This is a genomic window from Saliphagus sp. GCM10025334 (genome assembly GCF_042663485.1).
GTDB lineage: Archaea > Halobacteriota > Halobacteria > Halobacteriales > Natrialbaceae > Natronosalvus.
On record NZ_JBHTAF010000001.1, the window covers coordinates 513,067 to 569,479 of the forward strand.

The window sequence follows — 56,413 nt, forward strand, 5'->3', positions numbered from 1 at the left end:
TTCGGAACCTCGAGGCTCGCGTTCGTGTTCGCGGTCGTGCTCGGTGGCCGAGTCCGTTCCCTCTCGCTCTGACTCCCGGGTCGTCCTCGAGGAGGTACCGGAGTCGGGGGCGTCGTCCACGGCGTCCGACTCGGCGTCGCTATCGCCGTCGCGATCCGTCGTCCGCTCGCGGTCGTCGGCCCGAGATCCGGTGTCCTGCTCGCCGGTGTCGTCCATGCGACGTCATTCCCAGACCCTCGAAATAAGGGTTGTCCTCGCGCCTCACAGGTCGAGGCGCTTCACTTCCTCCCAGGTCGTCTGGTCGACGACGACCAGTTCGTCCTCGCCGAAGACGTACAGCGAGTCGTCGATGTACGTCGCCCGGAAGGCCGGGCCGTCGGTGTCGACGGTCATCACGCGCTCGAGGCCGTCCTCGTAGGCGTAGACGTGCCCGCCCTCGCTGCCCGGCAGGAAGAACACCCCGTGGCGCTCGTCGAGCAGGAACGCGTTGTGACTCTCGCTGACGGCCGACCAGCGGTCCTCGAGGATCTCGTCGTCCTCGATCACGGGGTTCTCGGGATCGCTCGCGTCGAAGATCACGGCTTTGACCTTCCCGTCTTCCTGTCCGATACCGAGGATGCGCTCCTCGCCCAGCGGGTGGAGGTAGTCGGAGTACCCCGGAAGCTTGAGTTCGCCCTCGAGGATCGGGTTCTCGTGGTCGGAGACGTCGATGACGTGGAACGGATCGATCTGGCGGAACGTGACGACGTAGGCCTTGTCGCCCTCGTAGCGCACGGAGTAGACGCGCTCGTCGACGCCCATGCCGGTGACGGAGCCCGTCACCTCGAGGTCGGCGTCGAGCACGTAGAGGTCGTTCTCCCACTCTGCACCCGGGGCGTTGATCGTCGTCGCAATGCGCAGGTGGCCGTCGTGTTCGTCCATCGACCACTGGTTGAGCGGCGTGCCGGGGACGGCGCCGCCGGCGTCGACCGAGAGGTTATCGTCGAAACCGACCGTGACGATCCCCGTCCGGTCGAACGCTCGTTTGTTCTCCTCGACGTACTCCTCCCAGGCGTCGCGGAGTTCGCGCTCTTTCGTTCGTCGCTCGTCGTCGTCGAGTCCGGCCCGCCAGTCGGCGAGGATGGCCTCGATCTCGGTCATGGTCGCGCGTTCGGAGAGGTCGTACCCCTGCAGGCGCTCGAGTCGCTCGAGCGTCCGGTCGTCGAGGTACGCCTCGCCGGTCGTCAGCAGGAACTGGAGGCGGACGTCCGCGTGGGACGGCGAGTCCACGTACGTCAGGTAGACCCCGTTCTCGGAGACGTAGGTCGCGGTCGTGTACGACGACCCGAGGAAACTCACCGAATCCGTGACCTCACCGCTCGAGGGGTCCAGGCGCAGCGTCGTGTACACCGTGTTGGCGCCGTTCTGATCGGTCGGGTAGTGGACGTCCGTGCAGTCGACCGCAGGGCCGTCGTCGCCGAGCGGTTCGACCGGACAGGGTTCGGCTGGCGAGACGCGGTCGGCCACGACGAGGTAGACGTCACCGTCGTAGAGGCGGGCCGTCTCGAGATGGCCCTCGAGGTCCGTCGACCAGGCCTCGTCGGGGTCTTCGGGGCTCGAGACGTCGTAGCCACGCAGGCGGTTGCGGTCGAACTGTACCAGCACGTCGTCGTCGGTCAGGAGCATCTCGCCCGAGCGCGGAATCTCGCTCAGCGCCGTCGGGTCATTCGGCGTCGAGGCGTCGATGACGTGGGTCGCGCTCCCACCGCGGAAGCGTCGGTCGCCGTAGTAGACGGTCTGCCCGTCGGTCTTCAGGATGTCGGGCTCGTCGAGCATCGCCTCCTGGACGTTCGTCTCGGCGTAGCGGCGCTCGTCGGCACTGGTGCTCGAGGAGTCGCCGCTCCTGGCCGCGTCGTCACTGGCATCGTTGCCGTTTCCGTTCCCGGCGTCCCCGTCCGCGGCGTCTTCTTCGACCTCGTCGGTCGCGACGGCCGGCCGCCCCATTCCGAAGCCGAAGGACCTGGAGCCCTCGTTCGACGCTCGCAGGTAGTCGGCGAACGCCGCCTCGGAGTCGAACTGCTCGATGGTCGGCTGAGCGGTGTCGTTCGATAGCTGTCGATTCTCCGGTCCGTTGGTGTCGGCTGCCGCCGGCCTCGTCCCACCGAGTTCGCCGGCGAAGGCGAATCCCACGCTCGAGCCCACGAGCAGGGCGACGAGGGCGACTGCCAGCACCTGTCGATCGAATCCCATCGACAAGTGATTCGTCCCCATACCTCAATATACTAAGGTAAGGTAAAATCGCTCTTTCACCGTGAGTAATGTGGAGCACCTGTCTCGAGCCGAATCGTCAATCACGTCTCGAGCGTAAACTTCGCGTGCGTCTCCACGAGTTCTACGGCCATTTAAGTTCGTGAGGGACGTGCGAGTCGGTATGACACAGACGCCAGTGATCGTCCAGGCTGTCCGGACCCCACAGGGGAAAGACGGCGGCGTGTTCGCCGACGTTCGCAGCGAGGATCTCTCCATTCCGCTGATCGACGAAATGCTCGCCGAAACCGGCCTCTCGGGCGAGGACGTCGACGACCTGATGTGGGGCTGTGCCCAGCAGCGCGACGAACAGGACAACAACATCGCCCGCGTCATCGCGCTCCTCTCGGAGCTCGGCGAGTCCGTGCCGGCGACGACGATCAACCGCTGGTGTGCCTCCTCGATGCAGGCGATCATCTCCGCCTCCGACGCCATCCGCGCCGGCCAGCGCGAGTGCATCATCGCCGGCGGCGTCGAGAACATGTCGAAGGTGTCGATGGGCGACAGCTACACGACGCTTCACCCCCAACTCGCCACCGAGTACAACGTCGGCGAACTTCAGATGGGAATGACTGCCGAGAAGGTCGCCGAGGTCTACGACGTCGACCGCGAGACCCAGGACGAGTACGCGCTCCAGAGCCACCAGCGCGCCCACGCGGCCACCGAAGAGGGCCGTTTCGAGGATCAGATCGTCCCCATCGAGACCGACGACGGCACCGTCACCGAAGACGAGGGTATCCGCCCCGACACCGACCTCGAGACGCTGGCGGGCCTCCCGACGGTCTTCAAAGGCGACGGAACCGTGACGCCCGGCAACGCCTCCCAGATATCCGACGGGGCGGCGGGCCTGATGGTCACGAGCGAGGCCTTCGCCGAGGAACACGACCTCGAGATTATGGCGTCAGTGGGCTCGAACAACGTCGCCGGCGTCGACCCCACCGTGATGGGCATCGGTCCGGTCCCGGCCACCCGTGGTTTGCTCGAGCGCACCGGCCGAGAGATCGAGGACTACGACCTGGTCGAACTCAACGAGGCGTTCGCGAGCCAGTGCGTCTACAGCCGCGACGAACTCGGCATCGACAACGAGCAGTTCAACGTCAACGGCGGCGCCATCGCGCTCGGCCACCCGCTCGGTGCCTCGGGCGCCCGACTGCCCGTCGCGCTGATCCACGAGTTGCTCGAGCGCGGCGGCGGCCGCGGGTTGGCGACGCTCTGCGTTGGATTTGGTCAAGGAGCGGCGATCGAACTCGAGGTCGAGTAACGAGTCTCTTCGGTCGGAAGGAATAGCTCTGGAGCCAACCTCTCTTTTCGAGAGTGCAGGTGTAGAACACCCTGCTCAATCGTGATCTGTCGGCACCTGGAGTGTGAGGATGCGAGTGAACTGTGGGGTTAATCCACGTGGCGACCGTCATAAGATTGAATTGGGAATACGATGAGTCAGACCACCTACAACATATCGACCGAAACGGCGCTACACCTCGTCGCCAACCAACGACGTCGATCGGTTCTCACGCAATTGATCGAAAGCGAGCAGAACGCCGTAGCGGTGGATCTGCTCGCCGAGGACCTGTCGCCGGAGAACCCTCCCCCAGACTCAGTTGAAACGATGAGTTCCGAACGACTTCTTCTCGATCTGTATCACAACCATCTCCCGAAACTGGAAGAAGCCGGCCTCGTCGAGTACGACGATCGAACGGAAACGGTTCGCTATCACCCGAACGACTGCATCGAAAAACTGCACCAGTTCGTCACCACTGAACTCGAGTAGTCTTCTCACAGCGTGACTCGAGGTCGGGCCGAGCGTGCCACCGTGAGGTAGGCTTTTTGCGCTCTCCATGGACGGACCAACTATGGTAACGTTCGACGAGGAGCAGGCTGAAGCCGAGGCACTCGATCGGTTACAGGAGCTTGGGTTGTCCCAGTACGAAGCCCAGACGCTCATCAACCTCCTGCAGCTCGGGACGGGTACTGCACAGGACATCACTCGTATCAACGGCGTTCCCCGAACGCGGGTGTACGAAGCGGCGGATCGGCTCCACGAACTGGGGTTCGTCGACATTCAGCACACGACGCCGCGAAAATTCACCGTAATCTCGAAGGAGACCATCGTCCGTACGCTCAACACCAAACGCGAAACCACGATTACCGAACTCAGGGAGTGTCTGGAGGAGATCGGCCCCGCCCAGCCACAGCGCGAGCAGTTCGGCGTCTGGACGGTCACCGGTCGAGAAGCAGTGTCCTCTCGCATCGACGAGTTCGTCGCCGAGGCAGACGAGCAGATCGTCTACATGACCGTCGACGAGTTACTCACCGATACCCATCTCGACGCGTTGCAGGCTGCTGCCGACCGAGGGGTCGATATCTATCTGGCGGGTATCTCGGAGGCAGTCGAAGATAGCGTTAGGGAGGAGGTGCCGTCGATCGAGCTGTTCGAAACCCTCTGGGAGTGGCAGGATACGCCCGCCGGGAGCCTGTTGATCACCGACGAAGAGACGGCGCTCGTCAGCGCGCTCGTGAACGGGGCCAGCGGCGCCGACGAGATCGAGGAGACGGCGATCTGGGGCGCTGGCGACCGCAACAGTCTCGTCGTCGTCCTGCGAGCCATCTTCACGTGGCGACTCGACGACACTCGATCGGCGTGACCCTGTCCAATCATTCACTCACATCATCACACCAGTTTAATGCTGTTTGGCCGTGTTGGACGAGCAATGGTCAGTAGTGATCGAGATGGGGATGCGCAGTCGTCAGAATCGGCTGCCGTTCGCCTCCGGAAGACGTACGACTGGTCGGCCACGGCGCCGAGTTTCGCCGTGATCGACGCCCTCGCGACCGTCGAGAGCGTCGACCCAGCCGAGTTGCTGACCGTGTTCGAGACGACGCTTTACGATCACGCCGACCCAGAAGCGCTCGATATTCTCGTCCGAGAGCGGAAATCGGAGTCGATCGCCGTCACGATTTCGATCGACCGCTACCAGGTCCGATTCGACGGTGACGAACTGATCGTCTCAGAATCGAACGATCCCTCATCGGTGTAAATTTTCACAACGGGTGATCGGGAATCGTTCCTGGATTGCGAACGAAAATCACTACCGACCACTGCACCCGTCTGTCTACCCGTTACCCGGATCGTTCGAAGGATCCAACCCTGCCGACACCAGTCGCCGCAATAGCACCACGATTCCGTTTTCGAGACCGCGCGCGAACACCGCCTGTTCTTTCGCCTTCTCGTCGTCGGAGTCTGGATAGTACGATCCGATCAGCAACGTCTCGCGGTCGACGAGCAGGATTCGACTGATAGCAACCTCGTGAGCGACCGCCGGCCCAGTGAGCCAGTCCAGGCCGGTTTCGAACGTGCGAATGTTGGGAAGCCCCGTCCCGAGTTGCGCAGTGATCGACTCCGTTTGCCCGCCGAGCAGTATCGAGAGTTCTCGTTCTCGGGCCGCCTCGAGGTGATCGAACAGCGTCTCCGACAGCAGTTCCTCGTCGACGACGAGCAGCGCGATTTCGGATTCTGCTTCGTCGATGAGGTCGAGCGTCCGTGACTCGATCGCCTCGTTTCCCATCAGCGACCACACTTCCTGGAGCTGGGTGTCCTCCTCCTCGAGTTTTCGTCGTTCGATAGATTGGAGAGACGTTTCGAGCGTCTCGATACGGGCGTCGTACTTCCGACGGAGCGTCCGCGTCGCCTCGTCAATTCCCACGGCTCGAAACCGCTGTGGGCTCGCGTGCTGTACTTCAACCAGCCCCTGTGACTCGAGCACACCGATTGCATCGTACACCCGCGTCCGAGGCACCTCGGAGATCTCGTGGATCTCTTTCGCCGTGCCGGTGGACAGTTGCGTGAGCGCCAGAAAACAGCGCGCTTCGTACTCCTTGAGTCCGAGTTCCTGTAGCAGACTAATCGCTTCCGAGATGCGTTCTTCCTGTGTCATGGCCCAACCACGAGTCCGGTTTTCCGAACGTGTGCGGTTGGCGGCGGTGACGGAAAAGGATTCGTGTCGTAGACTGCGTTCGAAACCGGAATCCGTTTCGACGAATCGAGCGGGGAGAAGCCGTTCACTCAGATAATCACACAAACTACTTGAGGACACACTCGCTATGGACAACTGGCGTGTCCCGTTATGGCCCAACCACTATGGGGCACGCCGATGTCGCTTTCTACCGACCCTTGCACTGAGTAGCGCGTCGTTCACCCGAGTGCTTTCGTGGCGGTCCGTGACGACTGAACACGGCACCAGTGAGTGATTCGACGGTGCCGGATTTTTCGTCTACCTGAAACAAACGAGGCCAATATCGCGATCGAAACCATACGTGACTTGCGCACGAACTTTCCTCCGACACGATGACGAATTTATCCTTCCACTAGATCGACCGTTCCTCTCGAGACGCGTGTTGACACGTGCATTGGGTGGTGTACTCGCTCTCGAGTAAGGATGTGTGTAGTTAAGTGTGGGGGCGTCGGTTGCACGGATAGGAATGGTCTACTACGCGGGTGTCGACCTCGGCGCGACCAACGTTCGAGCGATCGTCGGCGACGGCGAGGGTCGAACCGTCGGCTCGAGCAAGAATGGGACGCCTCGAGGCCCGACCGGGATCGACGTGACCGAAAAAGTTCTCGCGACGCTTCGGGAAGCCTGCGCGGACGCCGGGGTCGAACCGGCTCGAGTCGAGGCCGTCGGCATCGGCTCGATTGGCCCGTTCGACCTCGCCGAGGGGGCGGTGATCGACCCCGCGAACTTTCCGGACACGGTCGATCGAATTCCGTTGACGGGCCCGATTTCGGTGCTCGTCGACTCCGAGGAGGTCTACCTCCACAACGACACCAACGCGGGCGTCATCGGCGAGCGATTCCACTCCGACCGAAACCCCGACGACATGGTGTACGTCACGATCTCCTCGGGGATCGGCGCTGGAGTGTGCTGTGACGGGCGGATTATCTCCGGCTGGGACGGCAACGCGGGCGAGGTCGGCCACTGCGTCGTCGACCCCCGCGGCCGGTTGACCTGTGGCTGTGGCAAGGAGGGCCACTGGGAGGGGTACTGTTCGGGAAACAACATCCCCGAGTACGCCCGCCTGCTGGCCGAGGATGATCCCTCGATCGACACCAGCCTGCCCCTCGAGGACCCCGACTTCACGGCCAAGGACGTCTTCGATCTGGCCGGTGAGGACCAACTCGCCGACCACACGATCGAGCAGGTCGCCCACTGGAACGTGATCGGTCTCGCGAACATCGTTCACTCCTACGCACCCCTGGTCGTCTCCCTCGGCGGTGCCGTCGTCTTGCACAACGAGGACCTCGTGGTCGACCCAATTCGTGAACGGGTCCCCGAGATGGTGATGTCGAACGTCCCCGAGATCACCGTCACCGATCACGGTGACGACGTCGTCCTCGAAGGGGCGTTAGCGAGCGCGATGACCGAGGGAACCGGTGATCGTCGTCGAATGCGCGGGTAGCGGCGCCGGCGGCATCGAACAACGTTTTTATACTCGAGGTTCATGTTGAGATTATGCAACGACGAGCCCTCCTCAGAACGGTCGCTGGCGCCTGTGGCGTCGGCATCGGTCTCAGCCTCGGTCTTGGCGCCTCGAGCGGATCCGCCATCGCCTCGGCGGCACAGGAACCCTACGAACCCCTGGGATCGGTCCCCGTCGACGGGGCCTGCGAGGTCGTCGTCGGTGACGACCGGGAGACGGCCTACCTCGCGACGGTCGACGGCTTCGCTACCGTCGACGTGAGTGACCCGACCGATCCGCAGGTGCTAGCCGACAGACGAGGACTCCTCGATGACGTCCAGAACGAGGACCGCTCGTTCACCGAAATTCTCGACGTCGAGGTCAGCGGCGACCGGTTGATCGTCCCCGGGCCGGCAAATCCCGGCGGACCCAATGTCTTCCACGGGTTCTTCCAGTACGACGTGAGCGATCCCGCGAACCCGACGCTGATCGGCGAGCCCGTCGAGACAGGGTATCACCTCCACAACTGCTTTCTCGACGGTGATCGTCTCTACCTCCCCCGCAACGAGGTAGGGCAGAATCGGCGGCCGAACGCGGTCGAGATCTACGACCTGAGCGGGGACGGCCCCCAACGCCTCGGCGAGTGGTCGCTGCTCGATCACGAGCCGCGGTGGAACGACGTCACCAACCACTTCCTCTGGTACCTTCACGACGTAACTGTCCACGACGGTATCGCCGTCCTCCCCTTCTGGAACGCCGGCACCTACCTCGTCGACGTGAGCGATCCGAGCGAGCCAACGTACGTTTCGCACGTGTCGGACACGTCGCTCGAGGAGCAACTCGAGATCAGCGACGCCGAGATGATGGACTACTACACCGGACTCCCCGGCAACGACCACTACGGTGCGCTCGACGATACCGGGTCGATCCTCGCGGTGGGCCGGGAGGCCTGGGTGACCGACGCACCCGAGGCCGACCGACACGGCGGCATCGACCTCTACGACGTCAGCGACCTCGAGAACCCCGTCCACGCAGCGACCATCGACGCGCCGGAGACCCCGAACGGCGCCTACGAGGCCGGCCAGTGGACCACCTCGCACAACTTCGAACTTCACGATGGCCACCTCTACTCTTCGTGGTACCGGGGCGGCGTAAAGCTCCACGACCTCTCGACGCTCGAGGACCCCGAGGAGATCGCTGCCTGGCGGGACCCGTCCGTTGCCGCCTTCTGGACGGCGCGGGTGCTCGAACCGACGGAGACGTTCGTCGCCAGCAGTACGTCGATCCTCCCCAACGCCGAAACCGAGGGCGCGCTGTACGTCTTCGCGAGCGAGGCCGGCGAACAGGCCGATCCGCCGTCTTTCGAGGACGACACGGGCGAGCCCAGTGAAGATGCCGACGGAAACGAAACCGACACAGGCAACGACGAAAACGAAAACGAAAGCGACAGGGGCGACGACGAGAACGGAAGCGACGCCGATGACGACGAGACGGCCGACGCAGACGCCGGGGCTGAGGAGTCCGATTCGATCCCCGGATTCACCGCCGCGGGCGCAGCGAGCGTCGTCGGCGGGACGCTCGCGCTCGAGGCCTGGCGTCGTCGCCGGTAAACCAAACCCTTTCGGCGGTCGGCTTCCTAGAACGCCCAATGACCGACGCCGACGACGAGCCACTGAAAGTGCGCGTCGAGCAGTGGCTCACCCGCGAGATGCCGATCATCAAAATGCACGGCGGGACGAGCGCCGTCCGCGAGGCCGATCCGGAGACCGGCGAGGTGATCATCGAGCTCGGCGGTGGCTGTACCGGCTGTGAGGTCGCCGACATCACGACCAGCAACATCGAGGCCGAGTTGTTGACCTGGCCCGAGATCACCGACATCACCGTCCGGGTTCCCGACCCGCGCGAGAGTCTCGGTGGACCCGACCAGGCCGAGTCGATTATGGGCATCGACCGAACCGAAGGCGGACGCGGCGACTGGGGGTCCTCGAACCCAGGGAAAGACCACTTTTGAAGCCTGACCGTGGCACCTGCTGACACCGCCGGTCAGTTTTGGCGGCGCCTATACGCTTTTTTATGCCCGTTACGCAGATGGAGCCATGACGACGCGTGGACGACCGTCGGGAGGGATCGTCGATGAGTGACGAGTACGCTTCCGGGTCGTCGACAACAGCGACTGCGGCCGACGACGACGCTGGGGCCGACGGCGAAGGTGACTCACCAGAAACCGACGGCGGCCGGCAGGCCTACACCGTCCGCCTCGAGCTGGTCGACGAACCAGGCGAACTCCTCCGGGCGCTGGCACCGATCAGCGAAAACGGTGGCAACCTCCTGAGCATCCACCACGAGCGCGGAAACATCACCCCGCGAGGTCACATCCCCGTCGAGGTCGACCTCGAGTGCGTCCCGGCCCGGTTCGACGACGTCGTCGACGGGCTACGCGAGGCCGGCATCAACGTCATCCAGGCCGGTCCCGAGCGCTACGGCGAGGAACTGACCGTGGTACTCGTCGGCCACCTCGTCGAGACCGACCTCTCGGATTCGCTCTCGCGGATCGAAGGCGACGCTCACGCCGGCGTCCTCGACCTCTCGTTGAACGCTCCCGACGGAACCGACGCGGTCTCGAGCGCGCGACTTCGCCTCGCGGTGGACACGGGTCGACGCGAGACCGTCCTGGAGGCCCTCCGTTCACTCGCCGACGAGAAGGGGCTCAGCCTGATCGAGCCGCTGTCGGGAGGTGAGATCTGATGCGCCTCGCGATTCTCGGCGCCGGGGCTGTCGGCGGTTCGGTCGCGGAACTCGCCGGCGAGTACGGCCACGAGGTCGTCGCCCTGGCGAACTCGAGTCAGGCCGCCGTCGCCGACGACGAGGAACTCGACGTCGAGTCGGCACTCGAGCGAGCGGCGAGCGACGAACCCCTCGGCTCGAGCGACCCAGATCAGGTCTTCGAGACCGACTACGACGTCCTGGTCGAGGCGACCCCAACGACCCTCGGTGAGGCCGAACCCGGCTTCTCCCACGTCGAGCGAGCGCTGGCCGACGACAGACACGTCGTCCTCGCGAACAAGGGCCCCGTCGCCGAGCGCTACGAGGACGTTCGCGCGCTCGAGCGAAAGAGCGCTGGGTCGGTCCGGTTCGAGGCCGCCGTCGGCGGCGCGATTCCAGTGCTCTCGACCATCGAGGACTGCACGCCCCAGGCCGTCACCGCCGTTCGCGGCGTGCTCAACGGCACGGCGAACTTCATCCTGACGCGAATGGCCACGGAGGGCCTCGAGTACGAGCACGTCCTCGCGGAGGCTCAGGACCTGGGCGTGGCGGAGGCTGACCCGACGTTCGACGTCGACGGCACCGACGCCACGCTCAAGTGCGTCATCCTGGCGAACGTCCTCGCCGACGGCGGGTTCTCCCTCGAAGACGCCGACCTGACCGGCATCCAGGACGTTCCGCCGAGCGCGCTCGAACTCGCGGCCGAGGACGGCCGAACGATCCGCCTGGTCGGAGAGGCGACCCGTGAGGGGGTGCGCGTCGGCCCGCGACTCGTCCCCGAAAACGGTGCGATGGCCGTCTCCGGCACGCGAAACATCGTTCAGATTCAGACGCGCCACGCGGGCGACCTCTACTCGAGCGGCCGCGGCGCAGGCGGACCGGAGACGGCGACGGCGGTGCTCTCGGACGTGGGGAGACTCTGAGAGAAGGCGGGGTGACTCTGAGGGGGCGAGAACACCTCAGAGTACGTGTGCCGTCGCTCCGTGGTTCGTCACAGTAGCGTGGGACTCGAGTGAGCGACCGTCCGATCAGCAACGAACACCGTCAGGGCGTGCGCACTACTCACAAACCGCAAGCAAGCGGCGGGGTGTCACGAATACGCTTTCGAAATGGTTTTAACCGCATCGGCCAAAAGAGACCGATATAAGCGCCTTTGCGCGTGAGCTACAACAATGAGCGACAAACCGCACCAGAACCTGGCCATCATCGGCCACGTCGACCACGGAAAGAGTACGCTGGTCGGACGCCTCCTGTTCGAGACGGGAAGCGTACCCGAGCACGTCATCGAGCAGCACCGACAGGAAGCCGAAGAGAAGGGCAAGGGCGGCTTCGAGTTCGCCTACGTCATGGACAATCTCGCCGAGGAGCGAGAGCGTGGTGTCACCATCGACATCGCCCACCAGGAGTTCGACACGGACAAGTACTACTTCACCATCGTCGACTGTCCTGGTCACCGTGACTTCGTCAAGAACATGATCACGGGCGCCTCCCAGGCCGACAACGCCGTCCTCGTCGTCGCCGCCGACGACGGTGTCGCGCCCCAGACCCAGGAGCACGTCTTCCTGGCCCGCACGCTCGGTATCAACGAGCTCATCATCGGCATCAACAAGATGGACGTCGTCGACTACTCCGAAGACTCCTACAAGGAAGTCGTCGACGAGGTCAACAAGCTCCTCAACCAGGTCCAGTTCCAGGTCTCGGACGACTCATTCATCCCGATCTCGGCATTCGAGGGCGACAACATCGCCGAGTCCTCCGACAACACCCCCTGGTACGACGGCCGTACCCTCCTCGAGTCCCTCAACGACCTGCCCGAGGCCGACGAGGCGTCGGACGCACCGCTGCGCCTCCCCATCCAGGACGTTTACACCATCTCCGGTATCGGGACCGTCCCCGTCGGACGCCTCGAGACCGGGACGATGAACGTCGGCGACAACGTCTCCTTCCAGCCCAGCGACGTGGGCGGCGAAGTGAAGACGATCGAGATGCACCACGAGGAAGTGCCCCAGGCCGGACCCGGTGACAACGTCGGATTCAACGTCCGCGGCATCGGCAAGGACGACATCCGCCGCGGTGACGTCTGTGGCCCTGCCGACGACCCGCCGACGGTCGCCGAAACCTTCCAGGCGCAGATCATCGTCATGCAGCACCCCAGCGTGATCACCGCGGGTTACACCCCGGTCTTCCACGCACACACCAGCCAGGTCGCCTGTACGATCGAGTCCATCGACAAGAAGATGGACCCCTCGAGCGGCGAGGTCAGCGAGGAGAACCCCGACTTCATCCAGTCGGGCGACGCCGCGGTCGTCACGATCCGACCGCAGAAGCCCCTCAGCATCGAGCCGGCAAGCGAGATCCCCGAACTCGGGAGCTTCGCCATCCGCGACATGGGTCAGACCATCGCCGCCGGCAAGGTCCTGAGCGTCAACGAGAAATAAATGCAGCAAGCACGCGTTCGACTCGCGGGCACCAACCCGAACGATCTGGACAACATCTGTGCAGACGTCCGCGAGATTGCGAACAACACCGGCGTCAACCTCAGCGGGCCGATCCCGCTGCCAACGAAGACGCTCGAGGTGCCAACGCGAAAGTCGCCTGACGGCGAAGGCACCGCTACGTGGGAGCACTGGGAGATGCGCGTCCACAAGCGCCTGATCGATCTGGACGCCGACGAACGCGCACTCCGACAGCTCATGCGCATCCAGGTGCCGAACGACGTCTCGATCGAGATCGTCCTCGAGGACTGAGGCGGTTTCTCGAGATTCGAGTCTCGAGTCACAAGATTCGTTTTCACTCGTTTTCGTCACTCGAGCGACTGCACTGTAAGCTGCACACTGCACACTGTACACTGTATACTGAGAGCCCACGGCTCGAAACTCGAAGCGAACTCGAGTCGTTACGCAACCCCGCCGCACATTCGCGGTACATACTTTTGTGTCCGATCGACGAACAGCCGATATGGCGTCTGACTCCGCGAGCCCGATCCTCGAGACGCTCGGTCTGTTCGCGATCGTGTTCGTCCTGCAGGGGATCGCAGCGATGTTCAGCCTCGGTCTGATGGCTGGCCTCTTCGTCCTCGCACCGCCGCTCGAGACCAATCCGTGGACGATTATCACGAGCGTCTACGCCCACGGCGGCGTGGGTCACCTCGTCTCGAACAGCATCGGGCTGATCGTCTTCGGCTGGCCGATCGCTCGTGCTACGACCCGGCTTCGCTTTCACACGTTCTTCGTGGTGACCGGTGCGATCGCCGGCGTCTCACAGATTCTCGTGACGGGGGCAGTCGCCTCGTTCATCGGTGGCTCGACGGCAGGCGTCCTCGGGGCCAGCGGCGCCGTCTTCGCGCTCATGGGCTACCTGATCGCCGGCAATCGCGTCTCCGACAGCGTGGCCGCCCGCGTCGAGGTTCCGCTCTGGGCGACGCTACTGGCGTTCGTCGTCCTCTCGGCCGTTATCACGGTCGCCACCGGCGCGCCGGGCGTCGCGCTGGTCGCCCACTTCACCGGCTTTCTGGTGGGGCTCGTGGCCGGTCGCCTGGGCGTTCTCGAGGTCTCGAGGGCCGCCGAGCGAACTCGAGCGACGGCGTGAGAGCCACGGCCAGGACTGAGGTGTGCGAGATTGGCTGACGCACCCACCCCGAAACACAAGCTACAAGTACGAACCGCGGATAGAACTCCTCGAGGGCTCGTAGATCAGTGGCAGATCGCTTCCTTCGCAAGGAAGAGGCCCCGGGTTCAAATCCCGGCGAGTCCATCACATTGTTGTCACGTTTCGAAGTGTCCCGTTAGTCGTATTGTTAGCGGCTGACTCGGAATTCTGCACTAAACCAGCACACGGAATTTTCGCTGTTCTGAGGCGAGTGATGGCGGCCGCGGGTTTCGCACGTCTCGCTCGACGTTCTCTACCAGCACTACGACGCGAGACCGAGCGAGAGAAGATGACGGTTCGTCGTCAGGAGCTACCGAACTAATCCAAACCATGATCCAGAAAATCACCAAAACCCTACGACTCGAACGGAATATTCGTTCCCGGCGAGTCCATACGCGCTACGCGCGTTCGGTAATCGCAATACGGCGTGACTTCTTTAAATTACTATCCGACCGTTTAGCGGCGTGTTCGCTCCGTCGTACGGCACCGATTGCCGGCAGTGTGTTCGTGGTTTAGCCTCACTACCCCGACGACGCACCTGGGTTTTCTGAAGTGATCGTGTTTCCTCGAGAAGGACCGACCGATCTGGTATTCCTCTCCCTAGGCATGGGAGCGGTCGGTTCTCCCCTGCATAACAAGTCAACACCTGGTCGTACTCGAGAACGCCACACCACGAGGGATTACGACGTGAGACGCTCGTGTATCCGTTGAGCCTCGTAGTATTCAACCCGACGATATGAACGTCGGTACAACAGAGGTTATCCAGGGAGCACATTGCTCACTCTATGTGCGTATTAATCGGTTTTCAGTTAATGTTATAACTAATTCTAAACTATCATTACATATGGATCGTCGAACACTGCTCGGTTATGTTGGGGCAACGGTTCTTGTGTCTGGTGGCGGGTGTTTGGGAGATCTGGGCAGTGGAGAGGGTCAAAACGGTCTCAAAGAGAAGGATTTTCCAGAGAAGCCAGATCCGGTTACGAAAGGTACCGCTACCAGGTTCGTCACGGAATATGAGGAAGTCTGGATGCACAATGATATGCTTTCGGCGAACACGACAAAGATTAGCATTGGGTGCCCCGCCGCAGCAGACGTAGAGGCTGATGGTGGATATTATCTCATCACTATCTGTCGTGGCAGCCAAACAATCGATCGAGACGGAAGTGAAGCCGTTGGTCATCTCGGCCCGAAACCGAAGTTCTATTTTGTCTCAGATAACTCCGTACAGCGCATCGATACCAAGCATAGGAAATCAGAGCCGGCTCCGGAAACGTATGGAAACGGGACAGGCGGTCGTGAAGTACAGGGATTTCGGTTGGTGAACTTTGACGAGACGAGTCACGAAGTCACCGTAACCGTGACCCACCGCAAAGAGAACGAAACCATTTTTGAAAGAACGTACAATCTCGATTCCGAATCGTTACTTACACAGTCGGGATTGACGGCAGTGGAAGGAATCTATGATCTTACTGTCCAACTCAAAACGGGCGAATCAGCGGCGTATGAGTGGGTTATAGACGATATTAAGCCACCATTTGGCGTGAATATTTACATCGCACGTAGTGGCGCTATTCATTTCGATAGGAATACCGATCCAGGATTGTGACCTAACTCGGTGCGATGTCTGTGTCGCCCGTACTGATCATTATGGAATCCAGCCGGTCATCGTTAGGAGTTCAGCAAAGACGGTGTTCCGATCAGGTGAACTAACGCTGGCTCTCCTGATCTGCCTCTTTGAGCGCCTTCCACTCCTCTATGTCTTCGTCCGTGATCGGATGGGACAGCGGGCCACCTGGGGGCGCGAGGGCAACGTAGAGCAAGTACCCGAGTAGACCGAACACGAGCACGAGGAGGAACCACGTAAACGGATCGCGGTCAGGGTGCTCGGAGTTAGCCTGTTTCAGGTAGACGGCTGTCGCAACGGCCACGTTGACGACCACTAACAGGAGGGCCAACTGAATCAGATTCATGGGCGTCAGTCCTCTTGGTTCACTTTCGCGTCCTGGTAGCAGGGCCAGCACGGAAGATCGGACAGGACCGCACACTCCGGGCACTCCTCGAGATCGTCGGCCTTGCCATCGTCGAGAACGCCGCCGTCCGCCACCACGTCCGCCTCATTGGTTACAGATTCTCGAGCGTCACTTGTCGGCGCGGGATTCTCGTAGGTGATCGCCGCGTTGAGAACGGTCGGTCCGCCAACGATGGCGACACAAATTTTGTGCTTGCAGTCCTGCTCACGGTGTATGTCAGCAGGCCACTCACATTCGGCGGGCACAACGACGCCCTCACGCTCCTCAACACTCACCACATACGCATGGTCTTCTTTGAGGAAGCCGTAGGAGGGTGGTATCTAGAAGAGGCCCCATCAACGACGAACGAGACCTCATCGTGACGCCCTGTCGAGTACCCATCCATCTCTGCACGTGGTGTGCAGGCCGGAAAACGGCGACGTGAGATGAACGGTCGAGTTGCCGAGGACCGGTAATTCACCACACTATTGCGCCGAGTTAGTCTAATCCAGTCGGATAGGGGGACGTGGGTGTCGGTGAGATGGTCCGAGGATCATCACGATAGAGTGAACTGGCACGAGCGAGCCCGACCACTCGACGAACGGTTCTGGCCGACACCAAACAGCCGTCTGAAAACGGCACGTCGACGACTCAGTCGCCTGGACGGTAGCAAAGGCCACCCTCGCTCTCCGGGACCGGATCGGCGCTGGACGGACGAGAGGTGATCGTCGTTCCACACGCCGGGCACTCGATGTCGGTGGTATCGTCGTGCACTCGGCGGATCCAGTTCGCTTCGAGGGGGCTTTCGTGACCGCACGCGAAACAGATGAGCATCGACTTTCGAGGCCTCGATTGGTCGGGGGGTTCAGCGGAGGGGGACATACTCGACTGTAGCGGCTGGAGACGGATAACGGTGCTTGCCCACGACGATCCACAGGGACGAGCCGTCGGAGACGCCGAGAGCGACGGTGGGAGTCCAGGCCAAAAGTGATACCGTTCTCGCTCAATTTGGAGTGGTCCACTCGTGGCCACAGTGGGCGCGTTCGATGGTAACCAATCCTCCGTCTCCGAGTAGTGCGCTCCGATTCACCTCGTCACAGTTCGGACAACGGGTGCTGTTCACTGTAATCGTATTAGTAGACTATGTTCAAAACGGATACTCCCAAGCGTTTGGGTATGAGTATCTCCGTGACAATTACTGACCTAAATCCGGACCGTGGGAGTCGAATCGGGAGTGGAAACACCAATCCAGGAACCGATAGAACGCCAGCGGTTACGGAGGGTCCCTCTCGTCGCGCACCTCCTCGGCTCTCTGGGTTTCCTAGTCCGCAGGTCGTCGTATCCCCGCCCGGAAACCCACCGGAAGGCCACTGTGATCCGATAGCGGTGCCAACCACGAGCGGGACGAACCCGAGTCTCACATCACGGACCATCGGACGTTCTCGAGCACTCGCCAGTGTCGTCTTCGTTCGCCGAGCCGTACTCGAGTAACCCGTTGATCAACAGAATCAATACGTCTCCCTCTGAGTCCAGAGTATGCCGGGTACTCCATCCGAATCGGAGTTACACCGTATTCTCTGTACTCGATTGCGTGACTGTGTCCACCGGGAACGAACGCCGTTCGATTCCGTTCGCATCGAGGAGGCAGGCGAGCGGGGACTGGGGAACATCGTCGTCGAATCTGAAGTCACCGAGAGCCTGGTCATCGCAGTCGAGCGCGATTGCGTCTATCCCCTCGACACCGACGTAATGACGCAGGCTCGAGACACCGCAGATGCGGCCGACGTCGAGCACTTCGCGACGTGCAACTCCCGTGACTTCTTCCTGTTTCACGACACCGATCAGTGTGGAATTTCGGAGATTCCCTACTACTACCTCGATTTCCGTGACGTCGACTTCGACGGTCCGTCGGCAAACGACCGGCTCTCGACGATTCTCTACGCGGTTCAGTTCCTCACGATCCACGGTGAACTTCCCGAACAAAGCGCGCGCGACCGAATCGTCGGTCCACTTCACTCGTTTCACGACGCGATCTGGCCGACGTTTCGAACCCTCGCTCGAGAAACGTACGATATCGACCCCGATTTCGTCGAGACGTTCGACGAGTGGGTTCGGGAGAACGACTACGCCTCACTCGAAGAGTCCGAACGGTTCTCCCTCGCCGCCAAACAGTACGCGTACCTGGTCGCCAGTTACGTCCTGTTCGCCGAAGTCGTTCGAGAACAGCGGTCCGAACCAGGAGAGACGAGCGGATGTCCGCTCGAGTCCCTCGTCGAAGGCGCCTCGGCGGCCGATAGTCCACCCCGAATCGGGCAGCAGGCCGAAGCGATTCGGGCGGAAATTGACTTCGAACTCCCGTTCGACGACGATCCGTCGTTGTTCACCGCGTACCCACACAATTCGAAAACGCGGTCGGCCGTTCGTGCACTGCTCGTTCGCATCGACGTAAAGACTCTCTCTACCGTCGACGAGGACCTATTGGGAGAACTGTACGAGGACCTGATCACAGAACGCGATCGAACGTCACTCGGCCAGTTTTACACCCATCCAGATATCGCCGAAGCGATCTGTACCTGGGCGCTGCAACCCCAGGAGCAGGGAGCTGGCGTCCCTCGAGTCCTCGATCCGGCGTCCGGAAGCGGTACGTTCCCGGTAAAAGCGTACCACCGAATGCAGGAGCTATCGCCAACCGCAACACACCAGGAGATCCTCGACAACATCACCGCAATCGACGTCAACCGATTCCCGGTTCACCTCACGGCGCTCAATCTCGCGTCACGAACCGTCCAGGAGCGAACCAGTCGGTTGCACACGGTCAACGATTCCTTCTTCACTGTGTCTCCCAGGGACAGTCGGCTATCGCGGGGAGGGGGAGTGAGAGACGAGACGAATAAATACGACGCAGTAGTCGCTAACCCGCCCTACATCCGCCAGGAGAACCTGTGTCCCGACAGGGACCACTTCCGTTCTCACCTGGAGAAGTACGGCGCGGAGAACTCGAGTCGATACGCGAACGGGCGGAACAAACTTTCGACCAGGTCCGACGCGTACGTCTACTTCGTCTCACACGCGTTGCAGTTCCTCCGAGACGGGGGGCGTCTTGGATTCATCGTCCCCACGAAGTGGCTGACGACGAAATACGGTGAGTCCTTCCAGGAGTTCCTGTACGATCAGGTGAAAGTCCACGCTATCGTCGGGTTTTCCGACAGGGCGTTCACCCCTCTCGTCGATACGGTGGTGTTGTTCGCCGAACGATGTACCGACGAAACGGAGCGTCGGGAGACGGTCACGGACTTCATCCGGGTGAAAGAGCGACTGTCGCCTGCGGAACTCTCGTCGATTGTTGACGCTCGACGGTCGGTCCCCGACGGGAAGGTGTTTGGAATCGAGACGAGCGATGCGTATCGAGTCGTCAGTCTCTCCCAGAACCGCCTGGAGAGACAGGGTGGACGAAAGCTCGGCCACTACCTGTACGGCCCGAGCTCGTTCATTTCGCTCGTCCACAGTGACAAGATGCGGCGGCTGGATACGTATGCAGACGTGGCGTTCGGCAACAAGACGGGAAATAACGACTTTTTCTTGCTCGACGAGCAGGACGTCACGCAGTGGGGGATCGACGAGCGATTCCTGCAGCCAGCGATTCGATCGATTCGAGCGCTGGAGTCGTATCGCGTGGCGGATACGGATCAGTACCTTCTCGATTTCGGAGCATACGTCGATACTGTCGAGGCACGTCAGGACGGATTGGGTTCGACGACCGACCTGGCAGAAGCAGTAACGAACGAGTTACGCGCCGACGGGTACGAGTCGACGGTCAGCTACCTCGAGTACGGAGAAGAGCAGGGAGTCCCTGATGGACGAACCGTGTCTCAACGTACGCCCTGGTTCAACCTGGGAAACCTGCTCGTCCCGGACGTCTTACATCCGGTGTTCTACAACGAACGGGTGTTCACGGTCGATAACGCCGGTGGATATGCGCCGACGAATGCGATCCAGTGCGTCGATATCGCCGAGTACGACGACGTACTCCCGGCTATTCTCCACTCGACGGTGTACAAGGTGCTGCTCGAACTGTGGGGCCGTCACGAGGGCGGAGGAGCACTTCAGTTGCTCACGTACGAAGTGTCGTCGGTTCCGGTTCCCAGCCCGGAATTGATGTCCGAGTCACAACGTGAGCGGATTGTGGCGGCCGGGGAGAAACTGGTGGGGGGTGTCGACGGTGCACAGGGCGACCTCGACCGGGTGCTCCTCGAGTTTCTGGATCCAGAACTGGACCTATCCGTCGAGGAACTACAGGTCATCCACAGCAGACTGGTGGAGCAACGAGTAGACGGAGCAGCAACGGAGAACGTCCTGGTCGAGGATGCCGACGAGTTCGAGTTGACCTCCTCGATACCCAACTACGACCCAGACGAGGAAACGGACGCGAGTGTGGACGATTTTTGAACGAAGCGAGGAGCCGTTCGCGGTGTTCTCGCCACCCCCGTTACCGGAGCCTCGATGAGGACACGGTCTCGAGACTACCGTCATCGACCGCCAGCAGGAGTCTCGCTCGTTCGCGCTCGATGAATCGACGGTCTGCTGCTTCGTCTCGAGGCTCGGTATTTGAGAGGTCACCGACGGGCACACCGGAACTCGAGTCGAGGTCACTGTACAATTTTCACCGCTCTCGAACAGGAGGACGAGTACAGCTCGACTACCGACGCGTGTCGTCGAAGGTGAGCGTGAAATCCGGCGCAATCGACGTCGTCGATCGCCGAGCGGATCGATACGCGGCGAAACTCGAGACGACCACGACCGCGAGCAGGGTGATTCCCACGAGCCCACTGATCGCGGTCGGGAAGAGCAGGTCTCCCCAGAGACTTACCGACGCGGCTGCGACTGAGATCCCGACGATCGTGGCCGCCGACTGCCAGTCGAGTGGGGACGGATCCGTCCGAAATTCGATCGTGACGCGTTTCGTCCGGTCCGTCGGCGAGACGATCTTTCGTTGCCGATCGAACGAGACGAGGTCTCGCTCTTCGAGCAACGGGAGGTGGGACTGATAGAGCGAGCTATAGACCGATTTGACGGTTCGTCTGTCGAGTTGATCGGGTTCGCACCCGGATTCCCAACTCGCGACGCGTTCGACGAGGTCGAAAAGGTCCACCGGACCGTCTCGCTCTGACAGGCAATACAGGACGTATCGTCGCCGGAGATTCCTCGTCATCTCTCGAATGTCTTCCGAGAGGTCCTCGAGCAGTTGACTATTCCCGTTCATACGTACAGCATTCACTCGACTCCATCGACCACTGCTCTCTTAAAGGGAGAACCTCGTTATGGGTTGACAATTAGAGTTATATCGTCCGTAAACCGTCACATGTTGGAGTTTCCGGCCGCGGTTACTCGTCATCGTACGTGTGTGTCGTCGATACGTGCCATTTCACCGCCGGAATAGTCCCATCGGCCACACATCAATAGCGATTCACGTACGCCAGACGCGAGGGTGTCGAGACGTATCGGGATCGAGTCGACCACCGGGAGATACCGAAATAGTTCATCGAAAGGCCACATTATGTTTCCGCAATCGAGGATCGCAGAATCAGCGGTACATCACACAGACGCATTCTCGAGCGACGATTCCGATAGCCGGTCCGTAACCCCCTTTTAACTCCGCGATTTCGAATTTCGCGGGTCCGTGGCCAGGTGTGCCGGCCGTTATTCAGCCCGTACACCTCGGTAATGACCTCCTCTCTCGAGCGGTGTTCGCGGTGAGTGTTCGATATTCGCCTGCTACCGGCCGCTCATCCCACTGCCGTTCTCCCGGATCGGCCCCAGCAGGCCCGTTGGACGATCCTACGAATGGTTGGGAAGTCATTATTAAAACACGCCGTTACCGTCGTCAGAATCGGTATTATCATGCAAAAACACACTCCCGTCCCGATCACACTACTCGCGGTTGTCATCGTCGTGATCGGCATGGCAGTCCCAGCAGGCGCATCGCTGGCAGCGACAGGTACCGTCACGGAAGCGACCCAGACGCCACTCGAGGCGACGGCGTACCAACCCGATCAGTCACACGCGAACGCCGGGAACGGCACCGACTCGGCCACGGTCGTGACCGAAGACGGCACGATGTCGATCGAGGAGGCACTCGCCGAGTTCGACACCGACGAACTCGAGGCGGTCGTCATCGAATCGAGTGCCATCGACGGAGAAGAGACCACACGAGTGCACGCCCTGGAAGACGAGGACGCCGAACTCGTCTGGGGAACGTTGCTGGAGTCATCGGACGACGCCGACGAGGCGACGCTCGCGGACTTCACGAACGACGTGACGGCGTCGACTGCGAACGGCGAAACGCTGGCGGTCGACGACGGCGAAGCGACGATCACGACCGATCACGGGACGGTCGTGACGGTGGAGCAGGTCACCCACGATCGGACCGAACAGGACGGCGAGTCGACGGCGACCGGACCCGATAGTCGCGCAGAGGTCTATCAAGAGAACAGCCAGACGACGAATCAGAACGCGACGGTCACGGTCGACGCCGAACGGGCAGCCGTCCTCGTCGTCCAGTTGAACGTCCAGGAGAACGACCAGAGTGGCTACGCGGCGGCGGCTGGCGAGAACGCATCGGCGGTCGTCCACCAGGAGAACGACCAGCGCGCGACGCAGTTCGCCTCGGTGAACGTCACCGCGTCGGAGGCGGCGGTCGTCGTCGCCCAGATCAACGTCCAGCGCAGCGAGCAAGAGGCGATGGCCGCTGCGGCAGGTCCGGGTGCGACGGCTGACGTGATACAGGAGAGCTCCCAGCTGAACGACCAGGACATCGATATCGTCGTCGAGGCGAACGAGAGCGCGATCTACGTAATCCAGGAGAGCGTACAGATTAGCACACAGGAAGAACACACGAGCACGAGCGACGGAGACGAAAGCGATGAGGACGAAAGTAACGACGGTGATGACGAGGACGAAACCGACGACGAGGGCGAAAACGAGGACGAACACAAAAACGAAGACGAGAGCGAGTGTATGCCGGATTACAAGAAGCAAAAGAAGGCCGGCCACACGTAGGTGACGAACGACGGACCGGATCAACGAGGAATCGGCACTAAACGCGGCCAGTGAACGAATCGAAGTCCGTGTCCATTCTCACTATTTTGCCACAAATTTCGTCGATGATGAGTCCTGGATGTCTCCGTAACGGAGTATCCGGACGAATCTGCTGGACCAACCGGTTCGAATAACTCGAGTTACTGCGAGTCAATTCTCGTTCAACTCGCTCGAGACGCTCGACGAAATCGCGTTTCTACGTGTGCGTACTCGAGTTCGGGTTACACAGCTCAAAAAACACCAGCCGAAGGCGATTACGCGGCGCTCTGGCTGGTCGTGATCGTGGTCGACTGGGACTGGGACTGCGTGTTGTCGTCGCCGGACGCGTGCTGAGTTTGCGTCTGGTCGACTTCGGTCTCGTCGGTCTGGGTTACCGTGTCACCGCCGTCCGAGTCCTGTTCGGCGTTCTGTTCGATCGTGGCATCTTGTTCGGCGTTCTGCTCGTTGCCGTCGCCGTTCTCGACGGTCTGTTCCTGGTCCTGGTTCACGTCCGCGTCCTGTTCGATGGACTGGTCGTTACCGTCGCCAGCGGCCTCCTGGTCGGCGTTTTGTTCTACCTCGGCGTCCTGTTCGGCAGTCTGCTCGTTGTCGTCGCCGTTTTCGACGGTCTGCTCCTGGTTCTGGTCGGTTTCGGCGTCCTGCTCGACGTTCTGGTCGTTTGAGGTTCCGGTCGCCTCCTGATCGGCTTCTTGTTCGACGTCGCTCTCCTGCTCGGCCTCCTGCTCGTTGTCGTTGCCGTTCTCGACTTCCTGTTCCTGTTCGGCCTCCTGCTCGGCTTCCTGCTCAGCCTCCTGGTCGTTGGCGACACCACTAGCGTCCTGGTCGACCTCCTGCTCGGTCTCTTGCTCGCTTTCGGCCTCCTGGTCGTTGTCGTTACCGTTCTCGACTTCCTGTTCCTGTTCGGCCTCCTGCTCGGCTTCCTGTTCGGCTTCCTGGTCGTTCAGGGCGCCGTCGGCGTCCTGTTCGACTTCTTGCTCAGATTCCTGTTCGCTTTCAGCTTCCTGCTCGTTGTCGTTACCGTTCTCGACTTCCTGTTCCTGTTCGGCCTCCTGCTCGGCTTCCTGTTCAGCCTCCTGTTCGTTAGCGAGACCGTCAGAGTCTTGTTCGACTTCTTGGTCGGCCTCTTGTTCGCTTTCGGCCTCCTGCTCGTTGTCGTCACCGTCTTCGACTTGCTGCTCCTGTTCGGCTTCCTGTTCGACTTCCTGTTCGGACTCTTGGTCGTTCAGTGCGCCGTCAGCGTCCTGTTCGGTTTCCTGTTCGGTTTCTTGCTCAGCCTCGGCTTCTTGCTCGTTGTCGTTGCCGTCTTCGACTTCTTGTTCTTGCTCGACCTCCTGTTCGGATTCCTGCTCGGCTTCCTGATCGTTGTCGATACCGTTGGCGTCCTGCTCGATCTCCTGCTCTGTCTCCTGCTCAGATTCGGCTTCCTGTTCGTTGTCGTCACCGTTCTCGATTTCCTGCTCCTGTTCGACCTCCTGTTCGGATTCCTGTTCGGCTTCCTGGTCGTTCAGGGCGCCGTCGGCATCCTGGTCGACCTCTTGTTCGGTCTCCTGTTCGCTTTCGGCTTCCTGGTCGTTGTCGTCACCGTCCTCGACTTCTTGCTCTTGCTCAGCTTCTTGTTCAGTCTCCTGTTCGGCTTCCTGGTCGTTCAGGACACCGTCAGCATCCTGTTCAGTTTCCTGCTCGGATTCCTGTTCGCTTTCGGCTTCTTGGTCGTTGTCGTCACCGTTCTCGACTTCCTGTTCCTGTTCGGTCTCCTGTTCAGCCTCCTGTTCGGCCTCCTGGTCGTTCTTGACGCCGTCGGACTCCTGGTCGACTTCTTGTTCAGATTCTTGCTCGCTTTCGGCTTCTTGCTCGTTGTCGTCGCCGTCCTCGACTTCTTGCTCTTGCTCAGCTTCTTGTTCGGCCTCCTGTTCAGCTTCCTGATCGTTGTAGTCGCCGTTTGTCTGCTGGTCAGTCTCCTGGTCTGATTCCTGCTCAGCCTCGGCTTCCTGCTCGTTGTCGTCACCGTCCTCGACTTCCTGTTCCTGCTCGACCTCCTGCTCGGCTTCCTGCTCGGACGCTTGTTCGTTCTCGTAGCCGCTCGCTTCCTGCTCGGCGTCCTGATCGATGTCCTGTTCGCTCTCGGCTTCCTGCTCGTTATCGTCGCCCTCAGCCGTCTGCTCTTGGCTACTGTGCTGCTCACCGTCCTGCTCGGACGATTGTTCGTTGTCGTCGCCGTAGAGGACGAGCTGAACCGACCGTTGGTCGATGTCGTTGTCGTTTTGCTCGGCCGTTTGCTCGTTGCCGTCACCCTCGGCGGTCTGTTCCTGGCTCAACGACTGGCTCGCACTCTGGCTAGCGTTCTGGTCGTTGTTGTCACCGAAGAGCACGAGCTGGACCGACTGCTGGTCGATGTCGTTGTCGTTTTGCTCGGCGGATTGTTCGTTGTCGTCACCCTCAGCAGTCTGCTCCTGACTGAAGATTTGCTCGGCAGCCTGCGCGGTGTTTTGCTCGTTGTCGTTGCCGAAGATTACCAGTTGAACCGACTGTTGGCCGATGTCGTTGTCGTTCTGTTCGGCGTTCTGGTTAGTGTCGTTACCCTCGGCCGTCTGGGATTGCTCGAGCACCTGCACGCCAGTCTGACTCGCGTCTTGCGCGTTGTCGTTTCCAGCGATCGAAAGCTGGATCTGGAACTGGCTGATGTTGTTGTCGTTTTGCTCGGCACTCTGGTCGTTGTCGTCACCCTCGACGGACTGCGACTGGACGAGCACCTGCGCCGCTTCCTGGGCGCTCAGCTGGTCGTTGTCGACACCCAGGATGACGTACTGGATCTGATCCTGCTGGATGTCTCCGTGCTGTTCGGCCGCCTGGTCGTTGTCGTCACCCTCGGCGGACTGATTCTGCGTGTAGAAAACGAGGATCCCCTGGTCCGCTACCTGCTCGTTGTCGTCACCGAACAACGCCCACTGCTCCTGGCTCTGCTGGTAGTAGAGCACCTGGGTCGCCTCCTGGCAGTTGTCGTCGCCGGTCGCGAGTTGACTCTGCAACAACTCGCCGTCTACCGTGGCGACCTGCTCCTGGTAATTCTCGTCGCCGTCGGCTTCTTGAAAGCTATCCTGTGCCCCGTTGACGATCGTTACCTCCGCCTGTTCACAGTTCGATGCATTCGATCCCGATGTCGCCCCTAGCGCTATCGCGCTCCCGGCAAAGATCATGCCGGTCGCCACGAGTAGCGCGACGAGAGTCACTATGAAACGCTTCTTGCTTGGCATTTATTTCATCCGGCGGGTAGCCCGCCAACACACCCTCTCGAGAACACCCCACTTTGTTATCTAAACCGAACACGTTGGTAACTTCGATTGCAAATCTCGAGTGTGCCAGTAACCTCGATTACGAATTCGAAACCGTCGTTACTGTCGTCAGAAAACGGTGTAATCGACGATAGCTGCGTACGTATCGAAAACCGATGCTCGTCAACGGCACGAACGTAGGGCGAACGATGACGCAGTCGAACCGACCTATTCGCAACTTGTAGACGAGACATCGGACGGACTCCAGTCATCGAGAGTACCTCCGCAATATGTTTGTCGTGCTGAAAAGTCGTTTCTCGAGTGGCCTCAGCTGAGCACCGCGCATAGTGCACAGCGCACAGCACATGGCTCACAGCGCACAGCGTACAGCACACAAATTCGTCAGGACGGATCACCCAGTTCCGCAGATTCCCACTGCGATGCGAGTCGCTCGGCCAGTTCGGGCGGCCGGTGCTCGTTCAGCAAGTGGTTTTCGAGGCTCTCGCCGGTGTTGATCGTTTCCTTACACAGTTCGCAGTAGATCGGTGCTTTGCTCGCCATAGCACCAATAGGCGAGAAACCCGCAAAAGCATCTCGCACGCAACGGGGCGTTCGAGGCGGTAATCCACCGTTTCCCAGGAAAGTCCAGATTCGTCGAACCTCAGTGCTTGCCGTCGTACAGGTGACAGGCGACGGGATGGGCCCGCTCTCCCAATTCCGGGTTCTCCAGTTCACAAACACTCTCGTAGGCGTCGCGCAACCGCGTCGCGGATTCGTCCCAGTCCTCGTTCGCGAGCGGCGCCAGTGCCTCCTCGACTACCGCCTCGTGTTCCGGCGGCAGCGGCGTGTCGATAACGTGGGCCTTCAGGTCCGCGACGAAGGCGTCCACCTCGGCCGGGTCCACGGCGATGCCGTCGTCGGTCATCACTGCGTGGTCGCTGACGACCTCGAGACTGATATTCTCCCGTTCGACCAGTTCCCTGAGGGTCATGATCTCTCGATACGCGGCTTGCTCGATTGCCACGTCCTCGGGCGGGATCACCTCCGGGCACCGCGTCCGGAACCGACAACCACTCGGCGGATCTCGCGGCGAGGGAACGTCGCCGGATAGCGTTTTGCGGTCGCGGTCCTGTTCGTCGGTCGACGCCCGTGGGACGCTCTCGAGGAGCGCCCGCGTGTAGGGGTGTTTCGGCGAACCGAAGATCTCTTCGACGGGGCCGATTTCGACGATCTCGCCCAGGTACATCACGGCGACCCGATCGCAGATATGACGGATGACCGAAAGATCGTGACTGATGAGCAGGTACGTGAGGTCGAACTCTTCCTGGAGGTCCTCGAGCAGGTTGAGAACCTGTGCCTGGACGCTCACGTCGAGTGCACTCGTCGGTTCGTCGAGGACGACGAACTCGGGTTCGAGGGCGAGCGCCCGTGCGATGCCGATCCGCTGGCGCTGGCCGCCCGAAAACTCGTGTGGATAGCGGTCGATCTGATCGGCCGACAGGCCGACGCGCTCGAGCAACTCCTGGGCCCGGTCGCGGCGTTCCTCGGCAGTGCCGACGTCGTGAACCGCGAGTGGCTGCTGGATCGTCTTTCCGATCGTCATTCGCGGGTCGAGACTCGAGAACGGATCCTGGAAGACGACCTGTGCGTTCCGCCGGAACTCGTTGCGACGGTCACCCTCGAGTTCGAAGACGTTCTCGCCCTCGAACTGGACGACGCCGTCGGTGGGTTCTTGCAGGTGCAACAGCGTCTCTCCCGTCGTCGACTTTCCGCAGCCTGATTCGCCGACGAGACCGAGCGTCTCCCCGCGGTGCACCTCGAAGTCCACGTCGTCGACCGCGCGGACGGCGACGGGCTCGTGCCCAAACAACCGGTCGATGTACGAATCCTGTTCGTAGAAGTACTTGCGGAGCCCCTCGACGCGAACCAGCGGCTGATCGCTTCCGGTATCGATGCTCATTGGGACTCACCCCCGTCAGTCGTCGCCGTCGCCTCTGGCTCGAGGGCGTCGTTCTCGAGCGCCTGATTCGGGTCGTACTCCATCTCCGCGAGGTAACACTTCGTCGCGTGGTCTGTACTCCCTTCCGCCGCGTACTCCGGCGGCTTCTTCAGGCACTCCTCCATCGCTTTCGGGCACCGATCGGCGAAGTAACACCGGTCGGGCATCTCGTGATCGAGGAGGCTCGGGACGTTCCCCGGGATCGATCGTAACCGTTCGGTGGTTCCCTCGAGGTCGGGAACGCTCCCGAGCAATCCCTCCGTATAGGGGTGGACCGATCGGTCGAAGATGTCCGCGAGGGTGCCGCGTTCGACGATCTCCCCGGCGTACATCACGCCGACGCGATCACACATTCTGGCAACGACGCCGAGGTTGTGCGTGATCAGCAGGATAGTCATTCCCGTCTTCTCCTGGAGGTCGTTCAGGAGGTCGAGAATCTGGGCCTGGATCGTCACGTCGAGCGCGGTCGTCGGTTCGTCGGCGATCAGAACGTCCGGTTCGCCGGCGAGCGCCTGTGCGATCATCGCCCGCTGGAGCATGCCACCGGAGTACTCGTGGGGGTACTCGTCGGCGCGCTGAGCCGGGTCCGGAATCCCCACGGTCTCGAGCAATTCGATCGCCTGTGCCCTGCTGTCCTCGCTCACGTACCGCTTCGAGGGGAGCGCCATCGACATGACGTACGATCCCAGAGAATACTCCGGCCCCCGCGTTCGGGCCTCGCCGGATCGCGGGTTGGGGGTCGCCCGTTGCTGGACCTCGACGGCCTCGGCGATCTGTTCGCCGACGGTCAGACTGGGGTTGAAGCTACTCTCGGGGTCCTGAAAGATCATGCTGAAGGACGTTCCTCTGAGCGAGCGACGGGCCCCGTCGGGAATCGCGAGCAGGTCGACCAGGTCTCCATCGACGGCCTCGGGATGGGCCTCCTGCATGGCGTCGGCGAACGACGGATTGCGGTACTCGATCGACCCGCTCGTCACCTCCCCAGGCGACTCGACCAGGTCCATGATCGAAAGCGCCGTTACGCTCTTTCCGCTCCCGCTTTCGCCGACGATACCGAAGACCTCGCCGCGTTTGACCGTCAGATCGAAGTCGTTAACGGCGTTTACCTGTCCCTCGCTGGTGAAAAACTGGGTCGATAAGTTGCTGATGCGAAGAATGTCGTCACTCATGTTAGGCACCTCGTTCGCTTCCTTCGATGTTCGGGTCGAGTGCATCGCGGAACCAATCGCCGAGCAGGTTGACCGCGATCACCGTGAGCATGATCCCGATCCCCGGGAACATCGCGATCCACGGTCGCGACCGAAGGAGGTCCTGGCCGCGCTCGATCTCGTACCCCCACGACAGCGTCGTTCCGGAGAACCCGAGGTACGCCAGTGACGCCTCGAGGAGGATCACCACGGCGACCTGAATCGTCGCGAGGACGATGATGGGCGTCAGGCTGTTCGGGAGAATGTGCTGGGTGAGGATCGATCGACTCGGCATTCCGTAGCTCTTGCTCGCCTTGACGTACTCCTGATTCCGTAGCGACAGGGCCTCCCCGCGGGCGACCCGCGCGAACCAGACCCAGATAACGAGACCGGCCACGACCGTCACCGTACCCGGAATGGGGATGGATTCGGGCATGCCATCGGCCAGTCCGGCCACGACGATCGGGTCGGGGACGTAGATCGGTGAGGAGCCGAAGACGCCGACCAGCGCCATCGCGAGGACGAGTGAAGGGAACGCCAGCATCGTGTCGGCAACCCGCATCAGTCCGTCGTCGATGCGGCCGCCGTAGTAGCCGGCGATGAGCCCGACTGGAACACCGACGAACATGGCCAGTGCGGTTCCCAGCAGGGCGACCAGCAGCGAAACGCGGGCGCCGTAGACGAACCGTGAGAAGACATCCTGTCCGACGTTGTTGGTCCCCAGGATGTGCTCGCTCGTGGGTTCGACTGTCACGTCGCCGATTTCACCCTCCTGGGCGACTTGCGTCTCGTAGCTGTGACCCAACGGCGGGTACGGCGAGCCGCTCTCGGCGTAGTATCCCGTTCGGGTCGGGTCGTGGGTAGCCAGTAACGGCGCGAAGATTGCCATCAGTACGATCGCGACCAGCAAAACCAGCCCGACCTTGGGCAGGAGACTCTCGGCGAACGTCTGTTTGAGATTCGACGTGATTCGGTTGGAGATCATTCGTTGTTCACCTGCGGATTGAGCGACGTGTACAGCGCGTCGACGACGATGTTAATGATGATAAACGAAATGGCGATGAAGAGGATGATTCCCTGCATTAGCGGCCAGTCCCGAATGCGTAGTGCGTCGACCAGCCGAAGCCCGAGACCCGGCCAGTTGAACACGGTTTCGGTAATGACTGACCCGCCGATCAGCGACCCCATTTGAAGACCCAGGACCGTGATGATCGGAATCATCGTATTTCGCAGGACGTGTTTGTACCGGATCAGCGGGTTCGGGAGTCCCTTGGCCCTCGTCGCCGTCACGTACGGCTTCCCGAGTTCGTCGATCATGCCACTCCGGGTGAGCCGGGTGATGAGCGCGGTGAAGTACGTCCCGAGGGTAATGGCCGGAAGGGTGATGTAGTGCAACCAGGTTCCCATCTCGCTAATCGACTGGTCGAAGACGATTGCCCGAACTGCGTCCGCGAAGCTCACACCCCGTCTTCCGGTCGGGAACCCGTAGAAGTCGTAGCCGATGTAGGTGGGATACGGAATGTGGACGATTCCGATCGAGAACGTGTCGGTGGCCACGTCCGGGTACGGAATGCCGAACCAGACGCTCATCACGAGGATCAACATCAGCCCGAGCCAGAAGTTCGGCGTACTGATTCCGAGGAGGGAAAACATCGTCGCGCCGTAATCGGCGGGTTCGTTCCGACACGTCGCGGAGACGACCCCGAGGGGAATCGCGATGACGATCGCCACGATCGTTGCGGCGACCGTGAGTTCGATCGTCGCCGGAATTCGCTCGATGACCATCGCCGAGACGTCCCTGCTCGATTGCCACGAATAGCCGAGGTCGCCCTGGAGCAATCCACCGACGTAATCGAGATACTGAACGTGTATGGGGTCGTTGAGCCCCTCTTCCTCCCTAACCCGCTCGACGAGCGCCCGACTCGCCCCTTCCCCGAGCATTAACGTCGCTGGGTCACCCGGCGAAACGGCCCGCAGCCCGAACAGGACCGTCACCACACCCCAGATGACGAATACGCCCTGGAGTATCCGCCTGATCAGAAATTTCCTCAGTGCCATCGGAACGTATCGAAGGAACCCACGAACATTAATTATACTGTCGGTCCTCGCCCGATTCTGGCGGTTTCGGGGCTCGTACGCGAACTCGAGATGTCGCTGGTGAACCCAGTCGTTTGGCGCCTCAAAAGTCGAACGGCGGTTCTATTCGATGATGATGATGAGACCCGACTTACGCCTCCATCTCCCAGATGTAGATGGTCTCGTCCTCGCGGGGGTCCCACTGGATGTTGCTGTTCGCCCCGTAGATGCTCTCCTGGGTGTGCAGGAAGACGAACGGCGCCTTCTCACGCGCCAGCGCGTTGACCTCCTGGAGCGCCGCGGTCCGTTCCTCGGGGTCGTCGATCTGCTGGGTCTCGAGAATGGCGTCGCTGAGCTCCTCGTCGTCGAAGGTGCGCGACGGGTTGTCGGGAATCGTGAAGAATCCCTGCACGCCATAGTCGGTGTCGCCCGTGATGGTCCCCCAGCCAATCATGTAGAAGGGGATGTCGAACTGACCAGGTTCGACGCCGGCCTGGTTGGCGTCGGAGACGACCGGGAAGTCGACGATTTCGGCTTCACAGCTGACGTTGTCGAGCTGGTCGATCATGTCGGCGACGCGCTCGCCGATCGCGGCGTCGTTGAGGTAACGGCCCTGCGGGGCGGTGAGCGTGATCTCGACGTCGCCGTAGCCGCTGTCCTCGACGAGGCTCTCGGCGCGGCCGGGGTCGTGCTCGTACGGTTCGAGTTCGTCGTTGAAGCCGTTGATGCCGGGGGCGACCGGCTGTCCTCGCGGTTCGCCGAAGCCGCTCAGGATCTCGCTGACGATGGCCTCGTTGTCGACGGCGTAGTTCATCGCCTGGCGGAACTCCTGGCTGTCGAACGGTTCCACCGTGTTCTTCATCGGGCAGAAGATGTTCCGGAAGCTGGTGACGTTCCGGATGTCGATGCCGTCGGCGTCCTGGACGGTCTGGACGTCCTCGGGGAGGATGTTCATCGTCACGTCGCTCTCGCCGGTCTCGAGCGCGGCGACGCGGCTGCTCGACTCGCCGGTGGCATTGAACGTGACCTGGCTGAACGGCGGCTGATCGCCCCAGTAGTCGTCGAACGCTTCGACGACGATTTCCTCACCGGAGGTGTACTCGACGACCTCGTACGGACCCGTTCCGTTGAACGCTTCGGGTTCGGCGCCGGCGATCGCCTCGTTCTCGGCGTCGTAGTTGTCGATCGCCCACTGTTTGTTCATCGCCCGTGCGTAGTTCCCGAACTCGAACTCCGCGAGACCGGCCGACGCGCCGTAGTTGATCGCGACGGTGGTGTCGTCGACGGCTTCGGCGCCTTCGATGGAGCCGAGACCGTACGTTCCGATCGGGCTCTGGACCCCCATCTCGGGATCGACCGTTCGGTTGATCGTCCAGGCGACGTCCTCGGCAGTGAGGTCGTCACCGTTGTGGAAGACGACGTCGTCCCGGAGGTAGACCTCCGTCGTCCCGTCGTCCTGTGCTTCCCAGTCCTCGGCGACGCGCGGGAAGATGCCTTCGCCGGGTTGGAAGTCGAAGAGCGGCTCGTAGATGTGGTCGTAGACGTTGAAGTAGTCCCCAGTGATGTGGTCGAGTGGATCCTGCGTGTCGGGGAACTGCGTCAGCGTCAGCGTAATCTCGTCGATATCGCCGCCACCATTCCCGTTGCCGTTGCCGTTGCCGTTGCCGTTTCCATTCCCGTTGCCGTTGCCGTTTCCATTCCCATTACCTTCTTCCGGGTCGTCACCGATACAACCGGCAAACGATGCGAGTCCGAGCGTGGTCGCACCAGCTGTGTATCGGAGGACGTTCCGGCGATTCGTGGTGAGTTTATCAGCACCCTGCATACACCTACATGTACAATCATCCTATTTATACGTTGTTGGATCCGATCGGCTAGCGCGCAGTGAGAGACGGCCTAGTTGTTAAGTACTTGACTGTCCTACAGCGGCATATGGCCGCTCACGGCCGCCCCGCACTTCGGGACCTGTTCGACGAGTCGCCGACGCCGCACATCGCCCACCCCCCGTCGACCCATCATCGTGACTTCTACGTCGCCACCGACGGGTCATTCCGACGGGCTGGCGGTGGCCTCGGGGCCGTCATCGAAACGCGCGACGGCACGCGCGTCGGTCGCATCGCAGCCACCGACGCACCGCCGGACAACAACGTCGCGGAGTACCGGGCGCTCCACCTCGGTCTCGACGTCCTCGCAGCCAGAGCACCGGTCGACGCCCGCGTCGGCATCCTCGTCGATCACGACGAACTCGCGAGCAACGTCAACGCCGCGATCCTGGCGGCCGGACACCCCGACCACAAACCGCCCCGACCGTACACCGTTCCGGCGGCGACTACCCATCACTGGCGCGGGATCATCGCCAGACTCAACCGCTTCGGCGAGGTGCGAGCCGCCCGCATCGACAGCAGCCAGAACCCCGCACACCCCCTCGCGAACGCTCCCGAGGAGTACGCCCACGTCAACCGCGAACTCGACCGGTGCGTGCTCCCCGACCCGCCAGAGGTGACGTCGACGCAAGTTCCGCCGCCGTCTCGAGCCAATCGGAACCAGGGTGGACGGGCGTCCGACTGACGGGAACCCGAACCGCCAACGTTATTCACCCTGTCGCGAGAGTCGTTCTCGATGAGCCTTCGCGTCGCGGTCGCCGCGCCCTTCAAACAACACGGAACGAATCGACTGCGCGAAAACGAGTTCGTCGTCGCGCTGTCGCTCGATCGCGACTGGTTCTCACCCGACCAATCACAGCGCCTCATCGACGTCGCGACCCAGGAGGGCGTCCTCGAGCGCGACGGTCCCGAACTGGTGGCGACGTTCGATCCCTCGAGCGTGACCATCGACGACGACTTCATCCCCGGCGACGACCTGCTCAGAGAGCGGTCGACGTTCGAGCGCGTCCTAGACGCGCTGGTCGCCTCGGGCGTCGAAAAGCACGAGGCCGTCGGCGCGATCAACTCGCTCCAGCAGGAGTACGCGATCACGATCGAGGCCGCCGCGGTCGTCTACGCCAGTGGTGAGGGGATCGACGTCGACGAACTCGCCCCCACCGCCCGCTCGGCGTTGATCGAAGACGGTTAGCCTGCCCGGAGACAACCGCGCGTATGGTCGAGGATCAGATCACCGACGGCCGGCGGATCGCCGAGTTGCTCGCCTCCGAAATCGACGGACGATCGGACGACGAACTCGCGTCACTCGCGGTGACGAACGTCGATCGCGACGTCGAACCGGCGGTCGGCGGCGCCCCCGCGTTCGATATTTCGGTCGTGGACGACGACGGCGACCCGCTGGAGCGCCTCGCTCGCGTCTTCGTCCATCCGGATCGGGCGCACCTCGAGTTCGGTCGCGGACGAGAAGCCGCCGTCGACGCCGCCGGGGAGACCGGTCTGCGGACGCGTCCGAAGGCGACGACGCCGGCGAAGACGCTCGTCTTTCTCGAGCGCGCCGCAGCGGTCAAACGCGGCGTGGCCGTCGTCCAGGCGGCGGCTCGAGACGGCGGTGTTCGGTGAAATTCGGGACGCGGGAGCGACTCGGTCCAAGGGATCGAGATCGGAACCGAAACCGGCCAGGTACCTACCTGGACGACGGAGACGCCGCCTCGGTCCTCGCCGCCTCGATCCGCTCGAGCGCGTACCGATCCGCGGCCTCGAGCACGGTCACGTCGTCGGCCTCCGCACGTTCGATGAGCGTCCGGGTCCGGTCGCCGATGGCTACCGCGTCGGCGAGCGCCTGTTCTCGCGTGTCCCCGGTGTGTTCGGCCGCGACGGTGATCAGACCGCCCGCGTTGAGCACGTAATCAGGCGCGTAGAGAATGCCCCGGTCTCGGAGCGCCTGCGCGTGGGCTCGTTCGTCGAGGATGTTGTTCGCCCCGCCAGCGACGACGTCGCACTCGAGTTGCGGAATCGTCTCGTCGTTGATGACGCCGCCGATCGCACAGGGGGCGAAGACGTCGCATTGTTGTTCGTAAACTGCCGAAGGAGCGACCGTCTCGAAGCCGTATTCGTGGGCGAGCGCGGTCGTCGCTTCCTCGTCGATGTCGCTCACTGCGACCTCGGCGCCGTGCTCGTCGAGGAGTTCGGCGAGGCCGCTGCCGACTTTCCCGACGCCCTGGACGACGACGGAGAGGCCGTCCACGTCCGGCGTCCCGTAGGTGGCCTCAACGCAGGCCCGCAGCCCCTCGAAGACGCCGCGGGACGTGATCGGCGACGGGTCTCCGAGTCCTGCGCTGGTTCCGACGACGTGGTCGGTTTCGCCCGCGATCACGTCCATGTCGGCGACGCCAGTGTTGACGTCGACGGAGGTGATGTAGTAGCCGCCGAGTCGGTCGATCATCCGTCCGTAGGCGGCCATCAGGTCCTCGGTCTTCTCGGTCGGATCGGCGCGGATGACGGCCTTCCCGCCGCCCAGGTCGAGGTCCGCGGCGGCCGCCTTGTAGGTCATCGCGCGCGAGAGGCGCATGACGTCGCGCAGAGCGGCGTCGTGGCTCTCGTAGGGCAGCAGTCGAGTGCCGCCGAGGGAGGGACCGAGCGTCGTGTCGTGGATGGCGACGATGGCCTCGAGGCCGGTTTCGTCGTCGACGAAGTGCGTTACCTGTTCGTGGCCGGACGCGGCCATCTTCCCGTGTACCATTGTGCAAGAATTGCACGAATGGAACCATTAATGTGGCTATTCTCGACGATCCGCGTCCGGGCTGGTGTTCACAGCACGATCGGTGGTGCAAGCAGCGCGGTCGACTGATGCTAGCTGATCGAGCAGCCGAGACACGGGGCGTCGCAGTCGGTTACAGCGTCGCCAGAACCGCAGGCAATTCGCGCGCGATGGCGGACTGGTCGACGTGCGCAACCGCCCGCGAGTCCGGGTCCGTGTCCACCCGGAGCACCTGTACCGCCCGCATTCCGGCTCGAGTCGCCCCCTCCACGTCCGCCTCGCGCTCGTCACCGACGTACACGGCTCGCTCGGGAGCGACCGACAGTTCCTCCAGGATCGCCTCGAACGCCCGCGGATCGGGCTTGCCCGCCTCGAGCTCGCCGGTCACCAGCGCCGCGTCGAACCGGCCTTCCCAACCGAGCGTCTCGAGTTTGTCCCGCTGGGCGCGAACGGGGCCGTTCGTCAGGAGTCCCACGCGGTAGGTCGACCGAAGGTCCTCGAGCATGGCCTCGACGCCCGGCAGCGGCGTGAGGGCGTCGGCAATCGACTCCCGGTAGGCCGTGGCGACTGCGCCGGGCTCGGCGCTCGTGTCGTGGTCGGCGAGCAGGTCCGCGAAGATGGGCTCGCGACTCTCGCGCGTGAGGTTGTTCCGGTGGGCCTCGAGGTACGCCTCGCGCGAGAGCGGCGGCGCACCAGCCGCGGCCGTCGCCTCAGTGAGCAACGTCTCCCGGTCCCGGTCGGGGATCGCCAGCGTGTAATCTAGGTCGAAGACGACTGCCTCGAGCATGGAGGATGGAGGGGGCTCGAGGGGTTTGAAGTTGTCTGTTGGAATCTCGCACGAGGTCGCGCCGACGTCCGCTGTGAGTTCGTTTCGGATGAAGAAACTCGACAGTCGAATCGATCGATCGATCAGTCGCCGCTCGAGACCGCCCCACTGCGTGCCTCGAGGCGCGGCACGAGCATCGCTTCGATGCGGTCGGCGTACTGCATGAACGTCGTCCCGATGATACTCATGACCAGCACGTAGCCGACGGCGAACGCGTAGATCTGGGTAGCGACGGATTCGGTGATCGCTCCGCCGGCACCCGCCACGGCGATGCTCGCAATAATCAGTGAGAACTCACCGCGTGTCGTCATGCCGAGGCCAACCCGCAGGGATCGACGCTCGTCGAGATTGTAGATTCGGCCACCGAGGTAGCCACTTAGCAGTTTCGTCGGCGTCGTGACGATCACCGCGACGGCGATCAGCCCAGCGACGCCGGCGAACAACTGTGGGTTCGTCTCGAGACCGATCCAGAAGAAGAAGATGGCGGCGAAGACGTCCCGGACAGGCTCGAGCAGTTGTTCGAGGTCGTGGACGTGGTCGGTCGCGGAGAAGGCCATCCCGACGAAGAAGGCAGCGACGGCCTCGCTCACGCCCAGGGCGAGCGCGGCGCCCGCGATCAGGACGAGGATTCCCAGCGCCCGGAGGACGAGGAACTCGTTGGAGTCGGTCTCGAGGCTTCGCTGGAACCAGGCGGTGCCGAACTGGACGAGTATCAAGAGCGCGAGGATGAACCCGATCGCGACGCCGATCGAGCCGAATGCCTCACCGACGTCGCCCCCGCCGAGGACGAGCGCGGAGACCACCGCGAGGTAAACCGCGATGAAGAGGTCCTCGTAGACGAGCGTGCCGAGCATCGGGTTCGCCTCGTCGTTGGCGATCCAGCCGAGGTCGATCAGGGACTTGGTGATGATCGCACTCGAGGAGATGTAGACGATGCCCGCGACGAGCAGGGCCGCGAGGAGTGACTCGAAGAGCACGAACCCGAGGAGCAGTCCGGCGCCGAAGTTGACGACCAGGTCGACGCTCCCGGCTTTCCCGATGTCGTGTCTGGACGCCAGCAGTCGCTCGAGGTTGAACTCGAGGCCCAGGAAGAACAGCAGGAAGACGATCCCGAGTTCGGCCCCCAGGTGGATGAACTCGGCCTGGCCGTCGAGCGCCAGCGCCTCCCCGTGCGGGAGGACGTCTGTCCCCAGGAGGGACGGAAAGTCGACCGTTCCGAGCACGTACGGGCCCGAAAGCATCCCGGCGACGATGTAAAACGGAATCACCGATTGGTCGATGCGCGAGGCGAGCAGGCCGGCGACGGCGGCGACGGCGAAGAGCGCGCCGACGTCGACCAGGTGGGTTTCAGCTGCCACTCTCGGACACCTCCAGTAGTGGCTGCACGAGGATCACCGCCCGCCGTCGCCTCCAACGAGTGACTCGAAGTCCCGGCAGTCGTCGCGGTCGCCGACGACGACGAGCGTGTCGTCGGCCGCGAACGTCGTCTCCGGGCCGGGGGCAGCGAGAACCTCCTCGCCTCGCTGGATCGCGACGATCGAGACGCCGGTTCGCTCGCGGATCTGTGCCTCGGCGATGGTCTGTCCGACGAGTTCCGAGGCCGGGTCGAGGTTGTACCACTCGATGAACGTCTCGCCGGTGAGCATGGTCTCGACGCGCTCGGATTGCACCGGCTGGAAGTACGCGCCCTCGAGGATGGTTCCCACCTTGCGAGCGAGTCGATCGGACATTTCGAACACCTTCTCGCTGTCGGCACCCTCCTCGATCTTTTTGTAGATTTCCCGTTTCCCCGTGTTGTGTGTGACGATGACGAGGCGCTCCCCGTCCTCGAGTTCCACCTCGTACTTCTTACCGACGCCGGGAAGGTCGCTCTCGTAGATGGTCATACCCCGAAGACGGGAAGGGAGCGTAATAAACGCCGCGGGAATTGGCGGGCCTGCGCCGAGGATGTCGTGGGGTACGGGTCGCGGGCATCGGCTCGAGCGTCGACCGTGACGGAGGGAATCGGGACGGCAAGTGGGATACTCGATGACGCTACTCCTCCGGAGAGACGCCGACGAACGGCGGGTGGCGCCGCGAATCGATCGTCGCCGCCACCAGTTCGCCGTACTCGCTTGCCGTCAGGTCGCCGCTCACGTAGCGTTCGGCCCACGCGCTCTCGACCGTCGCCGAGCCGTAGGATTCGGGCGCGTCGTCGAGAATCGTGATCGCGAGGGCGACGGCGTCGTAGCCGGATTCGACCAGTGCCGCGTAGGACCCGGCGATCGGACCGAGTTCGTGGATCGTCCCCGATTCGTACCGCTCCCGGTTGACGTAGTCGAGCGTCAGCACGTCCCGCTCGCGCTCGAGTGACTCGACCTCGAGCCCTTCGGCCTCGAGCGTCTCTGCGAACGCGTCCTCGTCGGTGATTTCGTCGTCTACCGACTCGATTCCCGCCGCGAACACGTCCGTCCGTTTCGTTATCGGCAGGTCGGGAACGAGTTCGGCGATCGGCCAGGACGTATTCGGTGGGAGTTCCTCGCCTACGTCCTGGGTACAGCCCGCGAGCGACGCGGAAACGCCGACGGCGAGGATGCCGAGGGCGGTGCGTCTCGAGATTCGATCCGACGTGCTCGCCTCCGACGTGCTCGACTCCGACTCGACTCGCCCCGATTCGCTCGACTCCGACACACTCGACGCCCCTCCGAACCGTCGGTCCATAGCGAACGAACGACGACCACGACAAACGACGCTGTGCCTGCAACTGACGGGTCCGGTCTTATCCGATCGTTGATGGATAGTATCGATGTGGTACTCGAGTTGTACGATATCGGCTTCGTCGTCGTCGGTGTGACGCTGTTCGGCATCGCCGTGCTCCCCCGATACGTCGCCGACAGAGCGATTTCTCTGCCCATTTTCTTCGTGGTCCTAGGGTTTCTCGCGTTCGGATTACCGTTCGGGCTCCCTGCCCCCGATCCGCTCGAGCAGGGCCACGTCGTTGAACGACTCGCAGAGTTCGGGGTCATCATCGCGCTGATGGGCGTCGGACTGAAACTCGACCGGGCGCCAGGACTGCGTGCCTGGTCGTCGACCTGGCGGTTGCTGCTGATTGCGATGCCGCTATCGATCGCCGGTGCGGCACTGGTTGGCTGGTGGCTGGTCGGCCTCGTCGTCCCGACGTCGATTCTCCTGGGGGCGTGTATCGCTCCGACCGATCCCGTGCTCGCCTCCGAAGTTCAGGTTGAAGACCCCGGAGACGGATCCGAAGAGGACGTGATCGGCGAGGGGGAGTACGATGACGAGGTCAGGTTCGCGCTCTCCTCCGAGGCCGGACTCAACGACGGCTTCGCCTTCCCGTTCACGAACCTCGCCGTCGCCATGGCCCTCGTCGGCATGGCCCCGGGTAACTGGATGGGGGAGTGGCTGCTGGTCGACGTCGGCTACCGGGTCGTCGTCGGGACCCTCGCCGGCGTCATCCTCGGCTGGATCAGCGCCAGACTCATCTTCGGCACCGAACCGCACACGCAGATCGCCAGGTCCGTCCAGGGGCTCGAGGCCGTCGCCGGGACGCTCCTCGTCTACGGGATCACCGAACTCGTCGGCGGGTACGGCTTCATCGCGGTCTTCGTCGCCGCGGTGACGATCCGCAGTTCCGAACGGTCTCACGAGTACAACGACGCGCTCCACGAGATCAGCGAACTCGCCGAACAGGTCTCTATGGGGGTCATCATGGTCTTCTTCGGCGGCGCGATCGCCGGTGGCCTGCTCGCGCCGCTGACGCTCGAGGCGGTGATCGCTGCCGTTGCCATCGTCCTCCTCGTGCGTCCGCTGGCCGGTCTCGTCGGCTTCCTCGGCTCGAGTACGGGGTGGGCCGAACGCGGCGCCATCGCGTTCTTCGGCATCCGCGGGATCGGTTCGTTCTACTACCTCGCTCACGGCCTCAACGAGGCCGCCTTCTCCGACGCCGATCTGCTCTGGGCGCTCGTCGGGGCCGTCGTCCTCATCTCGATCGTCCTCCACGGGATCACGGCGAACCCCGTCATGCGAATGGTTACGGACTCGTCTTGAGCGGGGCCGTGACTCGCCGGCCGGCCGCGACTCGAGCGAAAATCCTCGAAAGGAGACCGCTCAGGCCGTGACGCCCAGGTACCGATCGAGTACCTCCTCGTCGGCCTCGAGTTCCGCCGAGGTCCCCTCCCAGACGATCTCACCCTGGTTGATGACGTAGTTCCGGTCCGCGAGGGCGAGGCCGACGTGGACGTTCTGTTCGATGAGGAGGACCGTAATCCCCCGGTCGTTGAGGCTCTCGATAATCTCCATGACGTCCTGGACGATGTACGGGGCGAGCCCCTCGGTCGGTTCGTCGAGCAAGATGAGGTCGGCCCCCGCGACGAGCGCCCGGGCGATGGCGAGCATCTGCTGTTCACCGCCCGAGAGCGACGACCCGGCGTTCCCCTCCCGCTCGGCGAGGTTCTCGAACGTCTCGAGCGCCTCGTCGACCGACAGCGAGTCGACGTCGTCAGCCCCGCCGTAGGAAGCGAGTTCGAGGTTCTCCCGGACGGTCAACTCGGGGAATATCTGGCGCTCCTCGGGGACGAGCGAGAGTCCCCGCTTGGCGGTCGCCGTCGCGTCGAGCTGGGAGATGTCCTCGCCGCGATAGGCGATCGTTCCCGACGTCGGCGTGACGATGCCCATGATCGACCGAAGCGTCGTCGTCTTGCCGGCGCCATTGCGCCCGATCAGCGAGACGATTTCACCCTCGTCGATCGCGAGCGACAGGTCGTGCAGGACTCGCGTCTCGCCGTAGCCCGCGTCGACGTCCTCGAGTTCCAGAAGCGGGGCGCGATCACTCATCGAGCGTCCCTCCGAGGTAAGCGTCCTGGACGGCCTGGTTACTGGCGATCTGGTCCGGCGTTCCCTCCGCGAGGAGTTCGCCGCGATTCAACACGCTGATTCGATCGGAAAGTTCCATGACGAGTTCGATGTCGTGTTCGATGAGTAATAATGTCTGATCTACCAGAACGTCCTGGATCAGACCGATCGTCTCTCGCGTCTCCTCGACGCTCATGCCGGCGGTCGGCTCGTCGAGCAAGACCAGTTCGGGATCGGTCGCCAGGACGACGCCGATCTCGAGGCGACGCCGATCGCCGTACGCCAGCGCGTTAGCGGTGACGTCCGCGACCGATTCGAGGCCGACGCGCTCGAGGATGCGCTCGGTTTCGGCGGCGATCTCATCGTAGCGGTCGGTCGGTCGAAACAGCGACTCGAGCAGCCCAATTTCCTCTCGGTTTACTGACTGGACCGCTAGTCTAACGTTTTCTCGAACTGATAAGCCACCAAATATATTCGATATCTGGAACGATCGGCCGATGCCGCGGCGGACGCGTTCGGCCGGCGAGAGCGACGTAATTGGAGTCAGTTCTTTGTCGTCGCGTCCGGCGAAGTAGATCTCCCCTTCCGTGACCGGAAGCCCCCCGGAGATGAGGTTAAACAGGGTCGTTTTGCCGGCCCCGTTCGGTCCGATCAGGCTCCGGAACTCGCCGTGCTCGAGCTCGAGGTCGACGTGATCCGTCGCCGTGAATTCGCCGAAGCGTTTGACCAGCCCCTCGGTGCGGAGGATAGGGTCTGCGTTACTTGGAAGTGGTTCGGTCCCCATCAGTCGTCACCTCCCGGTGCCGTATCGTCGGGGGTCGGTTTCGACCCGGGGCCGCCCGAGATGAGTGGACGAAGCTGCCCGGGAAGCGAGACCAGCCCCCGCGGAAGGAAGATGACGAACAGGATGAAGATGACACCGAGTACCAATCGCCAGTAGCCGGTGAAGTCGGTCAGCACATTCTCGAGGCCGAAGAAGACGAACGAGCCCAGAATCGGCCCGTACAGCGTCCCCATGCCCCCGAGGACGACCATAACGATAACCTCGCCCGATTTGATCCACTCGGCGGCCGAGGGCGTAACGAGTCCCGTGTTGAGCGCTGACAAACTGCCGGCGAGTCCGGCAACTGCCCCGCTGATGACGAACGCGCGGCGCTTGTAGACGGTCGTGTCGTAGCCGAGGAACGTCGCCCGTTGTTCGTTCTCACGGATCGCTTTCATGACCGCGCCGAACGGCGAGTTGAGAATTCGTCGGGTGAGGAAGAACGAAGCGACGAGGGCGGCCAGTACGACGTAGTAGAACAGGGCTGAGCCACCGAGAAGGACCGGACCGAGGACGACCTCGATTTCGTTGAGTTCGATGCCGGCGCCTCCGACACCGTAGTACGCGCCGAAGCCAAAGAGCCCGTCCGAGCCGCCGGTAAACGGCCGCTCCTCGATGAGACCGAAGAGCGAAATCGTATCCATCGAATAGATCGCGTTGTAGAACAATTCCGCGAACGCGAGCGTAATCATCGCGAAGTAGACGCCGGCAACCCGAATTGAGAGAACCCCGACGATCCACGCGGCCACCGCAGAGAGCGCGATAGCCAGCGCGATTGCGACGAACGCGGACTCGCTCACGTTGATCAGCGTGATCGCGGCCGTGTACGCGCCAAGCCCCCAGAAGAGGACGTGGCCGAGCGAAACGAGGCCGGTGTACCCCATGACGAAATCGAGTGACAGCGCGAACAATCCCCACAGGAGCATCCGGGTCACGAGCGTGACTGCGTACCCCGAGTAGAGCCAGCCGCTTCCGAACGGAATCAACACCAGCAAGACCACCATCACGAACCCGAGTTTCAGCCGCGTGTCCTGATCCAGAAAGCCACCGTTGGTTCCGGCCAGTAACGTCCCGCTTTCGTCCTCTGGAGCTTCGGTTCCGAACAGCCCCTGTGGGCGAACCAACAAGATCCCGATCATCAGTAGAAAGATCACCGTCCCCTCGAGCGCGGGGACGTTGGGTCGAATAATCGTTTCCTGGAGAACCCCGACGAGAAGCCCCCCGACGACCGCACCCTTGAAACTCCCGAGACCGCCGAGGACGACGATGACGAACGCTGGGATGATGAACGACATCCCCATGCTGGGGCTCACTTGTTGGGTTCCGCCAACGATGATCCCTGCAATCGCCGCAAGGGCGGCGCCAGCGCCGAACACCAGCGAGTAGTATCGGTCGATATCGATACCCAGATTCCGGACCATCTGGCGGTCCTGTGACCCGGCGCGAATAATGAGCCCGTACCGCGTGTGCTCGAGCGCCGCCCAGACGGCGAGGGCGACGAGAGTCCCGAAGACGATGATGAACAGGTTGTACGAGCTAAAACTAAACCCGAACAGCTCGAAGGTGCCACGGATGATCCCGGGGCGATTGAACGAGCGGTTCCCCGTCCCCCACACCAGATAGATCAGGTCGTTGATGACGAGCACCAGTCCGAACGTGAGCAAGATGTGATAGAGGGGATTTCGACCGTACAGCGGCCGGACGGTGAATCGTTCGATCGCCACGCCGACGACGCCGACGAGCAGCGGCGCGATCAACAGGGCGGCGAAGAACGCGTAACCGCCACCGAGGGGTGCAATTAACGCGAGCGCGAAGTACGCGCCGAGCGTAAAGAGTTCGCCGTGGGCGAAGTTGATGACGTGCATGACCCCAAAGATCACGGAAAGCCCGGCCGCTAGCAGGACGTATATGAGGCCGACCGTGAGCCCGTCCAGCAGTCCCTGCAAGGAGACGAAAGAAAAGACTCCGGTCGTGACCCCCTCCAGAAGGATGTGTGAAGATATCATTCAACTAGTGCTCTCCGGTCAGAGTGAACAACCCGTCGATTCACAGTCGGGGGCAGCTTCCTCGCCGTCGAGTTCCCACCCCTCGAGGAGGTTCACGTCCGCGATGTCCCCCTCCTCGGGTTCGACGCACTCGGCCATCCAGACCGGGTTCGTCGCCTGGTGATCGCACTCCCGGAATTCGACGGGACCGAAAATCGTCTCGTGTTCCATACCAGGCAGGGTGTCCTTGACGTCGGCAGGGTCGGTCGAACCGGCCTCGCGAATACCGTTCGCGACCATCCGGATCGATTCGTAGCCGACGCGCGAAAAGTTGTCCGGGAGGTCGCCGTCGTAGGCGTCCTGGTAGTCGCTGACGAACGTCTGGTTGTCGCCGGTCTCGATCGTCGGAACGTACCGGGTCCCGCTGTAGATGCCGTAGGCACCCTCACCCGCACCGGACATCACGGCCCTGAATGATCCGGTCGTCGTCACGATCGGAATTTCGTCGTGGAGCCCCCGATCTTTCGCCTGCGTGAGGAACGTCGCCAGGTCCGCGCCGGTCATCCCAACGACGAGCGCATCCGCCTCGTCGCTGGCGTCCGAAATCTGCGTGATGAACGAGGCGAAGTCCGTCGAACCGGGGTCCGAGCGGGTGATGCCGACTTCCTCGTACCCATCGCTGAGGTTCTCCATCCGCGTGCCGATCTCGTTGTGGACGGAGTTGCCGTAGGCGTAGTCGGCTATGTGGTAGAACAGCTGGTCGCCCATCTCCTCGGCCATCCACTGCGACATGACCTCCGCGATCTGGGCAGTGCTCGTCTCGAACCGGAACACCCACTCGTTGCAGTTCTCCCCGGTGATGGAGACGTCAGCTGCCCCCGGCGTGTACAGCACCTCGTTGTTCTGGGCGAAATCGTTCATCGCCAGCGCGACCGAACTCGAGATGCACCCGGTGAAGAACTCCGCGCCCTGGGACTGGACGGCGTTATTGGCCTCCTGGATCGCGGACTCGGAGTCGAGCTGAGTGTCGTACTCCTCGTACTCGAACTCGTACTCGTACTCGTCGCTCTCGTTTATCTGCTGGATGGCCAGTTCCGTTCCTCGGTGGCGTTCTTCGGCCAGCGCGCTGAACGGCCCCGTGAACGGCTCGAGAACGGCGAGTGGAACGGATCCGCTCGCGCCGCCGTTGCCGTTCCCGTTACCGTTGCCATTACCGTTGCCGTTGCCGTTCCCGTCCCCATTGCCGTCACCTGACGATTGAATACACCCGGCGAGTCCGGTCAGCCCGGCCGCCCCGCCGACGACTGCACCCCTAAGAAATTGCCTCCTGTTCCCCTGTCTCATGGTATCTCGAGTCACAAGTCCATCTATCGCGGATGCTGTATAAATATTCACCCGTAGATGGACGGGTTATATAAACACACAAGCTATTCGTCTGACGGAAAATCGACCGAAGACGAACGGTTCACCCAGAACGGGGGTGAAATATTATTCCTGGCGCTTGATGAGGAACTTCATGTCGCCCTCGAACACCACGTCGTCCTCCTGATTCGTCATGGTGGTATCGATCGTCACCAGACCCGCGTCGTCTTTGCTCGAGAGTTCGCGCTTCTCGGTGACCTCCATGTCGAGTTCGATGGTGTCGTCCATGTAGACCGGGTTCGGGATGTTCATGTAGTTCATCCCGAGGAAGGCGTAGACCGTCCGTTCGACGATGCCACAGCGGTAGACGAACCCGGTCGCCAGCGAAAACGTCATCGGGCCGTGAGCGACCCGTCCGTCGAAGTGACCGTCCTCCGCGAAGTGTTTGTTCGTGTGGAGTTCGGTCCAGTCGCCGGTGAACATCGAGTGGAGGACGAAGTCGGACTCGGTCACGGTTCGGCCGACGCTCTCGAAGGTCTGTCCCACTTCGAAGTCCTCGAAGTAGTGAGGCTCGTAGCTGTATGCCATGGTACGACTGTTCAAATAGAGCGGATAAATAGATTTTCCTCTCGTCATATGTCCCGACCGACGCCGCCTCGATCAGAGCAACCAAATCGCCTCGAGGCGCCTCGCACCCGAGAGATTATGACGATTCCACCACAATCGACGTGCATGTACCGGATACTGGTCGGTCTGGACACGAACGTCGAACGAGCACAGGTGCAGGCCCGAATGATCGCCTCGCTCCCCGCAGCGAGTACGGATGTAACCGCAATCTTGACCCACGTCTTCCAGGACAACCCAGAGGGGGCGTCGATCCAGCAACTCGATTCCGTCCGTCGTGCCATCGACGTCCTCGAGACCTACGACGTCGAGTACGAGTACTACGAGACGAGCGGGGAACCGGCGAGCGAACTCGTCGAGGCGGCGGCCGAACTCGAGGCCGACATGATCTGTCTCTCCGGTCGCAAGCGGACGCCCACTGGAAAGGTGCTCTTCGGGAGCGTCACCCAGGCAGTCATTCTCAGTAGCGAACGACCGGTGACGACCGTCTCGCCGTCATCCTCAGAATCGGGTGATCAATGACGGCCGTTTCGCCGGAGTGAGCACAGGACCAGGGCTCGCCGCCCGTTCGAGACACCTACTCGAGACAGCGTTCGCCCCTTCGAGAGCCTCGAGAGATATAAAGGACCCACGCATGTTCGGGACGAACGTGATGGTGCTGGCACCCGTACTGACTGATAAGAACGATTATATCGACCGACACCTGCGCCGCCTGGAACCCCTCGACGTGTGAGGGAACTGCCGGCTGTCCGCCTCGGTGCCCGCGCTTCATCGACAAGCACGGACGCGCACTGCTCGTCGAACCCGCGAGCGACCGCCACCGTGAGAGCCTCCGGTCCATGTACGCGGACTACCCCGACGCCCACCGATCGATGGGACTGCCGCCGATTCGTCTCGAGCGGATCGACGCCTGGCTCGACGCGTTGCTCGAGACGGGCACCAATCTCGTCGCTCGAGCCGGGACGCGCGTCGTCGGTCACGCGGCCTACGCGCCGACCTCGAGCGCGGAACCCGAGTTCGTGATCTTCGTCGACCCCGACTACCACGACGGCGGCGTCGGGAGCGAACTCTGCCGGCACACGATCGCTACGGCCGTCGATAACGGCCACGAGGCGCTCACGATCGATGTGGACGCGACCAACGAGCGAGCCGTACACGTCTACCGGAAGCTGGGGTTCCGGATCGTGAAGCGAAGCGGCGGCGACCTGGCCATGCGCCTGTCGTTCGACGAACCTATCGTCGACGCCGTCCGACTGCCGCCGGCTGAGCGGGAGACGCCCGCCTGAACGGCGCTCGAGCCTCGTGTCGGCGACGTGTCGGAACCCACGACGGGATTCGGCAAAACCCAGTCTATTCGCCCGTCCACTCCGGCTCTCGATCCTCGAAGAACGCGTCGATCCCCTCGTCCTTGTCCGCGGTTCCGAACAGCTGGGCGAACAGTTCGGCCTCGTACTCGATACCCTGCTCGAGGTCGGTCCGTGAGGCCGCCTTGACGGCGGTCTTTGCCAGCTCGAGGGCGACGGGACTCTGCTCGGCCATCGATTCCGCGAGGCCGTAGACCTCCTCGTCAAGTTCCTCGGCGTCTCCACAGACGATATCGACGAGACCGATCTCGCGCGCCTCCGCGGCGTCGATCAGGTCGCCCGAGAGGATGAGTCGCATCGCCTGGCCCTCGCCGACCAGGCGTGGGAGGCGCTGGGTACCGCCGCCACCGGGCATGATCCCGAGGTTGATCTCCGGCTGGCCGATCTTCGCCCGCTCGTGGGCAATGCGGACGTCACAGGCCTGGGCGAGTTCGCAGCCACCGCCCAGCGCGTGGCCGTTGAGCCGGCCAATCACCGGCTGGGGCAGGTCGTCGATCACCTCGTAGACGCGGGGGCGCTTCGAGATTTCGCGCTGCTCGAGGGCACTCCGGTCACGGAACTCGCCGACGTCCGCGCCGGCGACGAACGCCTTGGCCTCGTCGGCGCCCGTGAGGACGACGACGCGGACGTCGCTCTCAGCGACCGCGGCCACGATTTCCTTCAATTCGCGCCGAACCTGTGCGTTGAGCGCGTTTCGGGCGTCCGGCCGGTCGATCGTGACGGTCGCGACGCCGGGCACGCGGTCGCCGACGCTCGCGTGGACCAGATCGCAGTCCTCGGCCGCGGCGTCGATGTCCTCGGCCCCGTCGACGGGTCCGTCGGGGAGCATCAGTTCGACCCTCCGCCGTCGCCATCTTTTTCGCCGTCGGCGCCCTCGTACTCGCCGCTGACGCCCACGATCTCGCCGTCCGCCCAGACGTAGAATCCCTCCCCGGTCTTCTTGCCTAGCTTGCCGGCGCGCACCTTTCGCTTGAGCGCTTGCGGGGGTTTGAACCGCTCGCCGAGTTCCTCGCGCAGGTACTCGAGGATGTCCAGACGCACGTCGAGGCCGACGACGTCGCCGAGTTCGATGGGCCCCATCGGGTGGTTGTAGCCGAGTTCCATCGCGGCGTCGACGTCCCGCGGGTCGGCGACTCCTTCCTGAACCATCCGGATCGCCTCGACGCCGAGGGCGACGCCGAGTCTCGAGGAGGCGAATCCGGGCGAATCAGTCACTTCGACTGGTGTCTTGCCGATATCGTCGACGAAGTCGTGGGCGAACGCGACGGTGTCGTCGTCGGTCTGTTCGGCGACGACGATTTCGACCAGCCCCATTATGTGGACCGGGTTGAAGAAGTGCAGTCCGATCACGCGTCCGTCGCGTTCGGCCGCGCTCGCGATCTCCGTGATCGACAGCGACGATGTGTTCGTGGCGATGATCGTCTCGTCGTCGACGAGTTCCTCCACGTCCTCGAGCGTCCCCGTCTTGAGGTCGATGTCCTCCGGAACGGCCTCGATCACGAGGTCCGCGCCCTCGACGGCTTCCGCGAGGTCCGTCGTTCCCGAGAGGCGCTCGAGGGCGGCGTCGGCCTCCTCGCGGGTGACCTTGTCGCGTTCGATGCCGCCCTCGAGGTTGGTCTCGATGGACTCGAGGCCGTTCTCGACGTATTCGGTTTCGATGTCTCGCACGGTCACGTCGTGGCCCGCCATGGCCGTTACCTGGGCGATGCCGTGGCCCATGGTGCCGGCGCCGAGTACTGCGACTCGCATGTGTCGGGATTTTCGGGGCTGTGTGAAAGCCGTTTCCGTTTGGGCGATTCGTTCGCCGCTCGAGGGGTCCGCCGCCCCGGCCCCACAAGACCGGCGACCCCTGCGGAGAGCCAAACGCTTAACCCCCGACCGTCCGACCACCCTCGTGATGACAGACGCCGACGCAGAGGCCGTTATCGTCGATGCCGTACGGACGCCGCAGGGACGCAAGGACGGCGGACTCGCCGAGACATACCCTGAGGACCTCGTCGTAACCGTCCTCGAGGCGCTAGTCGAGCGCACGGGCGTTCCCGCCAAGGAGTGGGGCGACTTCCGACTCGGCTGTGCCAACCAGGAGAACGAACAGGGGCGGAACCTGGCCCGCCAGTCGCTGCTCGCCGGTGGCTTCCCGGAGACCGTCCCTGGAGCCACGACGACTCGGCTCTGTGGCTCATCGCTGACGACGCTCGTCGACGCCGTCCGGGCCGTCGAGACGGGCGACGGAGAGGTATACCCCGTCGCCGGCGTCGAGCACATGAGTCGAATTCCGTTCTCGAGTTGGCTCCACCCCGGCATCGAGGAGCGCTACGATACCGACGACCTACCGATGGGCGCGACCGCCGAACGGGTCGCCAGGCGGTACGACATTTCGCGGGAAGCCCAGGACGAATTCGCCCTTCGCTCGCACGAACGCGCGCTCGAGGCGTGGGACGAGGGCCGGTTCGACGACGAGGTCGTCCCAGTGAAAACAGCGGAGGGGACAGTCGAGACAGACGAGGGCCCCCGCCCTGACACCGACCTCGAGACCCTCGCCGGCCTGCCCACAGTGTTCGCGGACGACGACGCGGCGACCGTGACGCCCGGCAACGCCTCCCCGCTGACCGACGGCGCCGCAGGGCTGCTCGTCACGAGTCGCGAGTACGCCGAGGAACACGGGCTCGAGGTCCTGGCCAGCGTCGGCGCCCGCGGCGTCGCCGGCGTCGATCCGACCGTGATGGGAACGGGGCCGATTCCCGCCACCAGGCAGGCGCTCGAGGCTGCCGACCTCTCGGTTTCGGACCTGGACCTCGTGGAACTCAACGAGGCGTTCGCCTCCCAGAGCCTCTACTGCGCCGACGAACTCGGGTTCGACGACGACGAACTGAACGTCAACGGCGGCGCCATCTCGCTCGGTCACCCGCTCGGCTGTTCCGGCGCCCGCATTACGACGACCCTGCTCCACGAACTGGCTCGCCGCGACGGCCACTACGGTCTCGCGACCATGTGCGTTGGGTTCGGCCAGGGCGTCGCCGTCGTCTTCGATCGGGAGTGAGCCGGCTCGAGCGCGCTATTTTGTCGAGACGAAAATTCAGTTCGAGCGATCAGGACTCGAGGGCTCAGAACTCGGGCGCTCAGGACTCGAGCAGTTGCATCTTGAATCCGTACCGGGTCACGCCTTCCTGGGTGTAGATCCGCCGGATCGTCGCGTCGACGCGGTCGCCAACGGAGACGGCGTCCGTGTCGGGCGTCAGCACTTGCGTGGGGGTCGAGACGGGCTCGTCGTCGGGTTCGGGGCCGTCGAGGGCCACGACGGCGCTGACGAACGCGCCCTCTCGGGCCTGCTGCTCGACGAACTCCGGTGGGGCGCCGCCCTGGCCAATCACGGTCGCGGCTTCGACGGTTCCCGTCCCGGGCAGTTCGACGTCGTCGTACTCGTCGAGCGTTCCGCATCCCCTACACGCGCCGGAAGGCGGAAACGCGAGCTGCCCGCACTCCCGACAGCGGCCCGCGACCAGGCGGTGGCGCTGGGCCATCGTCCGTTTCCAGCTGGGGACGCTGACGTAGGCGCCGCCACCGTCGGGTTCGCCGGGCGTCACGTCGCCGCGGATGCGGAGGTATTCGCCGTAGGAGAGCGTTCGGTCGCCCTCGAGTGCGGTTTCGACGGGGATACCGTTGCTCGAGTTGGAGTCACCGCCACCGTCGCTCTCGTCGCTCCCGTCCGCGTCGCCCTCGCCCGCCTCGAGGCGCATCGCAATCGCGCCGCCGCCCGACCCGTACGCGACCAGTCCGAGCGAGCGGTGGCCGGCTCCGGCCTCGAGCGCCTTCGCCAACCCGAGGAGAGTGCTCGCGGCGCCCGTGTCCCCGAGGTCGTGGACGGTCGTCCCCGCCTGGATCCGTTCGGCGTCGACCCCCAGCGCGCTCGCGGCGCGGTAGGGCAGTTTGCCGTTCGGCGACTGGAGGCAGACGGCGTCGACGTCCTCGAGGGAGGGCTCGAGACCCTTTGTGGCCGACGCGACGGCGTCGGTGTAGGCGTCTCGGTCGTACTGCGTAATGGCGAGACCGGTCGTCTCTCTCGAGCCCGCCTTTCGATACCTGATTCCGGGGACGGCGTCGACGTACTCTCCGGCATCCGTTACCCGCCCGGGGCCGTCGGGCGTCAGGACGAGCGCGGCAGCGCCCGCCCCGCCTGCGTGCTCGTGTTCGTCCGAGAGAGCGCCGCGGGGGGCGTCGCTGGCGATGACCAGGACGGTGCCGTCGGTTGGCGTCTCGAGGCCCGTCCGGAGCGCGTCGGCCCCGACGCGGGTGCTCCCGGTGAACTGGCGGCTCTCGAGCGACGACTCGAGTCCGAGGAAACTGGCCAGGCGCGGCCCCAGCGCCTCCTCCTCGTACGGTGGCGTCGTCGTCCCGAGGAGGAGGTGGGTGATGGTTCTGGGGTCGACGTCTGCGGCGTCGAGCGCCCGTTGGGCGGCTTCGTAGGCCATCGTCAACGTATCTTCGTCGCCAGCGGGGACGGCCGTCTCCGAGATGCCGGCACCCTGGAACTGCCCCCAGGCTTCCGTGACGACCTCCGCGGTGAGCCGGTAGTCAGGGGCGTACGCACCGACGCCCGCGATGCCGAGTTCGTGCGCCGCCTCGCCGGTCGGTCGAGACCCGGTCATCGCGCCACCTCCTGCTCGAAGATATGGACTGCCGTCGCGCCGCCGCTCCCGCCCACGTTGTGGGTGAGGCCGTAGCGCGGGTCCTCGAGTTGTCGGTCGCCCGCGTTCCCCGTGAGCTGATCGAAGACCTCGACGACCTGTCCGGTGCCGGTCGCGCCGATGGGGTGGCCCTTCGACTTGAGGCCGCCGGAGGTATTGACCGGGAGGTCGCCGTCCGGGTCGGTGACGCCTTCCCGGAGGAGTTGTGGAGCCTCCCCAGGTTCGCAAAAGCCCAGGTCCTCGTAGGCGATGAGTTCCGCGATGGCGAAGCAGTCGTGGACCTCCGCGAAGTCGAGGTCGTCGGGCCCGATTTCCGCGCGCTCGTAGGCTCGCTTCCCCGCCTCCTGGGAGGCCGAGATGCTCGTGTAACTGTCGCGTTCGGCGAGACCGACCCGCTCGCTGGCCGCACCGACGCCCGCGACGCGAACGCGCTCGTCGGTGTACTCGGCCACGACGTCCTCGCTGGCGAGGAGGACCGCGGCGGCCCCGTCGGAGGTCGGGCAGCAGTGGTAGAGGTTGAGGGGATCGGCGACCGCCGGCGCTGCGACGGCGTCCTCGAGCGAGCACTCGAAGCCGAGATGGGCCTTGGGGTTCTTCGCGCCGTTGGCGTGGTTCTTGACGGCGACTCGCGAGAGGTCCTCGGGGGTCGCATCGTAGGCGTCCAGGTAGGCGCTGGCCATCTGGGCGTACACACCGGAGAAGGTGGTGCCGGTGAGCCGTTCCCACTCGGTCTCCCCGGAGACGCCGAGCCAGTACTTCGTGGTGTCGCCGGACATGTCGGTCATGACCTCGAAGCCGCCCGCGAGGACGACGTCGGCCATGCCGCTCCTGATCGCCTGGACGCCCTGGCGGACGGCGAAGCCGCCGGCGCCGCAGGCGTTTTCGATCCGCGAGCAGGGCACGTTGTGGAGCCCGACGTGTTCCGTGACGGCCGGCCCGGAGAGGCCGATCTGGCGGCCGCCGACGCCGAGGGTGGCGACGACCGCCTCGTCGACGTCGTCCGTGTCCAGGCCGTGGTCGACCTGGTCTCTCGCGGCCGCGTACGCCTCCGCGAACAGCTCCCGGTAGCCTCGCTCCGGGAACGAGCCGAAGGCGGTCTGTCCAGCACCGATGACGTAGACGTCCCGCATACCCGACCCTTGTCAGGTGGCGGGTATATAGCTTCGGACCCTGGCAGTCGTCGCTCGAGTGGGGTCGGCGACGGTAGTTGTCCGCTCTCGTCCCCGTAGATGCCGTCCACTGCCCCATCAGCCCGGGCGTTTGTGCCTACCACATAATTTTTGGTGCCCCACTCCAGAGAGGGAGATGAGATGGCCTACCAGGCAATAGAGACCGCTCCACGGAACGAACTCCGGGAGTGCCAGAACGAACGCTTACAGGAAACGGTGCGAAACGCCTACGAGAACGTCGACTTCTACCGGAATGCGCTCGAGGACGCCGGACTCACCCCCGACGACATCGAGACGGTCGACGACATCACGAAGCTCCCCTTCACGACGAAAGAGGACTTCCGCGACGAGTACCCCGACGGCCTGTTCGCCGTCGACGACGAGGACATCGTCCGGATCCACGCCTCCTCGGGGACGACGGGGAAGCCGAAGATCGTCTCTTACACGCAAAACGACGTTGACGTCTGGAGCGACGCCGTCGCCCGGTGTCTCGAGGCTGCCGGCCTCGGCGCGGGCGATACGGTCCAGAACGCCTACGGTTACGGGCTCTTCACGGGCGGCCTCGGGCTCCACTACGGCGTCGAGGAACTGGGTGCGACCGTGATTCCGATCGGCGGCGGCAACACCCAGCGCCAGGTCGAGATGCTCGAGGACCTCGAGAGCGACGCCATCGCCTGCACGCCGTCGTACGCGCTGTACCTCGCCGAGACCGCGGCAGACATGGGCGTCGACATCGAGGATCTCCCGCTTCGGGTGGTCATCTTCGGCGCCGAACCCTGTACGGACCCGATGCGCGAGGCCATCGAGGAACGCCTCGGCGTCAAGGGAATCGACATCTACGGCCTCTCCGAGATCGTCGGTCCCGGCGTCTCCATCGAGTGCGTGGAGGCCCAGGAGGGACTGCACATCCACGAGGACCGGTTCTACCCCGAGATCGTCGATCCCGACACCGGCGAGCCCCTGCCGGAGGGCGAGGAGGGCGAACTCGTGCTCACGACGCTCTCGAAGGAGGCCCTGCCCGTGCTCCGGTATCGGACCGGCGACCTGACGACGCTCTCGAGCGGGGAGTGCGAGTGCGGGCGCACCACGGTCCGCATGGACAACGTCACCGGCCGCGCCGACGACCTCGTGATCGTCCGCGGGGTCAACTTCTACCCGAGCGAGGTCGAGGACGTCGTCCTCGAGTTCGACGAGGTGGCACCTCACTACCGGATCGACCTGAATAGAGAGAACAATCTGGACACCCTCGAGATCACTATCGAGTGCGAGCACGACTTCGAGGGCGACCGCGAGGAACTGCGCGACCGGGTGCTCACCCGACTCCAGAACGTGCTCTCGTTCACCCCCGATACCCTCACGATCGAGGAGCCTGGTGGCATCGAGCGGACGGAAGTCGGGAAGGTCAAGCGCGTCTACGACCACCGCTGAAGTTCCGTTTCGGACGGAACGAACATTGGAAATCAGTTCTCGAGCGTCGATTTGCACTAGATATAGTTTCTATAGTATGCGGTATAGAACGTGTAGTGTTATCTGGATAGCGACTGAAGGCTCGAGCGACCAGCCCGAGCCGGGAAGCCAGCCGAGGGGGAATCGCAGCGGACCGGAAAGGCGGATGGCCGGAAGCACGTGCTCGCCTCAGCGGGCCGTGCGACCCGGGGAAGGGCTGGCGGTCCTGGCGGACTGAAAGGGCGAACGGCGCTCGCGCCGAGGCGACGGGGCTACGAGGCGCCGAGGGGAGTCGCGGTGGCGGCCCTATCCGAGCGCAGCGAGGATATCCGCCACCGCGGCCGCGAGCGTCGTGAGGGCTTTCACCGAAATTGTCGTCGCGTTCGCGGTCGATCCTGTGGTTCTCGTCGTCTCGTTCGTGGTCGGTCCGCGCCTCGTCTCCCACGTCACTCGAGCCGACGTCCCTCCCGACGTTCGGTTGCCCCCACCAGTAGTTTCTTGCCACCCGACCACACTGGCTGTGGGTATGGCAGACATCGACGCGCTGCGCGAGCACATCGAGAGCGATCCCTACTGCGCGACCCTCGGCATCGACCTCGTCGACTTCGAACCCGGCCTCGCCCGGACCGAACTCGAGGTCACCGAGGACCTGACGAACTTCCACGGGACGCCCCACGGCGGGGCGGTCTACTCGCTCGCGGACGCGGCGTTCGCGGCCGCCTCCAACTCGCACGGCGAGACGGCGGTGGCCCTCGAGACGAACATCTCCTACCTCGAGGCGGTGGACGTGGGCGACGTCCTGACGGCGACGGCGGAGGAGACCCACGTGGCGGGTCGCACCGCGGAGTACG

At 63.1% G+C, this 56,413-nt stretch carries 52 protein-coding genes and 1 tRNA gene (2 of these 53 running past the window's edge); 25 read left to right on the forward strand and 28 right to left on the reverse strand.

Features of this window, described 5'->3' with window-relative positions:
- Positions 1-120 carry the 5' end (the start) of a DUF5806 family protein gene (locus ACFQO4_RS02260; RefSeq protein ID WP_500260442.1) on the reverse strand. The gene continues 732 nt to the left of window position 1, outside the view, so 120 of the gene's 852 nt are visible here — the first part of the coding sequence; the start codon lies at positions 118-120; its stop codon lies off the left edge, out of view.
- A 141-nt stretch (positions 121-261) separates the two neighbouring features.
- Positions 262-2,250: a beta-propeller domain-containing protein gene (locus ACFQO4_RS02265; RefSeq protein ID WP_500259383.1), complete on the reverse strand. Its 1,989-nt coding sequence runs from the start codon at positions 2,248-2,250 to the stop codon at positions 262-264.
- Positions 2,251-2,410: 160 nt separating this feature from the next.
- On the opposite strand from ACFQO4_RS02265, the gene ACFQO4_RS02270 reads away from it, so the two are divergent.
- The 4 genes from ACFQO4_RS02270 to ACFQO4_RS02285 all read left to right on the forward strand — a co-directional run bounded on the left by ACFQO4_RS02270 (position 2,411) and on the right by ACFQO4_RS02285 (position 5,321).
- On the forward strand, positions 2,411-3,547 hold the full coding sequence (locus ACFQO4_RS02270; protein WP_500259384.1) for a thiolase family protein: 1,137 nt from the start codon (positions 2,411-2,413) through the stop codon (positions 3,545-3,547).
- Between the two features lie 171 nt (positions 3,548-3,718).
- Positions 3,719-4,054, forward strand: a complete 336-nt coding sequence (locus ACFQO4_RS02275) for a DUF7344 domain-containing protein (RefSeq protein WP_500259385.1) — start codon at positions 3,719-3,721, stop codon at positions 4,052-4,054.
- An 82-nt stretch (positions 4,055-4,136) separates the two neighbouring features.
- On the forward strand, positions 4,137-4,928 hold the full coding sequence (locus ACFQO4_RS02280) for a TrmB family transcriptional regulator (RefSeq protein ID WP_500259386.1): 792 nt from the start codon (positions 4,137-4,139) through the stop codon (positions 4,926-4,928).
- Positions 4,929-4,994: 66 nt separating this feature from the next.
- Positions 4,995-5,321, forward strand: a complete 327-nt coding sequence (locus ACFQO4_RS02285) for a HalOD1 output domain-containing protein (RefSeq protein ID WP_500259387.1) — start codon at positions 4,995-4,997, stop codon at positions 5,319-5,321.
- A gap of 75 nt (positions 5,322-5,396) precedes the next feature.
- On the opposite strand, the gene ACFQO4_RS02290 is transcribed toward ACFQO4_RS02285, so the two are convergent.
- Positions 5,397-6,218, reverse strand: a complete 822-nt coding sequence (locus ACFQO4_RS02290) for a TrmB family transcriptional regulator (RefSeq protein ID WP_500259388.1) — start codon at positions 6,216-6,218, stop codon at positions 5,397-5,399.
- Positions 6,219-6,762: 544 nt separating this feature from the next.
- On the opposite strand from ACFQO4_RS02290, the gene ACFQO4_RS02295 reads away from it, so the two are divergent.
- The 10 genes from ACFQO4_RS02295 to ACFQO4_RS02340 all read left to right on the forward strand — a co-directional run bounded on the left by ACFQO4_RS02295 (position 6,763) and on the right by ACFQO4_RS02340 (position 15,760).
- The gene (locus tag ACFQO4_RS02295; RefSeq protein ID WP_500259389.1) at positions 6,763-7,740 is read left to right on the forward strand and encodes an ROK family protein; all 978 of its coding nucleotides are present in this window, start codon (positions 6,763-6,765) and stop codon (positions 7,738-7,740) included.
- 53 nt (positions 7,741-7,793) lie between these two features.
- The gene (locus ACFQO4_RS02300) at positions 7,794-9,350 is read left to right on the forward strand and encodes an LVIVD repeat-containing protein (protein WP_500259390.1); all 1,557 of its coding nucleotides are present in this window, start codon (positions 7,794-7,796) and stop codon (positions 9,348-9,350) included.
- A 38-nt stretch (positions 9,351-9,388) separates the two neighbouring features.
- Positions 9,389-9,751 (forward strand): NifU family protein, encoded by a 363-nt coding sequence (locus tag ACFQO4_RS02305; protein ID WP_500259391.1) that lies wholly within the window; start codon positions 9,389-9,391, stop codon positions 9,749-9,751.
- A gap of 122 nt (positions 9,752-9,873) precedes the next feature.
- Positions 9,874-10,485 (forward strand): amino acid-binding protein, encoded by a 612-nt coding sequence (locus ACFQO4_RS02310; protein WP_500259392.1) that lies wholly within the window; start codon positions 9,874-9,876, stop codon positions 10,483-10,485.
- A complete protein-coding gene (locus ACFQO4_RS02315) occupies positions 10,485-11,426 on the forward strand; it encodes a homoserine dehydrogenase (protein ID WP_500259393.1) in 942 nt (313 codons plus the stop codon). The genes ACFQO4_RS02310 and ACFQO4_RS02315 overlap by 1 nt, the downstream gene beginning before the upstream one ends.
- A gap of 249 nt (positions 11,427-11,675) precedes the next feature.
- Positions 11,676-12,941 carry a translation elongation factor EF-1 subunit alpha gene (tuf, locus tag ACFQO4_RS02320; protein ID WP_500259394.1) on the forward strand — a complete coding sequence of 422 codons (1,266 nt, stop codon included), beginning with the start codon at positions 11,676-11,678 and terminating at the stop codon, positions 12,939-12,941.
- Positions 12,942-13,250 (forward strand): 30S ribosomal protein S10, encoded by a 309-nt coding sequence (gene rpsJ, locus ACFQO4_RS02325; protein ID WP_253434333.1) that lies wholly within the window; start codon positions 12,942-12,944, stop codon positions 13,248-13,250. It abuts the gene before it with no gap.
- A 211-nt stretch (positions 13,251-13,461) separates the two neighbouring features.
- The gene (locus ACFQO4_RS02330) at positions 13,462-14,091 is read left to right on the forward strand and encodes a rhomboid family intramembrane serine protease (protein WP_500259395.1); all 630 of its coding nucleotides are present in this window, start codon (positions 13,462-13,464) and stop codon (positions 14,089-14,091) included.
- Between the two features lie 93 nt (positions 14,092-14,184).
- Positions 14,185-14,256, forward strand: a tRNA-Ala gene (locus ACFQO4_RS02335).
- Between the two features lie 739 nt (positions 14,257-14,995).
- Positions 14,996-15,760: an Ig-like domain-containing protein gene (locus ACFQO4_RS02340; RefSeq protein ID WP_500259396.1), complete on the forward strand. Its 765-nt coding sequence runs from the start codon at positions 14,996-14,998 to the stop codon at positions 15,758-15,760.
- A 100-nt stretch (positions 15,761-15,860) separates the two neighbouring features.
- On the opposite strand, the gene ACFQO4_RS02345 is transcribed toward ACFQO4_RS02340, so the two are convergent.
- The 3 genes from ACFQO4_RS02345 to ACFQO4_RS02355 form a co-directional block, all read right to left on the reverse strand.
- The gene (locus ACFQO4_RS02345; RefSeq protein ID WP_500259397.1) at positions 15,861-16,124 is read right to left on the reverse strand and encodes a hypothetical protein; all 264 of its coding nucleotides are present in this window, start codon (positions 16,122-16,124) and stop codon (positions 15,861-15,863) included.
- Positions 16,125-16,129: 5 nt separating this feature from the next.
- A complete protein-coding gene (locus ACFQO4_RS02350) occupies positions 16,130-16,459 on the reverse strand; it encodes a hypothetical protein (protein WP_500259398.1) in 330 nt (109 codons plus the stop codon).
- 355 nt (positions 16,460-16,814) lie between these two features.
- Positions 16,815-17,045, reverse strand: coding sequence for a DUF8106 domain-containing protein (locus ACFQO4_RS02355; protein WP_500259399.1), 231 nt, complete (start codon positions 17,043-17,045; stop codon positions 16,815-16,817).
- A 654-nt stretch (positions 17,046-17,699) separates the two neighbouring features.
- Here ACFQO4_RS02355 and ACFQO4_RS02360 point away from each other — a divergent pair.
- Positions 17,700-20,609: an Eco57I restriction-modification methylase domain-containing protein gene (locus ACFQO4_RS02360; RefSeq protein WP_500259400.1), complete on the forward strand. Its 2,910-nt coding sequence runs from the start codon at positions 17,700-17,702 to the stop codon at positions 20,607-20,609.
- A gap of 250 nt (positions 20,610-20,859) precedes the next feature.
- On the opposite strand, the gene ACFQO4_RS02365 is transcribed toward ACFQO4_RS02360, so the two are convergent.
- Entirely contained in the window at positions 20,860-21,423 is a 564-nt protein-coding gene (locus ACFQO4_RS02365; RefSeq protein ID WP_500259401.1) for a DUF7344 domain-containing protein, read from the reverse strand.
- Between the two features lie 638 nt (positions 21,424-22,061).
- Here ACFQO4_RS02365 and ACFQO4_RS02370 point away from each other — a divergent pair.
- Positions 22,062-23,219 carry a hypothetical protein gene (locus ACFQO4_RS02370; RefSeq protein WP_500259402.1) on the forward strand — a complete coding sequence of 386 codons (1,158 nt, stop codon included), beginning with the start codon at positions 22,062-22,064 and terminating at the stop codon, positions 23,217-23,219.
- A 293-nt stretch (positions 23,220-23,512) separates the two neighbouring features.
- Here the strand turns inward: ACFQO4_RS02370 and ACFQO4_RS02375 are convergent, their stop codons facing one another.
- The 7 genes from ACFQO4_RS02375 to ACFQO4_RS02405 form a co-directional block, all read right to left on the reverse strand.
- Entirely contained in the window at positions 23,513-26,485 is a 2,973-nt protein-coding gene (locus ACFQO4_RS02375) for a hypothetical protein (protein WP_500259403.1), read from the reverse strand.
- Between the two features lie 444 nt (positions 26,486-26,929).
- Positions 26,930-27,088 carry a hypothetical protein gene (locus ACFQO4_RS02380; RefSeq protein ID WP_500259404.1) on the reverse strand — a complete coding sequence of 53 codons (159 nt, stop codon included), beginning with the start codon at positions 27,086-27,088 and terminating at the stop codon, positions 26,930-26,932.
- Positions 27,089-27,188: 100 nt separating this feature from the next.
- Positions 27,189-28,487 (reverse strand): ABC transporter ATP-binding protein, encoded by a 1,299-nt coding sequence (locus ACFQO4_RS02385; RefSeq protein ID WP_500259405.1) that lies wholly within the window; start codon positions 28,485-28,487, stop codon positions 27,189-27,191.
- Complete coding sequence (locus ACFQO4_RS02390; protein ID WP_500259406.1) at positions 28,484-29,695, reverse strand: ABC transporter ATP-binding protein; 1,212 nt, start codon at positions 29,693-29,695, stop codon at positions 28,484-28,486. Before ACFQO4_RS02390 ends, ACFQO4_RS02385 begins: the two co-directional genes overlap by 4 nt.
- A gap of 1 nt (position 29,696) precedes the next feature.
- Entirely contained in the window at positions 29,697-30,698 is a 1,002-nt protein-coding gene (locus tag ACFQO4_RS02395; protein WP_500259407.1) for an ABC transporter permease, read from the reverse strand.
- Positions 30,695-31,771 (reverse strand): ABC transporter permease, encoded by a 1,077-nt coding sequence (locus ACFQO4_RS02400; protein ID WP_500259408.1) that lies wholly within the window; start codon positions 31,769-31,771, stop codon positions 30,695-30,697. Before ACFQO4_RS02400 ends, ACFQO4_RS02395 begins: the two co-directional genes overlap by 4 nt.
- 169 nt (positions 31,772-31,940) lie before the next feature.
- Complete coding sequence (locus ACFQO4_RS02405; RefSeq protein ID WP_500259409.1) at positions 31,941-33,614, reverse strand: ABC transporter substrate-binding protein; 1,674 nt, start codon at positions 33,612-33,614, stop codon at positions 31,941-31,943.
- A 107-nt stretch (positions 33,615-33,721) separates the two neighbouring features.
- Between ACFQO4_RS02405 and ACFQO4_RS02410 the strand changes: the two genes are divergently transcribed.
- From ACFQO4_RS02410 to ACFQO4_RS02420, 3 genes are read left to right on the forward strand one after another with little or no spacing between them, the layout of a single operon-like run.
- Entirely contained in the window at positions 33,722-34,357 is a 636-nt protein-coding gene (locus tag ACFQO4_RS02410; RefSeq protein WP_500259410.1) for a ribonuclease H family protein, read from the forward strand.
- Between the two features lie 51 nt (positions 34,358-34,408).
- Positions 34,409-34,861, forward strand: coding sequence for a DUF2240 family protein (locus ACFQO4_RS02415; protein ID WP_500259411.1), 453 nt, complete (start codon positions 34,409-34,411; stop codon positions 34,859-34,861).
- Between the two features lie 23 nt (positions 34,862-34,884).
- The gene (locus ACFQO4_RS02420; RefSeq protein WP_500259412.1) at positions 34,885-35,289 is read left to right on the forward strand and encodes a DUF7993 family protein; all 405 of its coding nucleotides are present in this window, start codon (positions 34,885-34,887) and stop codon (positions 35,287-35,289) included.
- A gap of 64 nt (positions 35,290-35,353) precedes the next feature.
- On the opposite strand, the gene ACFQO4_RS02425 is transcribed toward ACFQO4_RS02420, so the two are convergent.
- The 5 genes from ACFQO4_RS02425 to ACFQO4_RS02445 all read right to left on the reverse strand — a co-directional run bounded on the left by ACFQO4_RS02425 (position 35,354) and on the right by ACFQO4_RS02445 (position 39,923).
- On the reverse strand, positions 35,354-36,409 hold the full coding sequence (locus ACFQO4_RS02425) for a Leu/Phe/Val dehydrogenase (RefSeq protein ID WP_500259413.1): 1,056 nt from the start codon (positions 36,407-36,409) through the stop codon (positions 35,354-35,356).
- Positions 36,410-36,560: 151 nt separating this feature from the next.
- Positions 36,561-37,214 (reverse strand): HAD family hydrolase, encoded by a 654-nt coding sequence (locus ACFQO4_RS02430; RefSeq protein WP_500259414.1) that lies wholly within the window; start codon positions 37,212-37,214, stop codon positions 36,561-36,563.
- Between the two features lie 122 nt (positions 37,215-37,336).
- Positions 37,337-38,611 (reverse strand): cation:proton antiporter, encoded by a 1,275-nt coding sequence (locus ACFQO4_RS02435; RefSeq protein WP_500259415.1) that lies wholly within the window; start codon positions 38,609-38,611, stop codon positions 37,337-37,339.
- A 33-nt stretch (positions 38,612-38,644) separates the two neighbouring features.
- The gene (locus ACFQO4_RS02440; protein ID WP_500259416.1) at positions 38,645-39,139 is read right to left on the reverse strand and encodes a cation:proton antiporter regulatory subunit; all 495 of its coding nucleotides are present in this window, start codon (positions 39,137-39,139) and stop codon (positions 38,645-38,647) included.
- Positions 39,140-39,287: 148 nt separating this feature from the next.
- Entirely contained in the window at positions 39,288-39,923 is a 636-nt protein-coding gene (locus ACFQO4_RS02445) for a DUF8159 domain-containing protein (protein WP_500259417.1), read from the reverse strand.
- Positions 39,924-40,040: 117 nt separating this feature from the next.
- Between ACFQO4_RS02445 and ACFQO4_RS02450 the strand changes: the two genes are divergently transcribed.
- Complete coding sequence (locus ACFQO4_RS02450; RefSeq protein WP_500260443.1) at positions 40,041-41,300, forward strand: cation:proton antiporter; 1,260 nt, start codon at positions 40,041-40,043, stop codon at positions 41,298-41,300.
- A 60-nt stretch (positions 41,301-41,360) separates the two neighbouring features.
- Here ACFQO4_RS02450 and ACFQO4_RS02455 read toward each other — a convergent pair whose 3' ends face one another.
- From ACFQO4_RS02455 to ACFQO4_RS02475, 5 genes are all read right to left on the reverse strand, one after another.
- Positions 41,361-42,086: an ABC transporter ATP-binding protein gene (locus ACFQO4_RS02455; RefSeq protein WP_500259418.1), complete on the reverse strand. Its 726-nt coding sequence runs from the start codon at positions 42,084-42,086 to the stop codon at positions 41,361-41,363.
- On the reverse strand, positions 42,079-42,888 hold the full coding sequence (locus tag ACFQO4_RS02460) for an ABC transporter ATP-binding protein (RefSeq protein WP_500259419.1): 810 nt from the start codon (positions 42,886-42,888) through the stop codon (positions 42,079-42,081). The genes ACFQO4_RS02455 and ACFQO4_RS02460 overlap by 8 nt, the downstream gene beginning before the upstream one ends.
- Positions 42,888-44,933 (reverse strand): ABC transporter permease, encoded by a 2,046-nt coding sequence (locus ACFQO4_RS02465; RefSeq protein ID WP_500259420.1) that lies wholly within the window; start codon positions 44,931-44,933, stop codon positions 42,888-42,890. Before ACFQO4_RS02465 ends, ACFQO4_RS02460 begins: the two co-directional genes overlap by 1 nt.
- Before the next feature lie 18 nt (positions 44,934-44,951).
- Positions 44,952-46,256, reverse strand: a complete 1,305-nt coding sequence (locus tag ACFQO4_RS02470; protein ID WP_500259421.1) for a substrate-binding domain-containing protein — start codon at positions 46,254-46,256, stop codon at positions 44,952-44,954.
- Between the two features lie 144 nt (positions 46,257-46,400).
- Positions 46,401-46,862, reverse strand: coding sequence for a MaoC/PaaZ C-terminal domain-containing protein (locus ACFQO4_RS02475; RefSeq protein ID WP_500259422.1), 462 nt, complete (start codon positions 46,860-46,862; stop codon positions 46,401-46,403).
- A gap of 144 nt (positions 46,863-47,006) precedes the next feature.
- On the opposite strand from ACFQO4_RS02475, the gene ACFQO4_RS02480 reads away from it, so the two are divergent.
- Both ACFQO4_RS02480 and ACFQO4_RS02485 read left to right on the forward strand, forming a co-directional pair.
- The gene (locus ACFQO4_RS02480) at positions 47,007-47,420 is read left to right on the forward strand and encodes a universal stress protein (protein WP_500259423.1); all 414 of its coding nucleotides are present in this window, start codon (positions 47,007-47,009) and stop codon (positions 47,418-47,420) included.
- A gap of 269 nt (positions 47,421-47,689) precedes the next feature.
- Positions 47,690-48,184, forward strand: a complete 495-nt coding sequence (locus tag ACFQO4_RS02485) for a GNAT family N-acetyltransferase (protein ID WP_500260444.1) — start codon at positions 47,690-47,692, stop codon at positions 48,182-48,184.
- Positions 48,185-48,248: 64 nt separating this feature from the next.
- On the opposite strand, the gene ACFQO4_RS02490 is transcribed toward ACFQO4_RS02485, so the two are convergent.
- Together ACFQO4_RS02490 and ACFQO4_RS02495 are read right to left on the reverse strand one after the other, a co-directional pair.
- Positions 48,249-49,091, reverse strand: coding sequence for an enoyl-CoA hydratase/isomerase family protein (locus ACFQO4_RS02490; protein ID WP_500259424.1), 843 nt, complete (start codon positions 49,089-49,091; stop codon positions 48,249-48,251).
- The gene (locus ACFQO4_RS02495) at positions 49,091-50,011 is read right to left on the reverse strand and encodes a 3-hydroxyacyl-CoA dehydrogenase family protein (RefSeq protein ID WP_500259425.1); all 921 of its coding nucleotides are present in this window, start codon (positions 50,009-50,011) and stop codon (positions 49,091-49,093) included. The genes ACFQO4_RS02490 and ACFQO4_RS02495 overlap by 1 nt, the downstream gene beginning before the upstream one ends.
- Before the next feature lie 148 nt (positions 50,012-50,159).
- On the opposite strand from ACFQO4_RS02495, the gene ACFQO4_RS02500 reads away from it, so the two are divergent.
- On the forward strand, positions 50,160-51,302 hold the full coding sequence (locus ACFQO4_RS02500; protein ID WP_500259426.1) for a thiolase family protein: 1,143 nt from the start codon (positions 50,160-50,162) through the stop codon (positions 51,300-51,302).
- 79 nt (positions 51,303-51,381) lie between these two features.
- Here ACFQO4_RS02500 and ACFQO4_RS02505 read toward each other — a convergent pair whose 3' ends face one another.
- Positions 51,382-52,908 (reverse strand): zinc ribbon domain-containing protein, encoded by a 1,527-nt coding sequence (locus tag ACFQO4_RS02505; RefSeq protein WP_500259427.1) that lies wholly within the window; start codon positions 52,906-52,908, stop codon positions 51,382-51,384.
- Positions 52,905-54,077, reverse strand: coding sequence for a thiolase domain-containing protein (locus ACFQO4_RS02510; RefSeq protein ID WP_500259428.1), 1,173 nt, complete (start codon positions 54,075-54,077; stop codon positions 52,905-52,907). Before ACFQO4_RS02510 ends, ACFQO4_RS02505 begins: the two co-directional genes overlap by 4 nt.
- Before the next feature lie 180 nt (positions 54,078-54,257).
- Between ACFQO4_RS02510 and paaK the strand changes: the two genes are divergently transcribed.
- On the forward strand, positions 54,258-55,544 hold the full coding sequence (gene paaK / locus ACFQO4_RS02515) for a phenylacetate--CoA ligase PaaK (RefSeq protein ID WP_500259429.1): 1,287 nt from the start codon (positions 54,258-54,260) through the stop codon (positions 55,542-55,544).
- Between the two features lie 544 nt (positions 55,545-56,088).
- Positions 56,089-56,413: the 5' portion of a hydroxyphenylacetyl-CoA thioesterase PaaI gene (paaI, locus tag ACFQO4_RS02520; RefSeq protein ID WP_500259430.1), read on the forward strand. Its footprint extends 71 nt past the window's final position; the window shows 325 of its 396 coding nt (coding positions 1-325); the start codon lies at positions 56,089-56,091; the stop codon falls past the right edge of the window.

Excerpts from the sequence above, each read along its gene's own strand:
- ACFQO4_RS02295 (WP_500259389.1), top strand. The coding sequence starts at position 6,763 with ATGGTCTACTACGCGGGTGTCGACCTCGGCGCGACCAACGTTCGAGCG.
- ACFQO4_RS02400 (WP_500259408.1), bottom strand. The coding sequence starts at position 31,771 with ATGGCACTGAGGAAATTTCTGATCAGGCGGATACTCCAGGGCGTATTC.
- ACFQO4_RS02270 (WP_500259384.1), top strand. The coding sequence starts at position 2,411 with ATGACACAGACGCCAGTGATCGTCCAGGCTGTCCGGACCCCACAGGGG.
- ACFQO4_RS02315 (WP_500259393.1), top strand. The coding sequence starts at position 10,485 with ATGCGCCTCGCGATTCTCGGCGCCGGGGCTGTCGGCGGTTCGGTCGCG.
- ACFQO4_RS02355 (WP_500259399.1), bottom strand. The coding sequence starts at position 17,045 with ATGTCCCCCTCCGCTGAACCCCCCGACCAATCGAGGCCTCGAAAGTCG.
- ACFQO4_RS02475 (WP_500259422.1), bottom strand. The coding sequence starts at position 46,862 with ATGGCATACAGCTACGAGCCTCACTACTTCGAGGACTTCGAAGTGGGA.
- ACFQO4_RS02465 (WP_500259420.1), bottom strand. The coding sequence starts at position 44,933 with ATGATATCTTCACACATCCTTCTGGAGGGGGTCACGACCGGAGTCTTT.
- ACFQO4_RS02285 (WP_500259387.1), top strand. The coding sequence starts at position 4,995 with ATGGTCAGTAGTGATCGAGATGGGGATGCGCAGTCGTCAGAATCGGCT.
- ACFQO4_RS02340 (WP_500259396.1), top strand. The coding sequence starts at position 14,996 with ATGGATCGTCGAACACTGCTCGGTTATGTTGGGGCAACGGTTCTTGTG.
- ACFQO4_RS02390 (WP_500259406.1), bottom strand. The coding sequence starts at position 29,695 with ATGAGTGACGACATTCTTCGCATCAGCAACTTATCGACCCAGTTTTTC.
- ACFQO4_RS02455 (WP_500259418.1), bottom strand. The coding sequence starts at position 42,086 with ATGAGTGATCGCGCCCCGCTTCTGGAACTCGAGGACGTCGACGCGGGC.
- ACFQO4_RS02410 (WP_500259410.1), top strand. The coding sequence starts at position 33,722 with ATGGCCGCTCACGGCCGCCCCGCACTTCGGGACCTGTTCGACGAGTCG.
- ACFQO4_RS02470 (WP_500259421.1), bottom strand. The coding sequence starts at position 46,256 with ATGAGACAGGGGAACAGGAGGCAATTTCTTAGGGGTGCAGTCGTCGGC.
- ACFQO4_RS02310 (WP_500259392.1), top strand. The coding sequence starts at position 9,874 with ATGAGTGACGAGTACGCTTCCGGGTCGTCGACAACAGCGACTGCGGCC.
- ACFQO4_RS02370 (WP_500259402.1), top strand. The coding sequence starts at position 22,062 with ATGCAAAAACACACTCCCGTCCCGATCACACTACTCGCGGTTGTCATC.
- tuf (WP_500259394.1), top strand. The coding sequence starts at position 11,676 with ATGAGCGACAAACCGCACCAGAACCTGGCCATCATCGGCCACGTCGAC.
- ACFQO4_RS02385 (WP_500259405.1), bottom strand. The coding sequence starts at position 28,487 with ATGAGCATCGATACCGGAAGCGATCAGCCGCTGGTTCGCGTCGAGGGG.
- ACFQO4_RS02405 (WP_500259409.1), bottom strand. The coding sequence starts at position 33,614 with ATGCAGGGTGCTGATAAACTCACCACGAATCGCCGGAACGTCCTCCGA.
- ACFQO4_RS02495 (WP_500259425.1), bottom strand. The coding sequence starts at position 50,011 with ATGCGAGTCGCAGTACTCGGCGCCGGCACCATGGGCCACGGCATCGCC.
- ACFQO4_RS02305 (WP_500259391.1), top strand. The coding sequence starts at position 9,389 with ATGACCGACGCCGACGACGAGCCACTGAAAGTGCGCGTCGAGCAGTGG.
- ACFQO4_RS02300 (WP_500259390.1), top strand. The coding sequence starts at position 7,794 with ATGCAACGACGAGCCCTCCTCAGAACGGTCGCTGGCGCCTGTGGCGTC.
- ACFQO4_RS02490 (WP_500259424.1), bottom strand. The coding sequence starts at position 49,091 with ATGCTCCCCGACGGACCCGTCGACGGGGCCGAGGACATCGACGCCGCG.
- ACFQO4_RS02440 (WP_500259416.1), bottom strand. The coding sequence starts at position 39,139 with ATGACCATCTACGAGAGCGACCTTCCCGGCGTCGGTAAGAAGTACGAG.
- ACFQO4_RS02345 (WP_500259397.1), bottom strand. The coding sequence starts at position 16,124 with ATGAATCTGATTCAGTTGGCCCTCCTGTTAGTGGTCGTCAACGTGGCC.
- ACFQO4_RS02365 (WP_500259401.1), bottom strand. The coding sequence starts at position 21,423 with ATGAACGGGAATAGTCAACTGCTCGAGGACCTCTCGGAAGACATTCGA.
- ACFQO4_RS02290 (WP_500259388.1), bottom strand. The coding sequence starts at position 6,218 with ATGACACAGGAAGAACGCATCTCGGAAGCGATTAGTCTGCTACAGGAA.
- ACFQO4_RS02330 (WP_500259395.1), top strand. The coding sequence starts at position 13,462 with ATGGCGTCTGACTCCGCGAGCCCGATCCTCGAGACGCTCGGTCTGTTC.
- ACFQO4_RS02480 (WP_500259423.1), top strand. The coding sequence starts at position 47,007 with ATGTACCGGATACTGGTCGGTCTGGACACGAACGTCGAACGAGCACAG.
- ACFQO4_RS02395 (WP_500259407.1), bottom strand. The coding sequence starts at position 30,698 with ATGATCTCCAACCGAATCACGTCGAATCTCAAACAGACGTTCGCCGAG.
- ACFQO4_RS02460 (WP_500259419.1), bottom strand. The coding sequence starts at position 42,888 with ATGGGGACCGAACCACTTCCAAGTAACGCAGACCCTATCCTCCGCACC.
- paaK (WP_500259429.1), top strand. The coding sequence starts at position 54,258 with ATGGCCTACCAGGCAATAGAGACCGCTCCACGGAACGAACTCCGGGAG.
- ACFQO4_RS02505 (WP_500259427.1), bottom strand. The coding sequence starts at position 52,908 with ATGACCGGGTCTCGACCGACCGGCGAGGCGGCGCACGAACTCGGCATC.
- ACFQO4_RS02420 (WP_500259412.1), top strand. The coding sequence starts at position 34,885 with ATGGTCGAGGATCAGATCACCGACGGCCGGCGGATCGCCGAGTTGCTC.
- ACFQO4_RS02415 (WP_500259411.1), top strand. The coding sequence starts at position 34,409 with ATGAGCCTTCGCGTCGCGGTCGCCGCGCCCTTCAAACAACACGGAACG.
- ACFQO4_RS02425 (WP_500259413.1), bottom strand. The coding sequence starts at position 36,409 with ATGGTACACGGGAAGATGGCCGCGTCCGGCCACGAACAGGTAACGCAC.
- ACFQO4_RS02430 (WP_500259414.1), bottom strand. The coding sequence starts at position 37,214 with ATGCTCGAGGCAGTCGTCTTCGACCTAGATTACACGCTGGCGATCCCC.
- rpsJ (WP_253434333.1), top strand. The coding sequence starts at position 12,942 with ATGCAGCAAGCACGCGTTCGACTCGCGGGCACCAACCCGAACGATCTG.
- ACFQO4_RS02275 (WP_500259385.1), top strand. The coding sequence starts at position 3,719 with ATGAGTCAGACCACCTACAACATATCGACCGAAACGGCGCTACACCTC.
- ACFQO4_RS02280 (WP_500259386.1), top strand. The coding sequence starts at position 4,137 with ATGGTAACGTTCGACGAGGAGCAGGCTGAAGCCGAGGCACTCGATCGG.
- ACFQO4_RS02500 (WP_500259426.1), top strand. The coding sequence starts at position 50,160 with ATGACAGACGCCGACGCAGAGGCCGTTATCGTCGATGCCGTACGGACG.
- ACFQO4_RS02380 (WP_500259404.1), bottom strand. The coding sequence starts at position 27,088 with ATGGCGAGCAAAGCACCGATCTACTGCGAACTGTGTAAGGAAACGATC.
- ACFQO4_RS02510 (WP_500259428.1), bottom strand. The coding sequence starts at position 54,077 with ATGCGGGACGTCTACGTCATCGGTGCTGGACAGACCGCCTTCGGCTCG.
- ACFQO4_RS02265 (WP_500259383.1), bottom strand. The coding sequence starts at position 2,250 with ATGGGGACGAATCACTTGTCGATGGGATTCGATCGACAGGTGCTGGCA.
- ACFQO4_RS02360 (WP_500259400.1), top strand. The coding sequence starts at position 17,700 with ATGCCGGGTACTCCATCCGAATCGGAGTTACACCGTATTCTCTGTACT.